Source organism: Synechococcus sp. CB0101 (assembly GCF_000179235.2).
GTDB lineage: Bacteria > Cyanobacteriota > Cyanobacteriia > PCC-6307 > Cyanobiaceae > Vulcanococcus.
This window is the reverse complement of sequence record NZ_CP039373.1, coordinates 2,025,201-2,080,876: the sequence shown is the minus strand read 5'-3', so window position 1 is coordinate 2,080,876 and position 55,676 is coordinate 2,025,201. Positions and strand designations below refer to the sequence as shown.

The 55,676-nt window shown below is 65.8% G+C and carries 57 protein-coding genes and 1 pseudogene (1 of these 58 only partly in view); 30 read left to right on the top strand and 28 right to left on the bottom strand.

The genetic code is table 11. From position 1 onward, the window contains the following. Positions 1–204 precede the first annotated feature (204 nt). The 5 genes from CB0101_RS11140 to CB0101_RS11120 form a co-directional block, all read right to left on the bottom strand. On the bottom strand, positions 205–1,014 hold the full coding sequence (locus tag CB0101_RS11140) for an inositol monophosphatase family protein (RefSeq protein WP_010311461.1): 810 nt from the start codon (positions 1,012–1,014) through the stop codon (positions 205–207). Then, entirely contained in the window at positions 1,011–2,366 is a 1,356-nt protein-coding gene (locus CB0101_RS11135) for a BCD family MFS transporter (RefSeq protein ID WP_010311464.1), read from the bottom strand. Before CB0101_RS11135 ends, CB0101_RS11140 begins: the two co-directional genes overlap by 4 nt. 71 nt (positions 2,367–2,437) lie before the next feature. Then, entirely contained in the window at positions 2,438–4,123 is a 1,686-nt protein-coding gene (locus CB0101_RS11130; protein WP_043718123.1) for a TolC family protein, read from the bottom strand. 47 nt (positions 4,124–4,170) lie between these two features. Further along, positions 4,171–5,550: a TIGR03279 family radical SAM protein gene (locus CB0101_RS11125; protein ID WP_010311475.1), complete on the bottom strand. Its 1,380-nt coding sequence runs from the start codon at positions 5,548–5,550 to the stop codon at positions 4,171–4,173. Between the two features lie 41 nt (positions 5,551–5,591). After that, a complete protein-coding gene (locus CB0101_RS11120; RefSeq protein WP_010311478.1) occupies positions 5,592–6,458 on the bottom strand; it encodes an undecaprenyl-diphosphate phosphatase in 867 nt (288 codons plus the stop codon). Positions 6,459–6,566: 108 nt separating this feature from the next. On the opposite strand from CB0101_RS11120, the gene CB0101_RS11115 reads away from it, so the two are divergent. The 3 genes from CB0101_RS11115 to nadB all read left to right on the top strand — a co-directional run bounded on the left by CB0101_RS11115 (position 6,567) and on the right by nadB (position 9,533). Further along, positions 6,567–7,301, top strand: coding sequence for a DUF3120 domain-containing protein (locus CB0101_RS11115; RefSeq protein WP_246833751.1), 735 nt, complete (start codon positions 6,567–6,569; stop codon positions 7,299–7,301). A 107-nt stretch (positions 7,302–7,408) separates the two neighbouring features. After that, positions 7,409–7,786, top strand: coding sequence for a photosystem II complex extrinsic protein PsbU (psbU, locus tag CB0101_RS11110; protein ID WP_010311483.1), 378 nt, complete (start codon positions 7,409–7,411; stop codon positions 7,784–7,786). A gap of 100 nt (positions 7,787–7,886) precedes the next feature. Continuing rightward, positions 7,887–9,533 (top strand): L-aspartate oxidase, encoded by a 1,647-nt coding sequence (gene nadB, locus CB0101_RS11105; protein ID WP_010311484.1) that lies wholly within the window; start codon positions 7,887–7,889, stop codon positions 9,531–9,533. Here nadB and CB0101_RS11100 read toward each other — a convergent pair. Further along, on the bottom strand, positions 9,526–10,467 hold the full coding sequence (locus tag CB0101_RS11100) for a vitamin K epoxide reductase family protein (protein WP_010311486.1): 942 nt from the start codon (positions 10,465–10,467) through the stop codon (positions 9,526–9,528). The genes nadB and CB0101_RS11100 overlap by 8 nt on opposite strands. A gap of 109 nt (positions 10,468–10,576) precedes the next feature. On the opposite strand from CB0101_RS11100, the gene rimO reads away from it, so the two are divergent. Further along, positions 10,577–11,965: a 30S ribosomal protein S12 methylthiotransferase RimO gene (gene rimO / locus CB0101_RS11095; protein WP_029553131.1), complete on the top strand. Its 1,389-nt coding sequence runs from the start codon at positions 10,577–10,579 to the stop codon at positions 11,963–11,965. Continuing rightward, a complete protein-coding gene (locus tag CB0101_RS11090; protein ID WP_010311491.1) occupies positions 11,962–13,197 on the top strand; it encodes an MFS transporter in 1,236 nt (411 codons plus the stop codon). Before rimO ends, CB0101_RS11090 begins: the two co-directional genes overlap by 4 nt. 20 nt (positions 13,198–13,217) lie before the next feature. Here the strand turns inward: CB0101_RS11090 and CB0101_RS11085 are convergent, their stop codons facing one another. Then, on the bottom strand, positions 13,218–13,310 hold the full coding sequence (locus tag CB0101_RS11085; protein ID WP_010311493.1) for a hypothetical protein: 93 nt from the start codon (positions 13,308–13,310) through the stop codon (positions 13,218–13,220). Positions 13,311–13,455: 145 nt separating this feature from the next. Here CB0101_RS11085 and CB0101_RS11080 point away from each other — a divergent pair, with 145 nt between their 5' ends. Beyond that, positions 13,456–15,069: a B12-binding domain-containing radical SAM protein gene (locus tag CB0101_RS11080; protein WP_010311495.1), complete on the top strand. Its 1,614-nt coding sequence runs from the start codon at positions 13,456–13,458 to the stop codon at positions 15,067–15,069. 6 nt (positions 15,070–15,075) lie between these two features. Here CB0101_RS11080 and CB0101_RS11075 read toward each other — a convergent pair whose 3' ends face one another. Next, positions 15,076–15,462, bottom strand: coding sequence for a DUF4346 domain-containing protein (locus CB0101_RS11075; RefSeq protein ID WP_010311497.1), 387 nt, complete (start codon positions 15,460–15,462; stop codon positions 15,076–15,078). Between the two features lie 9 nt (positions 15,463–15,471). Continuing rightward, the gene (locus CB0101_RS11070) at positions 15,472–16,656 is read right to left on the bottom strand and encodes a GNAT family N-acetyltransferase (protein WP_010311499.1); all 1,185 of its coding nucleotides are present in this window, start codon (positions 16,654–16,656) and stop codon (positions 15,472–15,474) included. On the opposite strand from CB0101_RS11070, the gene CB0101_RS11065 reads away from it, so the two are divergent. Beyond that, positions 16,630–17,127, top strand: a complete 498-nt coding sequence (locus CB0101_RS11065; RefSeq protein ID WP_010311501.1) for a hypothetical protein — start codon at positions 16,630–16,632, stop codon at positions 17,125–17,127. The two genes, CB0101_RS11070 and CB0101_RS11065, sit on opposite strands and share 27 nt — an antisense overlap. Here CB0101_RS11065 and CB0101_RS11060 read toward each other — a convergent pair. Then, positions 17,117–17,758 carry a dihydrofolate reductase family protein gene (locus CB0101_RS11060; RefSeq protein ID WP_010311504.1) on the bottom strand — a complete coding sequence of 214 codons (642 nt, stop codon included), beginning with the start codon at positions 17,756–17,758 and terminating at the stop codon, positions 17,117–17,119. The genes CB0101_RS11065 and CB0101_RS11060 overlap by 11 nt on opposite strands. Then, positions 17,745–18,617, bottom strand: a complete 873-nt coding sequence (locus CB0101_RS11055; protein ID WP_010311506.1) for a 6-carboxytetrahydropterin synthase — start codon at positions 18,615–18,617, stop codon at positions 17,745–17,747. Before CB0101_RS11055 ends, CB0101_RS11060 begins: the two co-directional genes overlap by 14 nt. Positions 18,618–18,778: 161 nt before the next feature. Between CB0101_RS11055 and CB0101_RS11050 the strand changes: the two genes are divergently transcribed. Continuing rightward, positions 18,779–19,402, top strand: coding sequence for a shikimate kinase (locus CB0101_RS11050; RefSeq protein ID WP_010311508.1), 624 nt, complete (start codon positions 18,779–18,781; stop codon positions 19,400–19,402). Here CB0101_RS11050 and CB0101_RS11045 read toward each other — a convergent pair. After that, positions 19,399–19,662, bottom strand: coding sequence for a chlororespiratory reduction protein 7 (locus CB0101_RS11045; RefSeq protein ID WP_029553132.1), 264 nt, complete (start codon positions 19,660–19,662; stop codon positions 19,399–19,401). The two genes, CB0101_RS11050 and CB0101_RS11045, sit on opposite strands and share 4 nt — an antisense overlap. Here CB0101_RS11045 and CB0101_RS11040 point away from each other — a divergent pair. Beyond that, positions 19,661–20,401, top strand: a complete 741-nt coding sequence (locus tag CB0101_RS11040) for a DUF6816 family protein (protein WP_246833750.1) — start codon at positions 19,661–19,663, stop codon at positions 20,399–20,401. The genes CB0101_RS11045 and CB0101_RS11040 overlap by 2 nt on opposite strands. Here CB0101_RS11040 and CB0101_RS11035 read toward each other — a convergent pair. Further along, positions 20,383–21,093 carry a glutathione S-transferase family protein gene (locus CB0101_RS11035; RefSeq protein WP_010311514.1) on the bottom strand — a complete coding sequence of 237 codons (711 nt, stop codon included), beginning with the start codon at positions 21,091–21,093 and terminating at the stop codon, positions 20,383–20,385. The genes CB0101_RS11040 and CB0101_RS11035 overlap by 19 nt on opposite strands. Positions 21,094–21,148: 55 nt before the next feature. On the opposite strand from CB0101_RS11035, the gene CB0101_RS11030 reads away from it, so the two are divergent. The 5 genes and pseudogenes from CB0101_RS11030 (at position 21,149) to CB0101_RS11010 (ending at position 25,434) form a co-directional block, all read left to right on the top strand. Continuing rightward, positions 21,149–21,355 carry a DUF751 family protein gene (locus CB0101_RS11030; protein WP_010311515.1) on the top strand — a complete coding sequence of 69 codons (207 nt, stop codon included), beginning with the start codon at positions 21,149–21,151 and terminating at the stop codon, positions 21,353–21,355. 2 nt (positions 21,356–21,357) lie between these two features. After that, positions 21,358–21,768 carry a 30S ribosome-binding factor RbfA gene (gene rbfA / locus CB0101_RS11025; RefSeq protein ID WP_010311517.1) on the top strand — a complete coding sequence of 137 codons (411 nt, stop codon included), beginning with the start codon at positions 21,358–21,360 and terminating at the stop codon, positions 21,766–21,768. Next, positions 21,755–23,369 (top strand): annotated as a pseudogene (locus tag CB0101_RS11020) (glycoside hydrolase family 3 N-terminal domain-containing protein). The gene rbfA and the pseudogene CB0101_RS11020 overlap by 14 nt, the downstream one beginning before the upstream one ends. 53 nt (positions 23,370–23,422) lie before the next feature. Further along, positions 23,423–24,616, top strand: a complete 1,194-nt coding sequence (locus tag CB0101_RS11015) for a glycosyltransferase (RefSeq protein WP_010311519.1) — start codon at positions 23,423–23,425, stop codon at positions 24,614–24,616. Between the two features lie 5 nt (positions 24,617–24,621). Then, on the top strand, positions 24,622–25,434 hold the full coding sequence (locus tag CB0101_RS11010; RefSeq protein ID WP_010311524.1) for a uroporphyrinogen-III synthase: 813 nt from the start codon (positions 24,622–24,624) through the stop codon (positions 25,432–25,434). On the opposite strand, the gene CB0101_RS11005 is transcribed toward CB0101_RS11010, so the two are convergent. From CB0101_RS11005 to zds, 3 genes are all read right to left on the bottom strand, one after another. Beyond that, positions 25,424–25,870, bottom strand: coding sequence for a hypothetical protein (locus tag CB0101_RS11005; protein ID WP_136644094.1), 447 nt, complete (start codon positions 25,868–25,870; stop codon positions 25,424–25,426). The two genes, CB0101_RS11010 and CB0101_RS11005, sit on opposite strands and share 11 nt — an antisense overlap. Positions 25,871–25,952: 82 nt before the next feature. Further along, the gene (locus tag CB0101_RS11000; protein WP_010311528.1) at positions 25,953–26,408 is read right to left on the bottom strand and encodes an SRPBCC family protein; all 456 of its coding nucleotides are present in this window, start codon (positions 26,406–26,408) and stop codon (positions 25,953–25,955) included. A gap of 33 nt (positions 26,409–26,441) precedes the next feature. Further along, positions 26,442–27,935, bottom strand: a complete 1,494-nt coding sequence (gene zds / locus CB0101_RS10995; RefSeq protein WP_010311530.1) for a 9,9'-di-cis-zeta-carotene desaturase — start codon at positions 27,933–27,935, stop codon at positions 26,442–26,444. Positions 27,936–28,038: 103 nt separating this feature from the next. Between zds and CB0101_RS10990 the strand changes: the two genes are divergently transcribed. From CB0101_RS10990 to CB0101_RS10965, 6 genes are read left to right on the top strand one after another with little or no spacing between them, the layout of a single operon-like run. Continuing rightward, positions 28,039–28,458: an iron-sulfur cluster assembly accessory protein gene (locus tag CB0101_RS10990; RefSeq protein WP_029553134.1), complete on the top strand. Its 420-nt coding sequence runs from the start codon at positions 28,039–28,041 to the stop codon at positions 28,456–28,458. Positions 28,459–28,461: 3 nt separating this feature from the next. Continuing rightward, entirely contained in the window at positions 28,462–28,878 is a 417-nt protein-coding gene (locus CB0101_RS10985) for a nucleotidyltransferase domain-containing protein (RefSeq protein ID WP_010311534.1), read from the top strand. Beyond that, on the top strand, positions 28,875–29,300 hold the full coding sequence (locus tag CB0101_RS10980; protein ID WP_010311536.1) for a DUF86 domain-containing protein: 426 nt from the start codon (positions 28,875–28,877) through the stop codon (positions 29,298–29,300). Before CB0101_RS10985 ends, CB0101_RS10980 begins: the two co-directional genes overlap by 4 nt. Positions 29,301–29,327: 27 nt before the next feature. Next, a complete protein-coding gene (locus tag CB0101_RS10975) occupies positions 29,328–29,756 on the top strand; it encodes a hypothetical protein (protein ID WP_010311538.1) in 429 nt (142 codons plus the stop codon). Then, positions 29,753–30,970: a lipid-A-disaccharide synthase-related protein gene (locus tag CB0101_RS10970; RefSeq protein WP_010311541.1), complete on the top strand. Its 1,218-nt coding sequence runs from the start codon at positions 29,753–29,755 to the stop codon at positions 30,968–30,970. The genes CB0101_RS10975 and CB0101_RS10970 overlap by 4 nt, the downstream gene beginning before the upstream one ends. Continuing rightward, entirely contained in the window at positions 30,963–31,244 is a 282-nt protein-coding gene (locus CB0101_RS10965; protein ID WP_010311543.1) for a hypothetical protein, read from the top strand. The genes CB0101_RS10970 and CB0101_RS10965 overlap by 8 nt, the downstream gene beginning before the upstream one ends. Here CB0101_RS10965 and CB0101_RS10960 read toward each other — a convergent pair. Next, positions 31,213–32,142 (bottom strand): TIGR01777 family oxidoreductase, encoded by a 930-nt coding sequence (locus CB0101_RS10960; RefSeq protein ID WP_010311547.1) that lies wholly within the window; start codon positions 32,140–32,142, stop codon positions 31,213–31,215. The genes CB0101_RS10965 and CB0101_RS10960 overlap by 32 nt on opposite strands. Positions 32,143–32,170: 28 nt before the next feature. Further along, entirely contained in the window at positions 32,171–33,400 is a 1,230-nt protein-coding gene (locus tag CB0101_RS10955; RefSeq protein ID WP_010311549.1) for a cation:proton antiporter, read from the bottom strand. A 54-nt stretch (positions 33,401–33,454) separates the two neighbouring features. Here CB0101_RS10955 and ndhO point away from each other — a divergent pair, with 54 nt between their 5' ends. Beyond that, positions 33,455–33,700 (top strand): NAD(P)H-quinone oxidoreductase subunit O, encoded by a 246-nt coding sequence (gene ndhO / locus CB0101_RS10950; protein WP_010311551.1) that lies wholly within the window; start codon positions 33,455–33,457, stop codon positions 33,698–33,700. Positions 33,701–33,703: 3 nt separating this feature from the next. On the opposite strand, the gene CB0101_RS10945 is transcribed toward ndhO, so the two are convergent. From CB0101_RS10945 to CB0101_RS10935, 3 genes are all read right to left on the bottom strand, one after another. Further along, complete coding sequence (locus CB0101_RS10945) at positions 33,704–34,408, bottom strand: J domain-containing protein (RefSeq protein ID WP_246833749.1); 705 nt, start codon at positions 34,406–34,408, stop codon at positions 33,704–33,706. A 131-nt stretch (positions 34,409–34,539) separates the two neighbouring features. Beyond that, positions 34,540–36,144: an iron uptake porin gene (locus CB0101_RS10940; RefSeq protein ID WP_136644093.1), complete on the bottom strand. Its 1,605-nt coding sequence runs from the start codon at positions 36,142–36,144 to the stop codon at positions 34,540–34,542. Positions 36,145–36,387: 243 nt separating this feature from the next. Next, on the bottom strand, positions 36,388–37,986 hold the full coding sequence (locus tag CB0101_RS10935) for an iron uptake porin (protein WP_136644092.1): 1,599 nt from the start codon (positions 37,984–37,986) through the stop codon (positions 36,388–36,390). Positions 37,987–38,169: 183 nt separating this feature from the next. On the opposite strand from CB0101_RS10935, the gene CB0101_RS10930 reads away from it, so the two are divergent. Both CB0101_RS10930 and CB0101_RS10925 read left to right on the top strand, forming a co-directional pair. Beyond that, complete coding sequence (locus CB0101_RS10930; RefSeq protein ID WP_010311568.1) at positions 38,170–40,224, top strand: glycosyltransferase family 39 protein; 2,055 nt, start codon at positions 38,170–38,172, stop codon at positions 40,222–40,224. Next, on the top strand, positions 40,221–41,828 hold the full coding sequence (locus tag CB0101_RS10925; protein WP_010311570.1) for a DUF2079 domain-containing protein: 1,608 nt from the start codon (positions 40,221–40,223) through the stop codon (positions 41,826–41,828). Before CB0101_RS10930 ends, CB0101_RS10925 begins: the two co-directional genes overlap by 4 nt. Here CB0101_RS10925 and CB0101_RS10920 read toward each other — a convergent pair. Next, entirely contained in the window at positions 41,770–42,480 is a 711-nt protein-coding gene (locus CB0101_RS10920; protein WP_010311572.1) for a hypothetical protein, read from the bottom strand. The genes CB0101_RS10925 and CB0101_RS10920 overlap by 59 nt on opposite strands. Before the next feature lie 119 nt (positions 42,481–42,599). Between CB0101_RS10920 and CB0101_RS10915 the strand changes: the two genes are divergently transcribed. Then, entirely contained in the window at positions 42,600–43,595 is a 996-nt protein-coding gene (locus tag CB0101_RS10915; protein ID WP_050778814.1) for a glycosyltransferase family 2 protein, read from the top strand. Here the strand turns inward: CB0101_RS10915 and CB0101_RS10910 are convergent. After that, entirely contained in the window at positions 43,538–44,803 is a 1,266-nt protein-coding gene (locus tag CB0101_RS10910; protein WP_010311577.1) for a ChbG/HpnK family deacetylase, read from the bottom strand. The genes CB0101_RS10915 and CB0101_RS10910 overlap by 58 nt on opposite strands. Positions 44,804–44,861: 58 nt before the next feature. Between CB0101_RS10910 and CB0101_RS10905 the strand changes: the two genes are divergently transcribed. Beyond that, positions 44,862–46,271, top strand: coding sequence for a DUF2079 domain-containing protein (locus CB0101_RS10905; protein WP_010311579.1), 1,410 nt, complete (start codon positions 44,862–44,864; stop codon positions 46,269–46,271). Between the two features lie 323 nt (positions 46,272–46,594). Then, entirely contained in the window at positions 46,595–48,781 is a 2,187-nt protein-coding gene (locus CB0101_RS10900) for a heavy metal translocating P-type ATPase (protein ID WP_010311581.1), read from the top strand. Between the two features lie 23 nt (positions 48,782–48,804). Here the strand turns inward: CB0101_RS10900 and CB0101_RS10895 are convergent, their stop codons facing one another. Together CB0101_RS10895 and CB0101_RS10890 are read right to left on the bottom strand one after the other, a co-directional pair. Then, a complete protein-coding gene (locus CB0101_RS10895) occupies positions 48,805–49,296 on the bottom strand; it encodes a photosystem I reaction center subunit XI (protein WP_010311583.1) in 492 nt (163 codons plus the stop codon). Between the two features lie 42 nt (positions 49,297–49,338). After that, on the bottom strand, positions 49,339–49,455 hold the full coding sequence (locus CB0101_RS10890) for a photosystem I reaction center subunit VIII (RefSeq protein WP_010311585.1): 117 nt from the start codon (positions 49,453–49,455) through the stop codon (positions 49,339–49,341). Positions 49,456–49,550: 95 nt separating this feature from the next. Here CB0101_RS10890 and CB0101_RS10885 point away from each other — a divergent pair, with 95 nt between their 5' ends. Then, positions 49,551–50,039, top strand: coding sequence for a hypothetical protein (locus CB0101_RS10885; protein ID WP_029553135.1), 489 nt, complete (start codon positions 49,551–49,553; stop codon positions 50,037–50,039). Here the strand turns inward: CB0101_RS10885 and CB0101_RS10880 are convergent. The 3 genes from CB0101_RS10880 to CB0101_RS10870 form a co-directional block, all read right to left on the bottom strand. Next, on the bottom strand, positions 49,991–50,989 hold the full coding sequence (locus CB0101_RS10880) for a glycosyltransferase family 2 protein (RefSeq protein WP_010311588.1): 999 nt from the start codon (positions 50,987–50,989) through the stop codon (positions 49,991–49,993). The two genes, CB0101_RS10885 and CB0101_RS10880, sit on opposite strands and share 49 nt — an antisense overlap. Before the next feature lie 63 nt (positions 50,990–51,052). Further along, on the bottom strand, positions 51,053–52,141 hold the full coding sequence (locus CB0101_RS10875) for a DUF819 family protein (RefSeq protein WP_010311590.1): 1,089 nt from the start codon (positions 52,139–52,141) through the stop codon (positions 51,053–51,055). A gap of 5 nt (positions 52,142–52,146) precedes the next feature. After that, positions 52,147–52,899, bottom strand: a complete 753-nt coding sequence (locus CB0101_RS10870) for a C40 family peptidase (protein ID WP_043718140.1) — start codon at positions 52,897–52,899, stop codon at positions 52,147–52,149. Between the two features lie 17 nt (positions 52,900–52,916). Here CB0101_RS10870 and CB0101_RS10865 point away from each other — a divergent pair, with 17 nt between their 5' ends. The 3 genes in view from CB0101_RS10865 to CB0101_RS10855 are tightly spaced (each overlapping or abutting the next) and all read left to right on the top strand, a layout consistent with a single transcriptional unit that may run on beyond the window. Then, on the top strand, positions 52,917–53,843 hold the full coding sequence (locus CB0101_RS10865) for a serine hydrolase (RefSeq protein WP_010311595.1): 927 nt from the start codon (positions 52,917–52,919) through the stop codon (positions 53,841–53,843). Further along, positions 53,840–55,294, top strand: coding sequence for a cell wall metabolism sensor histidine kinase WalK (locus CB0101_RS10860; RefSeq protein ID WP_010311596.1), 1,455 nt, complete (start codon positions 53,840–53,842; stop codon positions 55,292–55,294). The genes CB0101_RS10865 and CB0101_RS10860 overlap by 4 nt, the downstream gene beginning before the upstream one ends. Further along, positions 55,291–55,676, top strand: partial view of a response regulator transcription factor gene (locus tag CB0101_RS10855; RefSeq protein WP_010311598.1) — the 5' portion only. The gene runs 316 nt beyond the window's last position; the window shows 386 of its 702 coding nt (coding positions 1–386); its start codon is at positions 55,291–55,293; its stop codon lies beyond the right edge, outside the window. Before CB0101_RS10860 ends, CB0101_RS10855 begins: the two co-directional genes overlap by 4 nt.

The following is a 55,676-nucleotide window of genomic DNA, read 5'->3' as shown; positions in this document are numbered from 1 at the left end:
GCGGCTCGGCTTCGCTCTCGGATCAGCGGCCTCTCGACCGCTTGTTGAACCTACATCACCGACTGCTCGGCTCTCGGTTCCAAGCGGCCTCTCAGCCGCTTGATGAACCTACAACACCGATCTCTCGGCGTTTTCGGTTCCTGCGACGTTCGCCTCTCGGCTCCCGCGCAGTCCAAAACCATAACACCGGCTACCGCCGCCCTGTCAAGTCGACGACACCAGCGCGTCAGCCCAAGGCTTGAACCTGGCCAGCGTGGCGTCATCACGGGCCGCCAGTACTGGGAAGTTGGCCTGCGAGAGGTCTTCGCCTGCCTGCAGCGCAGCTGGATCACGCACCAACCAACGCATCGGGCAGTGGAGCTCCTGCAAGACCAGCCAGGCTGCCGCCAGATCCCAGATCTTCGGAGTGGCCTCCAACGCTGAGATGGTCTGGCCCATGCCCACGCTCACCAGATTCAGGCTGGCCACGCCCAGCAAGCGGATTTTTCCGGGGAAACGCTGGTTGGGCAGCTTCTGCAACACGCCGATCGATCGGCTGCAGAGGGACGCACAGCCGGCCACCTGATTCCGGGCAGCCGGGGGATTCAATTTCATGTGCTTGCGCCAGGCACCACCCCCTCGGATCGCCACGATGCGTTGGCGGAGCGATGGAACGTCGAGCACGGCGAGAACAGGCACACCCCGCTCGAACCGCGCCAGCGAGATCGCCCAATAGGGAATGCCGGCGGCGAAGTTGGTGGTGCCATCCAGCGGATCCACCACCCAGTAGGCCTCGCTGCTGGGAACGCATTGGCTGCCCTCCTCACTCAGCACGCCTTCACCGGGATAGAGCTGAGCCAGGCCCTCCACCAGGGCCGCATCACTCCAACGGTCACAGGCGGTGATCAAGCTGCCATCGGGTTTGGCTTCGGAATCGAGCTGGCCAAAATCCTGGCGCTGACGCTCAGCCACTCGATCCAACAACAGGCCCAGAGCGTCGAGACCCTCCGGCATGCGAATGGGCGAATCGGTCATCCGAGCTCCATGGCAAGAACGCGATCAAGGCTGCGGACGGTGTCGTCGCGGAACTGACGCAGATTCACGCGGCTCAACAGCACCAGCGCAAAAACAGCGATCGCCGCCTCAACAACAAACACAGCGGCATAGGCGGGAAACGCCTGATCAGCAGGACTGAACGAGCGGGCGAGATCCAGCAGCCCGCCCCCGAGCACCTTTCCGGCCGCGCGGGAATAGGCCTGCGCCAAACCCCACACCCCCACAAAGGTGCCAGCCACTTCCGGCAGGGTGAGATCAAGCATCAACACCAGCGTGGCATTGGTACCAATGCCTGTGGCTAGACCAAACAGAAAAAGCACCAGCTTGAGTAGCTGGGGCTCTGCGCTGAAACCCACCAGTGTGAGCAGCAGCAACGAAGCCAAAATCAGCTGACACCCCAGGCGAGCACAGGCAAACTTCCCGAGACGGGGCACCAGCCAGAGACCCGCCAGCAGCAAACCCACGAGCGTGCCGATCCCCCACACAGCACTGAGGGACGCCGTAGCTGCAATCGGCAAGCCAAACACCTCAGCTCCGTAGCTCTCCAGGATCGGGTCCTGCAGAAACACCGCCAGGGTGAAGGCCAGCAGGAAGCAGAAAAACACCAGCACCTGGCGGCTGGAGGTGATCAAGCGCCAGGCCAGACCAAGGGTGATGGCATCGTCGCGATCTTCGGCGCGACTGAGCTGCTGACGGCGCCCCGGCACTTCGATACCCCAAGTGGCCACGAGCGTGAGGCCAAACACCACCAGACTCACCCGGGTCATGAAGCTGAACAGGGCCGACTCCAACAGAGATGGATCGGTAACGCCATCGAGGCCTTTCAGGCAGATCGAGCTGGCGATCGCGCCCACCACGATGCCCACGGTGAGCAGACACCAGATCAACCCCACCGCGCGAGGCCGTTCCTCCTCGGTGGTGCTGTCGATCACCAGGGCGAGATAGGGCGTGGTGGCCAGCGACACGGCCAGGCCGTAGCAGGCGGTGAGCCCGCAGAGCGCCGCAACGCCAAGGCCAATGCCCCAGGCTGCTCCGGCTTCAAGGGCCGTGTGCAACCGAAAGATCAGCGGGATCAGCAGCACCGCCAGGGTGCAAAACAGCGCCGCTCCTATCCAGATGTAGGGCGTGCGGTGCCTGCCGATGAGTGGATGGGCATCGGACACCTGGCCAAACAGGATGCGCGACGGTGCCACCAACTGCTCAAACGCCAGGGCCCCGCCTACTAAAAGGCCGGGAAAGCCTAGCTCCGTGAGCATCACCCGGTTGAGCAACCCCACAAAAATCACGGCCAGGCAGCCGACACAGCCTTGAAACAGGCCGAGCCGCAGCAATCGGGGAAGAGGAAGAGACAGCTGTCAGGGTTCAGCTGACTGCTGACGTTAGGACGGTTTGAGCGGCAGCGTTAGGAGCTCGGCAGAGCCGGCACAGGAATCTGGCAAGCGGGCTGCAGAGGCTCGGGAGGCACTGGAATGTTCTCCATGTCGTCAAGCACAGGCTTCTGGGAGCCAAGGCTGGCGGGTTGACACACGGCCACTTGATCGAGACCAGTGCGGCGACGGAGCTCGGCCAGGCTATTATTATAGGAGGCCAAAGACCTTGAGTAATTAATCTCTGCTCGGGTGAGATCTCGCTGGTTATCCACTACTTCACGCTGCGTGCTTACACCAGCTTGAAAGCGCAAGCGCGCCAACCGAAGCGACTCGCGAGCTGAGATCACTTCGCGCGATGTTGTTTGGATGTTGCGATTGGACTGGCGGAGCTGGTAAAAACTCTCCTCAACGTCGAAACGGAGCTGGTCGCGAGTACTTGCGAAGCGGAAGCTGTTTTCTTGGGCTCTTTGCTTAGCCTTGCGGTATTGAGCGCGCGCAGCGCCACCATCGAAAAGTGTTACACTGGCCTGCAAACCAATTGTGTTTTCAAGATCCCAGCCGCTCGTGCCAGGCTGATCAACAAATATACGGTCAACACCATCGTAACGGGAACCCCTGAGGTTATTAAAGATGGTGAGGAAGGGCTGGACATCAGCGATAGAACTATTGGCCTGACTGTTAGCAACTGAGACCTCTAAGAGGGCGTTATCAAGCTCTTCACGGAAGGCGTATGCGGCGATCACGCTTTCCTGGAGCGACGGCGTCCAAACACCAAGTGGACGAAGTGGCTGTGTGGCAGTTGGACTTACGTTCTGAGGAAGGTCAAGTAGTCGGGCAAGATCGCGACGGGCGATTGATTGGCTGGCAAGAGCATCGGTAAGGGTTTGCTGATCGCGCGCCAGCTGAGTTTCCGCTTCAAGCACCTCAAGTTTTGTTGCCACACCTGCCTGAAAACGGGCACGCGCATCTCGGAGGCTTACGAGTGAAGCTCGAACGGCATCTTGACCAATTCTTACGTTCTCGTCAGCGAACTGAAGCTGAAAATAGGACTGAGCAGCTTGGAGACGCAGGTCTCGGAGCGCAATCAGATATTGATTCTTCGCTTGCTCAAACTTGTCTCGGGCGGCAGCAATATCGGGAACGCGCTTAGGATCGATCAGACTCCACGAAGCCTGCAAGTTAGCGTCCATATTCCAGCGACTCGTGTAGCCATATTCAGCAGGGCTGCGAACGAACCCACCCGAAGAAGGATCGACTGAAGGCCGCGTGATCCTGTAATTTCCACCGGTATAAACAGGAAGATTATTAGCGTTCAGCTTTAAGCTTGGATACCAAGCAGAAATCTGCGTACGCAACTCGCTCTGAGCCTGATCCACCTGACTTGCAATAGCCTTCAGATTTGGGTTATTAACCTCAGCAAGATTCTCAACATCCTTCAGCGAGAGCGGGCGCAATTCAGCAATGCGCACCTGCTCTGGCTTGTTGGGCAGAGCCAGCGTGGCGGGAGCCGCGAGGTTCTGCAGGCTCGGATCGAGCTTGGTGGCGGCAGGAGCCAGCACGCTGGCATCGGATTTCGGCCTGGTGCCCTTCACCTGCGGTGCTAGGGGAAGCGGCTCCTGAACACTGGCCGTGGGCTGCTCTTGAGCAAAGCCGGTGCCGGAGAGTGCCAGCAGACCGGAGCCAGCTGCAGCAAGCCAGGTCTTGAAGGGTCGCGTCACCGAAAAACTCTGCCCAGATAAAAGTCGTCCCGGCGAGCTTAGTCAGTTCAGGTGGCGATGCCCAGGCAACGGGCCACGATCTCAGCTGCCCCTCCCACCAGTTGCACCGGCACTGGCAACTGGGCTGCAACGGCCTCGAGGCGTTGGTCGTCGAGAAACACCGGCTCCCCTTGCCGCAGCATCACAGCAGGAAGCAGCAGTTCCTGACCGAGATCGCGGCCCGCAAGCCCCTCCAGGAGATCGGAACCCGTGAGCAGGCCGGTGACCACCTGGTCTTGCCCCCAGTAGGGGCTCGGCAAACCATGGAGCAGCAGCTCCAGCCCCTGGACCGCATTGAGCCGATCCACGGCTGGCTGGAGCGCTTCGGCCACCAGCAGCCCCACCACCCAGCTCACCCGCCTGGGCTGAGGCAACGCGGCTGGCAAGGAGGCCGTGGCCTCATCCATGGCCTCGAGGAAGGCACGAATACTGCCCACCCCGTTGCCCTCCTGGGGCAGGTCTTCGTAGTTGTCGCGCGGCGGCAGGGGATAACCCGCCATCAGATACCACTCATCGGAGAGCCAGGCGAAGCGGCTACCCAGCTCCGCTTGAAAGCGCTGCTGCATGGGCTCCACCTGGGCGATCACCCGCTGCGCGCAGGCGCGATCCACCGGCACCAGCCCATCACCTTCGGGCCGGTAGCGGGTGAGGCCCACGGGCACCACCGCCGCAGACAGCACCGCTGGCCACTCACCAGCGGCGAAGCTCGCTAGATCGGTGAGGGTGCGCTCCAGGGCTGCGCCATCGTTGAGCCCGGGGCACACCACCACCTGGGCGTGGATCTGCAACTCCCGTTCCTGGAACCAAGCCAATTGCTCCATCAGCAGAGCAGCCCTGGGATTCACCAGCAGGCGCGAGCGCAGCTCAGGCTCGGTGGCATGCACCGAGACAAACAACGGCGAGAGACGTTGCTCTTCAATGCGCTGCCAATCGCTGGCGGTGAGGTTGGTGAGGGTGAGATAGGAGCCGTAGAGAAAGCTCAGGCGGTAGTCGTCGTCTTTGAGATAGAGGCTGCGGCGGTGGCCGGGGGGCTGCTGATCGATGAAGCAGAACGGGCAATGGTTGTTGCACTGCCTGAGGCCATCGAAGAGGGCCTCGCTGAAGGCCAACCCCAATCCCTCGTCGGCATCCTTCTCCAGCTCCACCACGTGCACCGTGCCGTCGGGGTCCTGCACCTCCAGGGTGAGGTCCTCAGCACAGACCAGAAACTGCAGATCAATCAAATCGCGCGGGCGTACGCCGTTCACGCTCAGCAACCGATCACCGGGCTGAATGCCCAGCTCATCCCCGATGGATTCCGGCTCTACCGCATCCACCAACGCCGGCTGGGGCAGCCGCATCTGTTCGGCATCCACCAGGGGAACACCGGCCGAGGGTTCCTTCCACACAGGCGCTGCCCGTTTGTGCTTGCTGCACCCAGTGTGGGCGCTCAGCCCGCCAGGCGACCAACCCAGAGCAGCAGGCCAACGCCGAAGAAGAGCCGGTAACCCACAAACCACCAGGTGCTGTGGTGCTGCAGGAAGCGCAGCAACCAGGCAATCGCCAGCCACGACACCACCGCTGAGGTGGCGATGCCCACCATCAGGGGCAGCACGCCGCCAGCAATGGGCTGGCTGAAAGCATCTTTGAGCTCCACCAGGCCAGCCAGGGTGATCGCTGGAATGCCCAACAAAAACGAAAAGCGGGCGGCATCGGGGCGCTTCCAGCCATCCAACAGCGCCGCGGTGAGGGTGCTACCGGAGCGGGACACACCCGGAATCAACGCCAGGGCCTGAGCCAGGCCCACCCACACGCCATCGCGAACGGCCACCTGCTCCAGCAAGCGGCGGCGGCAACCGATGCGCTCTGCCAGGGCCAGCAGCAGGGCCATCACGATCGACACCAGCGCAATCGAGGTAAGGCTGCGCAGGGGCGACTGGTCAAAATTGGGCACCCAGAGCTTGATCGCCAGGCCCGCCACGAGGATCGGGATCGTGCCGAGGGCGATCGCCAAGCCGAGCCTGGCCTGGGGATCGTCCCAGCGGCGCTGGCGCAAGCCTTGACCAACGCCCATCAACACCTGGCGCAGGTCGTCGCGAAAGAAGCCCACCACCGCCAGGATGCTGCCGAGCTGGATCACGGCGGTCACCGCCACGCCTGGATCTCCCCAGCCCAACAGCACGGGCACCACCTTCAAGTGGGCGGTGCTGCTGATCGGCAGGAATTCCGTGAGCCCCTGCACCACGCCCAAGACGAAAAAGCGCCAGCAGGCTTGAAGCACCCCGAGCTGATCGGTCGGGGGGATGGCAGCGAACACCGCAGGAGAAGCAGTAATAAGGCGACCCTATGGCGCCAAGCCAGCTCTGACCAGCAGCGGGAACACCAGAGGCGTCCCCTAAGGTTGCACAACTTTCTTCACACAGTGGTGATCGGGGTACCGCCCAACCTCACGGTGGCCGCGATGCCCCCCAGCACCCGTGTGGCATCCAGCCGCGCCACGGGTGGCGTTGGGCTCGGAATCAGCCTGGCAGGAGCTCTGCTGGTGGCCCTGCCGGTGTTCCTGCAGGCTCCGTGGGTGCGTTTGGCCCCTTTCAGCGCCGCCCTGTTCACCGCTCCCCTTCTGCTGGCTGGCCTGGTGCTGGCGGACCACGCCAATCCCAACCTGAGCCGAGCCGGCACCCTCTTGGTGGGATTCAGCGGCAGCTGGCTGGGGGGCTGCCTCTTCTGGGGCTGGTGCCGCCTGCATCCGCTCTGGCACCTACCGATCGAAGCCTTTGCCTTGCCCTTGGCCCTCGGAGGGCTGAACACGCGCTGGCGCCTGGCCGCCAGCTTCTATCTGGCCTCTCTGCTGGGCACCGCTTGCACCGATGGAGTCATGGCCATCACTGGGGTGATGCGTCACTGGACCGAAGTGCTTCTTGCCCCCACCCATCAGGCTCCGCTCCAACTGCAGGCTGCCGCCCTGGAGGTGATGCAGCCCATGCCGCTGGCCGTCACGCTGCTGGCCGGAACCCTGCTGCTTGGCCTATGCCGACGCTTTTGGCAGCATCCAGATCCCGCCTGGCGACTGGCCGCCTCCGCCATCGCCACCACCCTGGCCGTGGATGGACTGTTTCTGGCCGCCGCCCTCTGGGCACCACAGCTCAGCGGCCTGATCTGAAGAACTGCAAAAGCCTGCTCGCCGCGCTTCAAAGGGCAGGCGTCTCACCTGTAGCTTTGCAACGCTGCTTGGCAGCCCCTGTGATTCCCGTTCAGACGGAGACTTCGATGAAACGGCTGGTTTCGTGGCTCATGAGTGGCGTGCTGCTGGCCAGCCTGCTCTTCGGCCTGGTGATGGCACCCGCAGCCCAGGCCGCCGATCTCAGCAACGTTGCCGACGAGAAGATCGCCGAGCGCGGCGACAAGGTGGACCTGAACAACTGCTCGGTCCGCCGCTTCCAGGCCTTCCCTGGGATGTACCCCACCCTCGCCGGCAAAATCGTGCTGGGAGGCCCGTACACCAGTGTTGATGATCTGTTCAACCTGGATCTGACCGACCGCCAGAAGGAACTGGTGGAGAAGTACAAGGACAACTTCACCGTGACCCCGGCTTCGATCGCCCTGAACGAAGGATTCGATCGCATCAACGACGGCCAGTACCGCTGATCGCCGGCCAGGTTGATCCCTGCGCTGTAAATTCCCTCATCGGTTCCAGCCGTCGGGCCCTCCCGGCGGCTTTTTTGTTGCCCTTCACGCCTCGGGCTCCGTGGTTCAGCTGCCCTCCAACTGGGATGTGATCGTGGTGGGCGGCGGCGCCGCTGGGTTGATGGCGGCCCTGGAGCTTCCGGCGGAGCTGCGGGTGCTGCTGCTCAGCAAAGACCATGCCCCCCGCTCCTCCAGCCGCTGGGCCCAGGGGGGTATTGCGGCGGTCACCAATGCCGACGACAGCTTCGCGAGTCATCGCGATGACACCCTCAAAGCCGGGGGCGGTCTGTGTGATCCACCGGCGGTGGAACTGCTGGTAAGAGAGGCCCCTGCCTGCGTGGAGCGGTTGCTGGAACTGGGGATGGACTTCGATCGCCATCACGGCAACCTGAGCACCACATTGGAGGCGGCCCACAGCCACCGGCGCGTGCTGCATGCCCAGGACCGCACCGGCGGGGCCCTGGTAGACGCCCTGGAACGACGGGTGCTGCAGCGCCCTGGACTGGTGCGCCTGCAGGGGGCCCTGGCCCTGCAGCTCTGGATCGAGGCAAACCGCTGCTGCGGCCTGCAGATGCTGCATGCGGGCAGGCTGCGCTGGTTGCGAGCCGGAGCCGTGGTGCTGGCCACCGGTGGCGGTGGCCACCTCTACGCCAACACCACTAACCCATCCCAGGCCAGCGGAGACGGCATTGCCATGGCCTGGCAGGCCGGAGCGGCGATCCGCGATCTGGAATTTGTGCAGTTCCACCCAACGGCGCTGATGCTGCCGGGGGCACCGCACTTCCTGATCTCCGAAGCGGTGCGGGGAGAGGGGGCACGGCTGGTGGATGGCCATGGAGGCAGTCCGGTGAGCCATCTCCCCCAGGGCGACCTGGCCCCGAGGGATGCGGTGAGCCGCGCCCTGGTGCAGTGCATGCGCGAGCAACAACTCGAGCATGTGTGGCTGGATCTACGCCCGGTGGGTCAGGCCCGACTGGAGCAGCAATTCCCCACGATCCTCGGGCGCTGCCGGGAATTGGGGCTGGAACCCACCAGCAGCCCCATTCCCGTGGCTCCGGCTGCCCACTACTGGATGGGCGGGGTTCGCACCAACGCCACCGCCGCCACCACCGTGGCCGGGCTCTACGCCGTGGGCGAAGCCGCCAGCACAGGCGTGCATGGTGCCAATCGCCTGGCCAGCAATTCCTTGATGGAGTGTCTGGTGTTTGCCCGTCAGCTGCGACAACTGGAGTGTCCGCCGGTGGCAGCACCCCTGCAAGCCACGCTGCACACCCTCAGCGGCTTACCGGTGCCGACCGGCGAACACTTCCGGCAACTGGAGCGCACCCTCGGCGAGGTGCGCCGCCTCTGCTGGCAGGTAGCGGGCGTGGAACGCCAGGGCCATGCCTTGCGAGAGGGCCTGCATCAGATCGCAGGTCTGCGTGAGCCGATCGAAAGCGACCCTTGGCTGCGGGCCGCAGCGGCTTTGCCGCAAGTCCAATACTGCGATCTGGGCACCACAGCCAGCGCCTGGATCAGCCGCGCCCACGACCTGCAGCAACGGCTGGTGGTGACGCAACTGCTCTTGGAGGCGGCCCTGTTTCGGCAAGAGAGCCGGGGTGGTCATTTCCGCGTCGATGCCCCGGCAGCTCAGCCCTTTTGGCGGCGCCACACGCTGCAGCAGCGCCACCAGCCGATTCACACCGAGGCCGTGGCCCCACTCAGTTGAGCGCCGGGCCCTTGTAGCCGATCAGCTCAGCCAACTTCAGCAACGGTTTCACGCCGGAATCGAGGGATCCGTTGATTTCCCAGGTGGGATAACCCTCGATCTTCTTGGCGTCGCAGAGCTCCTTCTGGCTATTGCGGCCATCGGGGGCGCACTCAATCACGGTGAGCTTTTCGGTGGCTTCCCGGCCGAACAGTTCCTTCTGATCGTGGCAGTGGGGGCACCAGTAGGCCGTGTACATCTTGGCCCCCTTGGCCGTGAGCTGCTCCGCCAGAGCGATGGTGGCGGCGGTGCTCTCGGCGCGCACCGGCGGCGGCACACCCTTGCCGGTCTCCACCGCCGGCTGGCCCACCGAGGCCGCCCAGCCCAGTCCGATCACTCCCACCACCAGGGCGGTAATCAGCCCGCGGAAGATCAGCTGGCCGCGGTCCTCCCAATCGCCACCCAACAGGCTCAGCACCAGCAGGGCCGTGCTCAGGAGCGCCGAGAGAATGCAGAAGGGGCAGCAATCTCGGATGGCAAAAGCCATCACACCAATCAGAACGGCACTAAACACGGTCATGCCGGTGCCCAGCAGGGCCATACCCCACCAGCTGGGCTGCGCCAAGTTCTGGCGGGCCTCGCCCTGCAGCACCAGCGGCACCACCGCCATCAGCAGCATGGCGGCATAGGCCAGAAAGCCAAACAGCGAGAGGGGCTGACCCAGCAGGCTGCCCCAGTCGCTGGAGAGCACCTTCTCGCAACCGTTGCAGCCAAAGAATCCCTGGCTGTTGCAGCTCAGCGACGCCAGCACACCCCACTTCTTGAGGGTGATCGAACCCGTATCGATGGCACCGATCGTGGCCAACACGGCCATCGCCACCCGGATCCACTTGCTGCCGGAGTCGCCGCGACGCCGCTGACCGGCTAGGCGCTCACTGAGGCGGGAGGAGGTCACTCAGGAGATCTCTTTGCTGGGCTGATTGTGGCAGGCACGCTCGGTTTGAGGTGTTGCAGCTCGGTAGGGTTGGTGATTGGCCAGCGAGCGGCCGCTGATCTCCCATCCGATGAGCCAAACCAGCACCAAACCCACCGTGGCGTTTGCCCATCTGGGCTGCGAGAAAAACCGGGTGGATACCGAGCACATGCTCGGACTGTTGGCCCAGGCGGGCTATGGCGTGAGCGCCGATGAAAGCGACGCCAACGTGGTGGTGGTGAACACCTGCAGCTTCATCCAGGACGCCCGCGAGGAATCGGTGCGCACCTTGGTGGAACTGGCGGAGCAGGGCAAGGAGCTGATCATTGCGGGCTGCCTGGCCCAACACTTCCAGGACGAACTACTCGAAAGCCTTCCGGAAGCCAAGGCGATCGTGGGCACCGGCGATTACCAGCACATCGTGAGCGTGCTGGAGCGCGTGGAAGCCGGCGAACGGGTGAAGCAGGTGAGCGCCAACCCCACCTTCGTGGCTGATGAGCACCTGCCCCGCTACCGCACCACCAGCGAGGCGGTGGCCTACCTCAAGGTGGCCGAGGGCTGCGACTACCGCTGCGCCTTCTGCATCATTCCCCACCTGCGCGGCGACCAGCGCTCCCGCACGATTGAGAGCATCGTGGCCGAAGCCCAACAGCTGGCAGCCCAGGGGGTGAAGGAGCTGGTGCTGATCAGCCAGATCACCACCAACTACGGCCTCGACCTGGCTGGAAAGCCACAACTGGCCGAACTGCTTCGGGCCCTGGGCGAGGTGGAGATCCCCTGGATCCGCGTGCACTACGCCTATCCCACCGGCTTAACCGAAGCGGTGCTCGAGGCTTACCGCGAGGTGCCCAATGTGCTGCCTTACCTGGATCTGCCGCTGCAGCACAGCCATCCCGAGGTGCTGCGCGCGATGAATCGCCCCTGGCAGGCGGATGTAACCGGAGGGGTGCTGCGCCGCATCCGCGAGCAGCTGCCCGATGCGGTGCTGCGCACCACCTTCATCGTGGGCTATCCGGGCGAAACCGAAGAACACTTCCAGCATCTGCTCGATTTCGTGGCGGAGCAGCGCTTTGACCACGTGGGTGTGTTCACCTTCTCCCCCGAAGAGGGCACTCCCGCCGCCGAACTGCCGGATCAGGTGCCGGCCGAGGTGGCCGCCGAGCGCAAAGACAGGCTGATGGCCCTCCAACAGCCGATCGCCGCTGAGCGCAACGCCGCCTGGGTGGGCCGGATCGTGGATGTGCTGATCGAGCAGGAAAACCCAGGCACCGGCGAGATGATCGGCCGTTGCGCCCGCTTCGCACCTGAAGTGGATGGGGAAGTGCGGGTGATGCCCGGCGAAGGCGGCCTTTGCGCCGCCCCGGGCACGATGGTGCCGGTGCGCATCACCGCCGCCGACACCTACGACCTGATCGGTGAAGTGGTGGGAGCCCGGGCGATGGTGAGCGACGCGCTCGCGGCCCGTCAGGCGGACTCTTGATCGAAGCACTCGGACGGCTACGCCGCCGGCTCACCCGCCATCAGCGCACCACCTTTCTGCTGGCTTCCGGCCTGAGCACAGCGGGCTCCTTCGCAGGGCTTACCGCTAAGGGCTGGCTGCTGATGGAGGGAGCTGGCAATCCCTTCCTGCTGGCTGCGAATTTCGCCCTGCTCACCTTGCCCACGCTGCTAGTAAGCGGGCCGGCTGGGGTGCTGACCGATCGGCTCGGCAGCGAGCGGGTGCTGATCCGCGCCCAGTGGGCGCTGTTAGCTGCCGCGGTGCTCGGCGCCATCGCCATCCCCATCAGCAGCGGCGGCCAACAAGATGCGCTGCTGCTGCTCAGCACGCTGGGGGTCGGGGTGGCCAGCACCTACGAGCTCACCGCCCGCAATAAATACGTGGCCCTGCTGGTGGATGAGCCGGAGCAGCTGGGGCCCTATCTGGCCAGCTTCTCGGTGATCTTCAACGTGGGCAAGTTGGTGGGGCCGCCGATCGGTGGCCTTCTGCTGGCGGCCACCGGGCCCACGCTCGCGTTGAGCCTGGATGCCGCCACCTATCTCCTGCCGATCACCACCCTGCTCTGGCTGATGGCTCCTTACCGCGAACGGGAACGGCGCAGTCACCGCGGCAGTGGCGCGAGTCTGGTCACCGCCTGGCGCGACTGCGGCCCCGCCCTGCGCCATGTGCTGCTGTTCTGCGGCCTGGCCTGTGTGGTGGGCTTCTTCCATCCCGGCCTGGCGCCGTTGATGGCCCTCAAGCTGCTGGGCCCCAGCCCGCTGGCCTTGGGGCTGTTTACCAGCTTGATCGCTTGCGGCAGCATCAGCGCCGGGGTGGTGCTGCAGCGCAATGCCCAAGCGCTGAGCCGGCGCCCTGGCCTCCTGCTTGGCGGCAGCACCGTGATCACAGCCCTCGGTCAGCTGGGCCTGGCGTTACCGGCTCCGCAGCAATGGGGTCTAGCGATGGCCTTCCTGATCGGAGCCGGTACCGCTTCGCTGCTGGCGGGAACCAACTTGATCATTCAAGTGCACGCTCCCCAGGTGATCCGCGGCCGCATGGCCGGCCTGGGCCAGATTGCGTTTTTGGGAGGCGGCGGCATCAGCGGGCTGATCGCTGCTGGCCTCACCGTTTGGCTTCCTGGAGGGCTGTGGAGCTGCTTTGCGCTCCTGGGAAGCATGGGTGCAGCACTGGGTGCTGCGGAACTGCTGCGTCAGGGGCGCATGCGCCTGGCCTGACACAGCAAAACCAGCGCCGCTCAGATCAGCTTGACGCCGCGCAGCACGAAGGAAATCGCCGCTGCAGCCACGAGACCGCCGCCCACGAGGGCGAGATAAATCACAGGACCCATCGCTGGATGTGTTGGGAAAGTCACAGCCATTACAGCAGAACCCCGCTGCCTCCCGGCACCCCACCTAGGGTTGTGAGTAACCACCATCGGTGAAGCCCGTTCGGGCAAGCCGTTGCTCTGATCCAACGGATCGCTCGACCGCGGCATGCGCACACTGCTGATCTACCCGGAGTTCCCCAAGACCTTCTGGAGCTACGAGAAGATCCTTGAGCTGGTGAACCGCAAAGTGCTCCTCCCGCCCCTGGGGATGGTGACTGTGGCGGCGTTGCTCCCGCAGCACTGGGAGATGAAGCTGGTGGATCGCAATGTGCGCGAAGTCACCGAGGCCGAGTGGGACTGGGCTGAGCTCGTGGTGATCTCCGGAATGATCGTGCAGAAGACCGACATGGCCGTGCAAATCGCTCGGGCCAAGCAGCGGGGCTTGCCGGTGGCCGTGGGCGGCCCCTTCGCCAGCTCCACCCCGGATGCTCCTGAGCTGGAGCTCGCCGATTTCAAGGTGCTCGATGAGGGTGAAATCACCCTGCCGATGTTCATCGAAGCGATTGAACGGGGCGAATCTGGCGGGCGCTTTTCCGCCAATGGCGACAAACCGGATGTAACCGGCACGCCGATCCCGCGCTTCGATCTGCTCGAGCTCGACGCCTACGACTCGATGAGCGTGCAGTTCTCGCGGGGCTGCCCGTTCCAGTGCGAGTTCTGCGACATCATCGTGCTCTACGGCCGCAAGCCGCGCACCAAAACTCCTGAACAGTTGGTGGCCGAGCTGCAGTGCCTCTACGACCTGGGCTGGCGCAGGGCCATCTTCCTGGTGGACGACAACTTCATCGGCAACAAACGCAACGCCAAGTTGCTGCTGCCGGCGATCAAGGAATGGCAAATCGAACGGGGCTATCCCTTCAGCTTCACCACCGAAGCCTCCGTGGATCTCGCCTCCGACGATGAGATGATGCGGATGATGGCCGAGGCCCGCTTTGAAGCGGTGTTTCTCGGCATCGAAACCCCCGATGAAGCCAGCCTCTCCGTGGCGGGCAAACACCAGAACACCCGCAGCTCGCTGGAAGAATCCGTGGATCGGATTACCAGCTATGGCATCCGGGTGATGGCGGGCTTCATCATCGGCTTCGATGGCGAGAAGACTGGTGCCGGCGACCGGATCGTGCGCTTCGTGAGCCGCACGGGTATTCCCGCCGCGATGATGGGCATGCTGCAGGCTCTACCCAACACAGGCCTCTGGCACCGCCTGGAGAAAGAAGGCCGGCTGATCCAGGAAAAGGCTGACGCCAAGGGGGTGAATCAGACCAACCTGCTCAACTTCGTGCCGACCCGGCCGATCCGCGATATCGCCAACGAATACGTGGATGCCTTCTGCCGGCTCTACGAACCGAACGCCTACATCGACCGCGTCACGCACTACTACGCCAACAAGGTGGGTGCCCCCCGCTGGAAGGCCTTCTTCAAACCCGAAAAGTCCGACAAACCAGCGCTTCCACCGATGACCGATGTGAAGGCTTTGGCCACGGTGCTCTGGCGGCAAGGCTTCAAGCGCAACACGCGCTTCCGCTTCTGGCGCTCGCTGGCGCGGGTGGCCCGCCGCAACCCGGCCAGCTTCGAGCAATACGTGGTCACCCTCGCCCACAACGAGCACTTCCAGGAGTACCGGGCCGTGGTGACCCGGGAAATCCAGGAGCAGCTGGCCTGCCTCCCGCCCGAACCACCCTCCACTCCGGCCGCGCCCACCCGCGAACTGCAACCGGTCTGAGGGGGTCTAGTCCTGGATGTAGGGGCTGCCCTCCTCCAGGCAACGCTCGGCTTTCTGAAGTTCCCGGCCCAAATAGAGGGCGTGATCCAGGCAGCTGATCGGGAAGGGGCCTTCGCCTTCGGTGAGGGCCATGCCCAGCTCCTTGGCGGAGCGTCCGCGATACACCCTCAGGGGTTCGCGTGGGCCTGCGCCGCGGCAGCTGATCACCTCACCGGTGTCCGGGTCGGTGGCGAGGCCTCGCTCATCGATGCCGTTGCCGTAGTGCTCAGCAATCAGCTCACCAGCATCCAGGTCGAGCTTGATCAGGAAATAGCCGGCCGGATCGAGGGCGATGAAGCGCTGCGAGAGCCGCTCATCGAGGCTGCGGCGCTGCTCCACTGAAAAGCTCGTCATGGGCGGATGCTACGCAGCCGTGCCGAGCAGATCCGTGGCCCTGGCCTTGAAGGGGAGCTCAGCATTGATCGCCTCAATCTCCTCGAGTTGCTCGGCGTTGGCCTCCGGCAGCCAGCGGCGCACGATCGCCTCAAAGCGCGGGTGATACCAGCGATGCAGGGAAGCGTGGGGGCGCGCCAGAAAGCCGCGGCGACGCTTGTGGCTGCCGCCGGCGCCGGGGTCGAACTGTTGGATGCCGCGGCTGATCGCCCACTCGATCGGGGCGTAGTAGCAAACCTCGAAATGGAGGTTGTCGATCTCCTCATCGCTGCCCCAGTAGCGGCCCCAGAGCTGCTGCTGGCTGTGCACACACAGCGACATCGCCACCGGTTGTTCCGGATCGCCGCGGTGGGCACTGAAGAGCACTAGGTGTTGGCGCAGCTCGGCGGCGGCGTGATCGAAGAAAGCTTCCGTGAGGTACTTGCTGCCCCAGGGGCCCCAGCGGGCGCAGTGCTGCTCATAGAAGCCATGCATGCGGCTGAGCAGTGCAGGGGTGATCGCCTCCCCCACCACCGGGGTCACCTCCAGACCTGCAGCCTGCACCGCCTTGCGTTCCCGCTTGATGTTGCGCCGCTGGTTGGCGTTGAAGCTGCTCAGGTAGGCGTTGAAATCGGTGTAGCCGTGGTTGCTCCAGAGGCTCTGCTGATTGAGCCAAGTGGCGCAACCAGCAGATTCGGCCAGGGGCTGCCAGGCCGGATCCACATAGAGGAAATTGCAGCTGAAGATCTGGTGCTCGCGGCAGAACGCATCGATGAGATCCAGCATCAGCGGGGTGAGGGCCGCTGCGTCTTCGCCGGGGGCGGTGAAGAAGCGGTAACCCACGACCGGGCTCACCGGGCTCATGCCCAGCAGCTTGGGGTAGTAGCGCTGGCCCAACTGCGCGGCCAGCTGGGCAAACGACTGATCAAAGACAAATTCGCCGTAGCTGTGGCCCTTGAGATAGAGCGGGGCCACCGCCAACAGACGCTCACCCTCCCAAACCCCCAGGTGGCACGGCTGCCAGCCCTGACGCGGCACCACACTTCCACTGCGCTCCAGCCCCACCAGCCACGACCAGGAGTAAAAGGGGAGGGCTTCCGCCGAAACCAAGGCATGCCATTGCGCCTCGGGGATCTCCGCCAGGGAGCGATGCCAGCGGGCGGTGAGCTCTGCCATCAACGCTGGGCGGCACGGCGCAGTTGGCTGGCCAAGCTAGGCACGGCACGGCTGGCGGCGGCGTTCACAGGCCTCGGCCTGATCACCATGCCGGCACCGGCCGCGCAGGCCGGACTGCTGGGGCCACTGCTCAACCTGATGCGGCCCCAGCTGGAAGCGCGGATCACCTCGGCCTGCCAGCAGTGGGCCAGCGGAGGCAATCGCAGCCTTGAGGAACGCATGGCGCCCCCCTGCCGCGCTCTGGCCGGCCCCACCAGCCGCTGCCTGATTGAGGAAACCGAACGCAGTGGCCGCAGCTTCGGGGTGATGACCGAGCTGCTGGCGGGGCGCTTCGGTGACGACAGCGAGGTGGTGGTGAAGCGCTGCGCGGGGCGCCTGCTGGGCCTCCCGGCCGACAGCTTCATGGAGGTGCCGATCCGCGACCTCGCCCGCCGCTTCAAAGACGCCGCAGCCCCAGCGCTCAATCCCTAAGGCGTCGATAGCGCAGCAGCAGTTCCTCACCCTCCAGCAGGCGCTGCTCCTGCAGCTGCCAGCGCTCCGGCGCGAGAGACACCCCCGCCGGCAACCAGCTGTGGGGACCGCCCAGCAGCAGCGGGCACAGGGTGAGCTGCAGCTCATCCACCAATTGCTCCTGGAGCAGGGTGCCCGCCAGATCAGCGCCGCCCAGGAGCACAAGGCGCTCCAGCCCCTGATCCGCCAGGGCCGCGAGGGCTTCAGGCCAGCTCGACAGCTGCACGGCAGCGTGAAAGCCAGCGGGGGCGGCCATGGATGCCGGCGTCAGCAGCCAGCGCTCCAGCGGCTGGGCAAAGAAACGCAGCTGCGGATCAAAGCAGCCGTCGCGACTGACCACGACCGCCGCAGGCTGCTCTGAACGCCGCTGCTGGCGGCGCTGCTCCAGCAGCGGCGGGGAGTGAATCAAACAGGTGCAGCCATGCAGGCGCAGGGTGCGGCCACCGATCAGACAGGCATCAGCCCAGGCCAGAGCTTCCTCCAATACAGCTCGATCGCCGCGGCCGCCGATCTGGGCGGCACCGCCGGCGGGAGGTGCGAGGCGGCCATCCAGGCTGACCGCCAGGACCAGACGCAGTTCAGGCCGAGGCAAGGGCCTCAAGGGCCTGGGGTTGCATGCCGAGGGCCGGCACCTCGGCGAACACCTCAGCGGCGTTGTTGGGGCTTTCCTGCAGGCGCACCTTGTGGAGGCTGGCGCCGAGCCCGGCGATCGGAGCGCTGAGCAGATCGGCGATGTGCAGGGCGATGTTCTCCGCCGTCGGCACGGTGCTGGCGAAGTGGGCCACGTCCTTGTTGAGGAAGGTGTGGTCGAAGGGCTCCACCACCAGCTCATCGACCAGGCGCTGCAGGGCGGCGAGGTCGCAGACCATGCCGGTGCGTGGATCGATGGAGCCGCGAACGGTCACCTCCAGCATGTAGTTGTGACCATGACCATGGGGCCGGGCGCACTTGCCGTAAATGGCGTCGTTCTCTTCGGGGCTCAGCTCGGGCCGCGCCAGGCGATGGGCCGCCGCGAAATGGGTCTTGATGGTGAGGAACGCTTCCATGGAATCGCCGAGCACATCGGCCCAGAGCTTGTCGGTTTCGTAAAGGCGCAGCCCCATCAGGGGCAGGTGGGGCTGAAGGCGACGCCAGATCGCCAGAGTGAGGGCTTCGGTGGTTGGCAGCATCCCGCTGGGCTGCTGCAGGTCGAATTCCGGCCAGGCCTCGTTGAGGAAGCGGAAGTCGAGCTGGGCCGTCACCTGCTCGCGGATGGCGTGCTTCACATCCGAGAGGTTGAGCACCATGCCGTCCGCATCGAGCGGGCCACCCATCGCCACGATCAACTCGTAGTTGTGGCCATGGCCGGGAGCCAGGCTGCAGGCACCAAAGCGAGCCTCGTTGTCAGCGGCGCTGAGCTCGGGCAGCCAATAGCGGTGGCTGGCACTGAAACAGGCGCGGCGCGTGATCACACACGGGCGACCGGCGCCATGGGGGTGGAGATCAGGCCTAGCTGTTGCAGGAACGGCGGGCACCGGGCTCGCCGGAGGCGCCGCCACGGGGGGCGGAGTCATATCTGCAAGGAGCTGAGTCGCATCCTAGGAATGTGAACCGCAGCGCTGCCTGAGCACCCATGGCCAACCCGCACGCTGAGCTGCGCCAGCGCCTCGAGGGCCTCAACCTCTATCTGGTGGGAATGATGGGCAGCGGCAAGAGCACCGCCGGCAGGCACCTGGCGGAGCTCCTGGGCTATCGCTTTCTCGATGCCGACAGCAGCATCGAGCAGGTGGCCGGGCGCAGCATCCCGGAGGTGTTTGCCAGCGAGGGGGAGGCGGGCTTTCGCCAGCTCGAAGCAGCGGTGCTCAATCAGATCGCTAGTTGGCACTCACTGGTCGTAGCCACCGGCGGCGGCGTGGTGACGCGCCCGGACAACTGGGGCCAGCTGCATCAGGGTGTGGTGATCTGGCTGGATGCACCGGAGGAGCTGCTGCTGGAGCGGCTCAGCAGCGATCCGACCCCGCGCCCCTTGCTCCAAGCCGACGATCCGGCCGCACGCCTGGCGGCCCTGCTGGCGGAGCGCCGGCCCCTCTACGCCCAGGCCGATCTCCACATCGTTCAAGACGGACGCGCGGCGGATCAGGTGGCTGTGCAGATCCTTGAAGCCCTGCCCAGCGTGCTGAAGGAGCGCACGGCCGCACCGCAGCACCGCCTGCAGGTGATCAATGAAGCCGGCGAGGTGGGCAGCTCGATCAACTAACCGCCGGGCGGCTCCAGCCGGATCGCAAACCACTGCACCACCACGCCCGGCTCAAGCTCCAGTTCACAGGCGGTTTCCAGCAGCCGCTGGGCCCTGGCTTCGGCATCGGGCAGATCGCGCAGGTCCGCGGGCATCGGCTCCAGGCTCGCGAGCTGCTGGGCCAGCCAAACCAGCGTGTCGGCGGCGCTGAGCAACTGCTGGGGCTGGCCAGGCTCCAGTACCACGTAGTGATCCAGTTCCCGGATCAGCGGATCAGACATGGAGCTGATGCTTGGCGCCAGGATCAGCGCAGCCTGCCACGCCTGCACCACCATGGGGATCGCCCTGCTGCGCAGCCTGCTCGTCGCCGTGCTCGTGCTGGTGATGCCGGCGTCACCAGCACTGGCGGCCGCCGATGCGGAGCCGCTGGAGCAGCGCTTGGCCGCCTGGCCGAGCTGGAGCCTGCCGGCGCCATTGCCGCGGCCGGGCCAAGGGGATCTGATCTATCCAGCCTGGTTTGCCGGCCGCTGGCAGGCCACCAACCACGACCCCAGCGGCACCGAACCCGATCTGCACTACGAGGTGCGCTTCAGCGCCAATCCCCAAGGCCAAGTGGTGGGGGATCGGGCCTTCAACGCCGCGGCCATCGGCCAGGCGCTGCTGGGGGAGCAGTTGCTGCAGGTGCGCAACGATCCGCACAACCCCAACCGCCAACTGGCCCTGCTCGCCGGCGATCAACAGCTGGAATCCACCGTGGTGGGGCGGCGCACGGGCCTCAGCAGCACACAGTGCTTTCTGGCGGATGAACTAGCCCTGCAGGTGATGCATGGCCCTGGCGATCCACGGGTAAGCCGCGTGGAAACCCTCAGCCGCTACGCGCTGGTCAGCCCGAATCGCATCGAAGCCGAGCAGTGGCAGGCCAGCTATGGCTCACCAGCGCAGGGGCTGGCGGCCGAGGCCAGGCGCAGCTGGCGGGGCGAGCTGGTGTTGGAACGCCTGGATCAGGAGCGGCCCACCTGAGTGCCGATGGCATCGCGCCACTGCCACAGGGGTGCGAGCAGGGGATCGTCGGCCAGGCCCGGCACGCCCCGGCCGGCCAGGGGAGCACCGGCACTGACCGGGAAGCTCAACAGCGACAGCTGGGCCACCACCGCCAGATCCGCCAAGCTGAGCTCATCACCCACCAGGTAGGGCTGCTGTTGCACCACGGCGCAAAGCTGCTCGAGGTTGGCGCGCAACTGCTCCAGGCCGCCGTGATCGATCACCTGGCCGATGCCACTCAACACACCGGCGGGCAGGGCTCCCACCAGGCTGCGCAGCGGCGCCGGGGTGGCATCCGGCAGTAGCCCGCCGCGCAGCACCGGATCCGCAGCGGCCGCTTGCACCAACGCCAACCGTGCGCCGGCGGCCAGGGCTGTATCGGCCCAATCCTCAAGAATCAGCACCTGGGCCCGCAGGGCGGGATCGGCCGGCAACAGAGCCGGTGCCGGGGTGTGGCGCTCCAGATACTGAGCGATGGCGGTGGAATCGGCGATCACCTCAGGGCCATCCACCAGCACCGGCACCTGCCGCTGCCCTGAAAGGCGGTAGAGCTCCACCTGCCCCACCCCAGGGGTGACCTCCACCACGTTGTAGGGGAGGCCCTTCGCCGCCAACACCAGGCGCACCTTCTCGCAGAAGGCGGAGTGGCGGAACTGATGGAGCTCCAGCATCGGAACCTTTTCACGGCAGAGTAGCCAGCACTCAACGGCCAGCGTCCGAGCCCCGATGCGGGATTTCTTTCTCAACGTCACGCGTTATCCGCGCTATCTGATCGCATTCGGGCTGGGGGTGGCCAACTCGGTGCTCGAGCCCCTGGCCAAGCGCCGCAGCAATCCGGTCACAGCCGTGGCGCTGGTGGGCGCCCTGGTGAGCGGCCTGGTGAGCCTGGGGCTGATCCTGCGTGCCATGGTGAGCACAGATGTAATCGCCTAGGCATGGCGCAGGGCAGGCGCGTTGAACGGGTAGCGGCCCTCATCCGCCGTGAGGTGAGCGAGCTGCTGGTGAACGGGATCAAGGACGATCGCGTCAGCCTGGGGATGGTGAGCGTCACCAACGTGGAAGTGGCCGGCGATCTGCAGCACTGCAAGATCTATGTGAGCGTGTACGGCAACCCCGAGGTGCAGCAGCAGGCCCTCGCCGGGCTGCGCTCCGCGGCGAGCTACGTGAAAGGCGAGCTGGGGCGCCGCCTCAACATGCGCCGCACACCGGAGGTGATCTTCCACCTTGATCGCGGCATCGAGAAGGGCACCTCCGTGCTCGGGCTGCTCAACCAGCTTGAACAGAACCGCCAGGAGCGCGGCGAGATCCCGGAGGGCACCGGCCAGCTCGACGATGACGAGCTCTGATCTGCGCCGTGAGCTAGCGCGCCTGCTGGTGGTGCGCGGCAGCGGCTTCAGCCGCGACAGCCAGCGCCGCTACCCCCGCTGGGAGCTCACCAACGCTGAGCTCCAACGGCTGTTGGAAGCCGGTGTTGGCGGTGTGATCCTTCTGGGGGGCAGCGCTGAAGACCTGCGCCTGCGTTGCGCCCAACTGCAGCTCTGGGCCGATCAGCCCCTGCTGCTCTGCGCCGATGTGGAAGAGGGCGTGGGCCAGCGCTTTGAAGGCGCCAGTTGGCTGGTGCCACCCCTGGCCCTGGGGCGACTACACGGTCGGGATCCTGAACGGGCTGTGGCCCTGGCGGAGCGCTACGGGCGCTGCTGCGGCCGGCAGGCGCGGCTGGTGGGGCTCAACTGGGTGCTGGGGCCCGTGTGTGATGTGAACAACAACCCCGCCAACCCGGTGATCAACGTGCGGGCCTGGGCGGAAACCCCCGAGAGCGCCGGCGCCCTGGCGGCGGCCTTTGTGCGCGGCTGCCAGGGCCAAGGGGTGCTGGCCTGCGCCAAGCACTTCCCCGGCCATGGCGACACCAGCACCGACTCCCACCTGGAGCTGCCCCTGATTCCCCACAGCCGCCAGCGGCTGGAGGCGGTGGAACTGCCCCCCTTCCGCGCCGCCATCGCGGCCGATGTGGCCTCGGTGATGACCGCCCATCTGCAGCTGCCCGCCTTCGACTCCACCCATCCCGCCACCCTCTCGGCCGCCGTGCTCACCACGCTGCTGCGGCGCGATCTCGGCTTCAAGGGGCTGGTGGTGACCGACGCCCTGGCGATGGAGGCGATCACCCAGCAATACGGAGCCGCGGAAGCGGCGGTGCTGGCGTTTGAAGCCGGCGCTGATCTGATCCTGATGCCCGCCGATGCCAACGCCGCCCTGGATGGCCTGGAGGCGGCGGTGGCCAGCGGACGCATCAGCCCGGCCCGCGTTCAAGACAGCCTGGAGCGCCGCCAGGCGGCCCTGGCCCGCTGCGGGCCTAGCGCCGCGGCTCGCCTGGAGACGGTGGTTCAGGAGCTCAGCGAGCTGGTGAACCCGGAGGAGCGCCAGCTCAGCCAGGAGCTGCTGGCGCTGAGCCTGGAGCACCAGGGCGGTTCGCTGGCGCCTGCTGCGCCCGGGATGAACCTGATCCGGCTTGATACCCAACTCAATGCGCCCCAGCTGCCAGCGATGGCCCCGGCGCTGCTGCGGCCCGCCGCCCAGGGCTATCGGGCCGTGGTGCTTGATGGCCGCAGCCCCAGCCCCTGGAGCGGCAACCCCGAAGCCCCCCTGGCCCTCGAGCGGCTGGGGGGATGGCCCGGTGCTGCTGCAGCTGCTGGTGCGCGGCAACCCCTTCCGCGGCAGCGCCGGCGGCGATGAACCCTGGCCCCAGGTGGTGCGGCAGCTGCTGGCGGCCGGCCGCTTGGCCGGCCTGGCAGTGTACGGCAGCCCCTATCTCTGGGAGCAGCTGCGGGCGCTGCTGCCGCCGGAGCTGCCGGCGGCCTACAGCCCGGGCCAGATGCCCCAGGCCCAGGCGGCCGTCTTGGAGCGCCTGGGCCTCAGCGCCGCGGCCCTGGAAGGCGGCTTCACCGACTGAGCCGTTACGCCGCCGCGACCTGCCACTAGCCTCAGGCCGCTTGCACCGCCGCCATGCTCAGCCTCTCGATGATCGTGCGCGATGAAGCGGCACAGATCGAAGACTGCCTGCGTTCGGTGCAGGGCTTCGTCGACGAGATGGTGGTGGTGGACACCGGCTCCACCGACAACACACCGGCCCTGGCACAGGCGATGGGCGCGCGCGTAGAGCAGATCGAATGGCCGGGCGACTTTGCCCCGGCCCGCAACCAGGCCCTGCAGTGGGTGAACGGCGACTGGGTGCTGGTGCTCGATGCCGATGAGCGCCTGCGGCCGGAGGCGATGGCGCCGCTGCGGGCCCTGATGGCCCAGCCAGATGTGCTGGTGATCAATCTGCTGCGCCACGAGCGCGGGGCGGTGCAGTCGCCTTACTCGAATGTGAGCCGCCTCTTCCGCCGCCATCCCGCGATCCGCTGGAGCCGCGCCTATCACTCGATGGTGGACGACAGCGTGGCCGAGCTGCTGCAGCAGGAAAGCCACTGGCGCATCGCCGACTGCCCCGAACCGGCCCTGCTCCATGACGGCTACCGGCCGGAGCTGCTGGCCCAGGGCAACAAGCCTGAGCGGCTGCGGCAGGCGATGGAGGCCGAGCTGCTGGAGCGGCCTGGGGATCCCTACGCCTGCGCCAAGCTCGGCAGCCTGGAGGTGGCCGACGGCAACCTCGAGCGCGGCGTGGCGCTGCTGCGTCAGGGTTTGGCGCAGTGCCCGGCTGAGGCGCACCCCGAGCGCTACGAACTCCTGCTGCATCTGGCCTTGGCGGAAGCGGGCCGGGATCCCAACGCCGCGGCCTCCCTCTATCGGGAGGCGCTGGAGCTGCCTCTCGCGCCGCGGTTAACCCTGGCGGCACGGCTCAACCTGGCGGCCCTGCTGCTGCAGCACGGGCAGCCGCAAGACGCCGAAGCGCTCTGTCAGCGCGCCACCGCTGCCGCCCCCGAGATTGGCCTGGGCTGGTACAACCTCGGCCTGATCCGCCGCCGCCAGGGCGACATTGCCGGGGCACTGGAGGCCTACCGGGAAGCGCGGCGCCTGCAGCCCGAGCACCCGGAAACCCATCAGAACCTGGCAGTGGCCCTGCTGCTCGGCGGCGATATCGATGGTGCCCGCAGCAGCTTCCGCCAGGCGATCGAACTGCTGGGCCAGCAGGGCCGCAGCAGCGAGGCCGCCCAGCTGCGCCAGCAGGCCGGCGCCATGGTGAAGCTGGAGGGCTGATCCCGGTGCCAAACCCCACCCCTCTGCAGGGCCGCACCATCGCCGTCACCCGGGCAGAGCAGCAGCTGGGTGAAGCGCGGCGGCTGTTCGAGCAGGCTGGCGCCACGGTGCTGGATCTCCCAGCCCTGGTGATCGGCCCCCCGGATGAATGGGGCCCGCTCGACGATGCCCTGGCGGAATTGGATGAATTCCACTGGCTGGTGGTGTCGAGCAGCAACGGCGTGGATGCGGTGGAGGCGCGGTTGGAGCGGCTGGGCGGCAGCCTGGCGCGCCGCCCCCGGAGCCTCAAGATCGCGGCGGTGGGGCGCAAGACAGCTGCCCGGCTGGAGGCGCTGGGGGCACCGGCGGATTTCGTGCCGCCCCAATTCGTGGCCGACAGCCTGATCGATCACTTCCCGGTGTCGGGCTGGGGGCTACGGCTGCTGCTGCCGCGGGTGCAGAGCGGCGGGCGCACCGTGCTGGCGGAAGCCTTCGGGGAAGCAGGAGCCCGTGTGGTGGAAGTGGCCGCCTATGAATCGCGCTGCCCCGACTCGCTGCCGGAAGCCACCGCCGCTGCACTGGCCGCTGGCGCCGTGGATGCGATCACCTTCAGCAGCGGCAAAACCGTGCAGCACACAGCGCAACTGCTGGAGCAGCAGTTCGGCGCGAGCTGGGCGCAGCAGCTCGACAGCGTGGCACTGGTGTCGATCGGACCACAAACCAGCCACACCTGCCGCGAACGGATGGGCCGGGTGGATGCCGAAGCCGACCCCCACGATCTCGATGGCCTCGTGGCGGCCTGCGCTCAAGCGCTGCAGGGGCGAGCGGTTAGAGGTTGAACACCCGGCGCTGACCCGCCTGGTTGAGCACCAGCCGGCCACTCGCCACATCGATGCTGGTGACCGACCAGTCCGCCGGTAGCAGGGCCGGCAGGCCGGACCCTGGGCAAACGCCGCGGCGCCCCACACACACAGCACCGCTCTGACCGCCCAACTGCACCAGCGCCTGAGCCTGGCCGGCGCTGCGGATCACTCCGGTGAACAGCACATCTCCCGCTGGTGCCCCACCAGCTCCCGCGTTCGCCTGGGGAAGCGGCGCAAAGGGATCGACGCGGCCGGTGGGGAGTGCTTCCACCACCTGCTGCGGTGTAGGCAGCGGGGTGAACCCAGCGGCCGGTTGCGGTGCAGCAGCAGTAGGGGTTGCGGCAGCGGGCTTCGGGGGCGGCGGCGGCAGGCTGATGGAGTCGGGCGTGGAATTTGAGCCACAAGCACCCAAGGCGGGCAGCAGCGCTAACGCAACGAGCCAACCCCGCCTGGGCCCACAACCGCACGCGTTAGGGCGGCGGCGATCCGATGGGTTATCCCTGCTGCTGGCCATACCCGCTTTGCACGAGATCGCGGAAGCGATCCAGATTGGCCTGGAGCTCCTTGGTCACGATCCCCCCCAGGATGGAGGGTTCCATCAAGGGTGCCAACACCCCCGGCAGCTCGTAGCTCACGGTGAGCTTCACAGCCGTGAGCTCAGGCCCTTGGGGATAGAAGCGAACAGCGCCTTTGGTGGGCAACCCACCGACAGATTCCCAATGCAGCTGCTGTGCCTCCACCCGCTGGGTGATGCGGGCCTTCCAGTGGAAGCGAAAGCCCTGGGCGGCGAGGGTCCAATCGGTGAGGTCGGGGTCGCCGGGTTCGGTCACCACCGATTCGATCCAGTTCATCCAGCGGGGCATCGCCTCGAGATCACTCCACACCTCCCACACCCGCTGGGCTGAGGCCTGAACCTCCGTGGTGACGCTGTGTTCAAGCCAACGGCCCATGGGAATCAAGCGAGGGTGTGATCAGGCCAGCGCTCAGGCGACGGCCGCATTGGTGGCCAGCTCGGCCTTCCTGCCCAGGATGGCGGCGGCCGCAAGTCGTCCGCTCATGGTGGCGCCTTCCATCGAATCGATGTAGTCCTGTTTGGTGTAGCTACCGGCCAGGAAGAAGTTGCCCACCGGGGTGGCCTGATCGGGGCGATAGGGCTCCATACCCGGCGCCTCGCGATACAGCGACTGGGCCAGCTTCACCACGTTGCTCCACACCAACTTGAGGTTGCGGACTGAGGGGAAGAGGCGGCGCACCTGCTCATCAGTGGCGGCCACGATCTCCTCGGTTTTCTTAGGGATCCAGGGATCGCCGGGGGTGAGCACGCACTGCAGCAGGGAGCCCACGCCCTCTTTGCGGTAATCCACCGGGCTGGCCAGAGCCAGATCGGCGAAGCAGCTGAAATCGGCGTCAGCGGTGTACAGCAGGTTGTCGAGGCCGGCGGGGCGCTCCACATCGCGGCGGGCGGCTTCTTCGATGGCGCCGTCGCCGAGTTCGGTGACCCAGCCGTCGTAGCGGAGCTGCACCGTGGCCACGGGCACCGCTTCGAGTTTGTAGAGGTTGTCGAACAGGGGCCAGCGGCGCCAGGTTTCCGGGATCATCCGCTGGATGCCGGGCACATCGCAGGCGGCGAGGTAGGCATCGGCCTTCACCTCGATGTCGCCATCGGGGGTGCCGAGCTTGAGGCCGCTCACCTGGGTGCTGGGCTGGCCATCGGTGCCGGCGGCACCCTCTTCAAACATCACCTCGGTGACGCGGTGGCGCAGGTGCAGCTGGCCGCCGCGCTGCTGGATGTAGTCGAAGATCGGGCCGGTGAGCCAGCGGTGCGGCGAACCCTTGAGCAGGTTGAGCTTGGAAGCCTCGGTTTTGGCTGCAAACATCATGAAGATGGTGAGCATGCAGCGGGCCGAGATCGCCTCGCAATCGATAAAGCCCAGGGCGTAAGCGATCGGATTCCACATCCGCTTGATGCTCTGCTCGCTGCCGCCATGGCCGAGGAACCACTGCTGGAAGCTGACGCGATCGAGATCGCGGATCACCTTCATCGCCCCCTCGTAATCCACCAGACCACGCACGATCGGGCTGGTGCCCAGGGCCAGGGCATTGCGCAGCTTGTCGAGCCAGTCGAGCTGGGGGGTGGTGAAGAACGCTTTGAGGCCGTTGAAGGGGGCACCGAGGGCGAAGCGGAAATCCAGCTCGCGCAGATCGCCGCCGGTGTTCACAAACAGGTGGGTGTGATCTTTGGGCAGCAGGTTGTCGATCGCGCCCACCTTGCGCAGCAGGGCGAAGAGGTTGGCGTAGTTGAAGAAGAACACGTGCAACCCCATCTCGATGTGGTTGCCGCCTTCATCCACCCAACTGCCCACCTTGCCGCCCATGAACGGCCTGGCCTCATAGAGATCCACCTGATGGCCGGCATCCACCAGATCCACCGCCGCCGCCAACCCGGCCAGACCCGAACCCACGATGGCGACGCGCACCCTGCTGCTCCAACGAATGGGCACGACTCTATGGAGACGGCCTTCACAGCGGCAGGTGTGGGTTGTGCTCCATACGATGGGTGGATCAGGCCAGAGCCTTCCGATGACCAGCGATACCGCCACAGCCGCCACAACCGACGCCCCTGTCGCCCAGGCCACCCACACCGGCCGCGACGGCAAGGGCATCCAGATCACTGAAAGCGCCATGAAGCAGCTGGCCACGCTGCTGCCCGCCCAGGGCGAGGGCAAGGTGCTGCGGGTGGGCGTGCGCTCCGGCGGCTGCAGCGGCATGAGCTACACGATGGATTTCATCGATGCCGCTGAGATCCAGGCCGACGACGAGCGCTACGTGTATGAACCCGCCGGCGCCCCCAGCTTCACCGTGGTGAGCGACCCCAAGAGCCTCCTCTACATCTATGGGATGCAGCTGGATTTCTCCAGCGCCCTGATCGGCGGCGGCTTCAACTTCACCAACCCCAACGCCACCCAGACCTGCGGCTGCGGCAGCTCGTTTGCAGTGTGAGTGATGGCGCCCCAGAGCCAGGTTGCAGCCGAGCCAGCGCAGATCAAGGCCGATGCCGTCCCGGAAGACGTGGATCTGATCGTGCTGTTCGGCTCGCGGGCCAAAGGAACGCATGCACCCTCTAGCGACTGGGACATCGGCATTTGCTTCCAGCACGATCCGGATCAACCGCTGAGATTGTTTGAGCTCGATACCTTGATCGCGCCGCTACTGGGCTGCTCCAGCGACAGCATCGATCTTGTGGATCTGGAGCACAGCAGCTACCTGCTGCAGCGGGTGGTGGCGGAGGACGGGCGACTGCTGTTTGAACGCCACCCTGGGCATTACCTCAACTACTGCTCCCGGGCAATTCGCCAATGGGCGGACTGGTGCCGGCGGGAGCAGAAGCTCACACACGAGCGGGAGCTTCTGAAGGCATGAGTCCCCTCGAGCAGGCGGTGGTGCAGCGCAAGCTCAGTCATCTCCAGGAACTCCTCACGCTCCTGCATGAAGAACGCAGCACCCCGCTGGCGGCTTATTTGCAGGATCGCCGTCAGCAGTTGCTGGTGGAGCGACTGCTGCACCTCAGCGTGGAAGCAGCGAGCGATCTGCTCGAACACATCCTGGTGCAGGAGTCCAACAGCAAACCGCAGACCTACGCCGACACGTTCCAACTCGCTGGCCAGCACGGATTGATCGCAATGGATCTGGCTCAACGGCTTATCCCCGCCGCCGGGCTACGCAACCGGCTGGTGCACGACTACGAAGCGATCGATCCGAGCCGGGTGCATGCGGCCCTCCCAATCGCCTTGCGGGATCTGAGCGAATTGGCCGAGGCTCTGGCCGCCCGGGTGCGAATCTGAGGGCACGACCAGGCCTGCTGCCAATCCATGACCGACGCCGTTGCCGAAGCCCCCTCACTGTTTGAGCAGGCCCTGCAGAGCTACCAGGAGGGTGCTCCGCTGCCGGAGGTGATCGACAGCTTCCTCACCATTACCCAGCAGGAGCCGCGGCTCTCGGCAGGCTGGACTTGCCTGGCCTGGCTGCAGCTGCTCGACAATCAGCCACAGGCGGCCCTGCGCTCGGCCCGCAACGCCGTGAAGCTCAACCCCCAGGACCCCCAGGCCCGCATCAACCTCAGCCTGGCGATGCTGGAAACCAACGCCAAGGGCGTGCGCGAGCACATCGAATGGGTGCAGCGGGTGCGCGTGATGGCCCCTGAACTGGCCGAAGAGCTGGATGGCTCGATCGCCGATGGCTTGGCCCGCCGCCCCGATTGGGATGCACTCCAGAAGGTGCAGGCTTGGCTGAAGGGTTGAGCCCCAGCCGCGATCGCCGGCCGATCCTGCTGCTGAGCAATGGCCACGGCGAAGACCTCAGCGGCGCCCTGATCGGCCAGGCTCTGCAGCAGCGGGGTCTAGCCGTGGAAGCCCTGCCGCTGGTGGGTCATGGCCGCGCCTACAGCCAGGCCGCCATCCCTGTGCGCGGGCGCACCCGCGAATACAGCACCGGGGGGCTGGGCTACACGAGCCTGCTGGGCCGCATCACGGAAGTGGTGCAGGGGCAGATCCTCTATCTGCTGAGCCGGCTGCTGCTGTTGCTGCGCATTTCCCGCCGCTACCAGCTGATCGTGGTGGTGGGGGATGTGATCCCGCTCGTGGCGGCCTGGCTGAGCGGCCGACCGAGCGCCACCTACCTGGTGGCCTACTCCAGCCACTACGAAGGCAAGCTGCGGCTGCCCTGGCCCTGCGCCCGCCTGCTGCGCCAACGCCGCACCCAGGCCATCTACAGCCGCGATGCGCTCACCGCCGCTGATCTCACCGGCCAGCTGCATCGGCCCGTGCACTTTCTGGGCAATCCCTTTTTCGATGGGGCCCTTACCCCCAGCGAACCGCTGCAGGGTGCACCCCAGCAGCGACTCGGGCTGCTGCCCGGCAGCCGCCTACCGGAAGCCCTGCACAACCTTGAGCTCATGCTGCGGGTGCTGGAGCGGTTGCCGGAAGCCCTCCGGCCGGCCGAGCGCCTGGGGCTGCATGCCGCCCTGGTGGGCAAGCTCACGCCGCAGGAGGTGGCGCCGCTGGCAAGCCGGCTGGGCTGGAAGCTGCAACTGGAAGGCGATGAGCGCTGCTGCCTGCAGCGGGGCCCGCTGCTGTTGCAGCTGGAGTGGGGACGCTTTGCGGCAGTGGTTCAGCAATGCGACCTGCTGCTCTCGATGACCGGCACGGCCGCCGAGCAATGCGTGGGGTTGGGCAAACCGGTGCTGCAGCTGGTGGGCGAAGGCCCCCAATTCACGGCGAATTTCGCCGAGGCCCAGCGCCGGCTACTGGGGCCAGGCCTGTTCTGCGCCGGCGGCGAACCGGGCAGCGATGCCCAGCTGGATGGCACGGCCGATCTGCTGGAGCAGCTGCTGGAGCGACTGCTCCACGATTCCGCCTGGCGCAGCGGGCTGCAACAACTCGGCCGTGAACGCATCGGCAGCGGTGGTGGGGCCGCCAGGATGGCCGCTGATCTAAACACCCGCCTGGATGGCTGAACCCACCGCCAGCAGCATCCCCCTCGGCCAGCGCCTCAAGGGCTGGATCGACACCCTGCTGGTGGTGGATGTGTTTGTGGTGATCGCCGGCGCGATTTGGTTTGGCGTGGCCGTGCTCTGCCACAGCCGCGGCATCGAAACACCCCTGGATTGGTTTCAGCGGCTATGGGAGCCGCTGTTCACCCCGGCGATCGGCCTGCTGATGGGCGCAGCCATCTTGAGCGGTGTGCTGGGCTGGGCCCTCAACTGGTGGCAGCGGCGAGTGCAGCGCTGAGGTCGCTGTAGGCGAAGGGGAAGCCCTGCTCCTGCAGTCGCCTGGGGAGCACCTTCTGACCTTCCAGCACCACCTTGGCGCCATCGCCCAGCAGCAGCTGCAGCAGGGGGCCAGGCACCGGCAACAGGCTGGGGCGCCCCAAGCAGCGCCCCAAGGCCGCCGCGAAGCTCGCCATGCTGCAAGGCTGTGGTGCGACGGCGTTGTACACACCGCTGTAGGTGCCATCCACCAGGGCAGTGCTGATCAGCTGGCAAAGATCCGGGCGGGAGATCCAGCTCATCCACTGCTGACCATCGCCGATCGGTCCGCCGAAACCCATACGGAACACCGGCAGCATCTTGCCCAGCGCGCCGCCATCGCCGCCCAGCACGATGCCGATGCGCAGGATCACCACACGGCACAGGGGCTCCGCGGCACGAGCTTCCTGCTCCCAGGCCACACAGAGCCGGCCCAGCACATCGGAGCCGGCGGGGCTGGTTTCAGAAAACTCCTGGCTGGTGCTGGTGCCGTAGTAACCGATGGCCGAGCCATTCACCAGCACGCCTGGGCGCTGCTGCTCCGGAAGCGCCGCGATGGCAGCCACCAGGGCGCGGGTGGTGTCGATCCGGCTGTTGTGGAGCAGCTGCAGGTGCTGGGGGGTCCAGCGTTTCTCAGCGATCGGCTCACCGGCCAGGTTCACCACCGCTTCGGCGTTCGCCAGAGCCTGCTGCAGCTCGGGGCGCTGCCAGCTGGCGGGGTTGGAGGGATCGGCCTGCAAGCGCTGCAGCTGAGGGTGCTGCACAGCTGGCAAGGGCGCTGCGGCGCGACTCACCAGGGTGAGGCTGTGGCCCGCCTCCAACAACTGGGGCACCAGGGCACGGCCCACAAAGCCGCTGCAACCCACCAACAGAATCCGCACGCGCTCAGCATCAGCTCACCGGCCAACGCTAGGGATGGGCGCTGCCCACCAGGCCGAGGCGCCGCGCCACTGGTGAAAGCAGCGCCCCTTGCAGCACCAGACCCAACAACACCACGGCCAGGGCGAAGGCCGGCATCGCATCACCCCAGCGCGCATCCGAAGCGGCCGCCTGCAGCGCAATGGCCACCGGCACCGCCCCTCGCAAGCCCGCGAGAGCTGTGAAGCTGCAATCGGCACGACTGAAACCGGAGCGCAACAGCAGCAACGTGACCACCAGCCAGCGCACCACCAGCAACACAACAAGCAGCAATAGCGCCGTGGGCAACAGATCCACCACATCCGTGGGGTGCACCACCAGGCCCAGACAGAGGAACAACATCAACTCCGCCAGCTTGGCGAAACCAGCCTGGCTGGACTCGAGTTGCTCCTGATCCACCTCCTCGCTGTTGCCGAGCACCAGCCCCATCACGTAGGCCGCCAGCAGCGGGCTCGCCCCCAGCAGGCTGCTGCCGCCGGCCACGAGCATCAGGGCCGCCAGGGCCATCACGGTGACCTGGCTGAGGTTGAGGGGAAACTTGCGGCGGCCCAGCAGCAGCTCGGTCGCCTTGCCACCCAGAAAACCCAGAAAGGCACCCAGCAGGAATTGCCGCACCACCTCCACCAGCAGCGGCGCGATGGCGGTATCGCGGCTGTGGGGCAGAGCGATGGCCAGGCCCGCCAGCACCACGGCGATCGGGTCGTTGAAGCCGGATTCGCACTCGAGCAGATCCAGCAGACGCTGCGGAAGGCGCTTCCGCAGGGGCTTGAGCAGGCTCAGCACCGCAGAGGCGTCGGTGCTGCAGAACATCGCGCCGATGAACAAAGCACCCGGCACCCCTAGATCGTGGTGCCGGATCGGCAGCGACTGCACGCCGCACACCAGCAGGGCCAGGGCGCCGGCGGTGAGCAGCGAGCCGAGGGTGGCGAGCCGCAGCGAGGGCACCAGCACCTGGCGCATCTGCTGCCAATTGGCCGCCAAACCACCAAAAAAGAGCACCAACACCAGCGCCACCTGCGCCAGTTGGTCGGCTTGGGCGAGGTTGAGCAGTGCCGACGGCTGGCCGGGCCCGGCATCGATGTTGTTGTCGATCAACAGACCGAGCACCAACACCAACAGGATTCCCGGCAGGCGGATCTGGGAGGCGATGTCGTCGAGGAATAACGCCAGCAGCAGCAGGCCACCGAAGAGCACCAGCAGCAGAGCCAGGCTGGGGGGCACGAAACCAGGTGCGGGGAGCGGGCTCTAGCCTGCCTGCACGAGAGCCCCAGCGCCATGGCTGAAACGCCCGCCGCCCAACCCGCCGCCAAGAGCGCGATCAAGAAAGGCAGCCTGGTGAAGGTGAATCGCAGCACCTACGCCAACAGCCTCGAAGCCCAGGCCAGCGACACCGTGGCCCCCGACTACATCTTTGAGGGGCCCGCCGAAGTGCTCGCACTCAAAGGCGACTACGCCCAGCTGCGCTTCCGCCGCCCCGTGCCCGATGTATGGCTGCGGGCTGATCAGCTGGTGGAGTTTTAAACGTCAGATCTCAAGCCGGCGCCGCTCCTCCTGCAGGCGGCTGCGGCGCTGTTTCGCTTCCCGCAGCATCTCGCGCCCGTCGCGGAGGTAGCTGTCCACATAGCCCATGGTGTAGCGCTCGAGCTCGGTGAGCGCGTCCTGCACCTGAGAGAGGCAGTGGTACACGCTGAGGCTGAAGCCCTGCGCTGAGGCGGGTGCAGCCATCGAGCGGTAGAGGGTTTCCACTTTTTGCATGCGGGCCTGGCTCTGCTCCAGGAAGGTGCAGAAGGCCTCCATCAGCTGATCGTCGTAGGGATCAGCGGAAAGGGCGCGCAGCTGCGCCGCGAAAGGGTTGATCACCTGAGCCAGCAGGCGATCGATCGGGGCATACACCTGCTGAAGCCAGGCCAGAAGCTCGGCGTCGCCGCGGGCGGCCTGGGCGGTGGCGCGGCGAGCGGCACGGCCAGCAGCCGCGGAGCGGGCTGAACCCGCCGCAACGGGGGCGTGGGTGCGGTCGTGATCGGCGCGGCGCTCGGCATCACCGAGCACCTCCCAGGCGGCATTGAGCTCGAGGATCCGGTGCTCATCGCCGCCAGCATCGGGGTGATGCTGCTTCACCAGGGCGCGATAAGCGGCCTTGATCTCCGCCGCCGTGGCGGTGGCGGCCACGCCAAGCACCTGGTAGGGTCGCGAGTGGAGGAAGGCCTGGGCAAGGGCACGCAAAGGCAACCGCCATCCTCGCGCTCTAGGCCGTCAGGCCATCGACAGCCACAAAAAAAGCCCCCGCTGATGCGGGAGGCCGAGGCTTTTGGTGTGTGAGTGAGCGCGAGGAGCGCGTGAGGAGTGTGCTGATCAGACGATCAGAACTTGAAGCCCACTTGAATCAGGCCGCCAAAGGCGTTGAAGGTTTCGCCTTGAGGGGTGTTCTGACCAGCGGGACGGCTCAGGTAGATCAGAGCAGGCGTCACGCTGATGTTGTCGGACACCTGGAACTTGTACCACCACTCCCAGGCGTAGTTGCCGTCGTAGGGGGTGCTGCCGTCAAAGGTGGAGGTGGTGAAGGGCGACTGGCCCACACCCATACCAGCGGAGTTGCCGTCGATGAAGACGTCATCCCACTGCAGACCCACCATCCAGGACTGAGCGTTCTTGGTATTGATGACCACGTCGTAACCACCAGTGAAGGTGGTGATACCCCAGCCGGCGCTGATGGAAGGCACCCAGCCGCTCTCAGAGGGCTGCCAATAGCCGTTGATCGCGAAGCTATTGGTGGCAGCGCTGCCGCCACCAGCTTCCTGGATCGCGGAACACTTGGCCTTGGAGTTGTCGTAGGTGTACTGCGTACCGGAGCGGATGTTGGTGCCGCACTGGCCGTAGCGGTAAGCACCGGTGAGAGCCCAGCCCTTACCAGCACCACCGATCTGAGCCAGGAAGGAACCAGCCGAGTTGTCGGTCATCACGCCGCCGGCCTCAGGAGCACCGTTGTAGGCGTTCTTGGCCACATAGTTCACAGCCGCGGCGAGATAGGGATTGCCCTTCTTCACCTTCTGCTTCCAGACCAGACCCACACCAGAGCCGGTTTCCTTGTTGTAGGTACCGGAGGTGCCGTAGGTGCCGTAGAGGAAGTCTGTGATGTACGACTTGTAGGCCGAAGGCGTGATCGCCAGCATCTCGGTGTTACGAACCAAGGCGCCAAGGGTGGCCTTCAGCTCGTTACCAACCGGGAAGGTGTAGTAAAGACGATCAACATCAACAACTTGGGGGCCAGCACCAGACTCAAAGCTCTTATCGAGCTTGGTGGAGCGGTACTGAGCGCCATCAAAGGCGGACTCGCCGTAGTTACCGGAGCGCAGGCGGGTGCGCAGCAGGTCCTTACCGGTGAAGCTGGTGTCGAAGCTCAGACGAACGTCATAGTTGAACACCATGGCGCTCAGCAGGTTTTCACCATCGAGACCGGGGCCGGTGTTGCCGTTCTTGGCAGAACCGCCATAGGTATAGGCACCCAGATCAAAGGTGGCTTCACCCTTCAGCTTGGTGGTGGTGGAGAACTGGGTGGCTTCCAGCTCAGCAACCTTGGCCTCCAGGCCATCCACGCGGCCCTTGAGCACGGCGAGTTCCTTCTCGAACTCTTTCATCAGGCGCTTCAGCTCGTCGGTCACTTCGGTGATCCGGTCGAGGCAAGCGTTCAACAGGGCGGCCGCTTCAAAGCGGGTCATCGCACGGCTGCCGCGGTAGGTGCCGTTGGGGTAGCCAGCCACACAGCCGTAGCGCTCGATCAGGTTGCTCAGAGCCTGATAAGCCCAGTCGGTGGGCTGCACGTCGGAGAACTGGGTGATCGAAGTCACCTGCTCCTCAGAGCCGTACTGGCTGACGCCAGCAATGTTGAGATCAGCGGCGGATGCAGCCACAGGAGCCATCAGGCCCAGGGCAGCAGGCGCCAGAAGAAGCTTCTGGAACAGTTTCATGGTCCTCACACCAATTGAGGGAATTCCCGAACCAAAGCACAGGAATGCGCAGACCTTACCGGCGCGATGGCACGCAAAAACCGGAGCAGAACACCATCAGATGTGCGCTGCGATACAGCCCTCAGTGGTCGATCAACAACAAAAAAGCCCTGGCCGAAGCCAGGGCTGATCGCGAGGAATGAGGACTGTGTGAGGAACGAGCTCGAAACGTATGAGGAACGAGTTCGTGTTCAGATCAACTGATCAGAACTTGAAGGTGGTCTTGATGATGCCACCGAAGTTGGTGAGCGGGGCGCTGCTGTTCTTCATGCCGTTCTCGTACCAGCCGAGCTGACCCAGGGGGTTGGACAGGTAGTAGAGGGCGGGGGTCACGCTGATGTTGTCGGTGACCTGGAACTTGTACCACCATTCCCAAGCCCAGTTGCCGTCTTGAGCGTTGACACCGTCACGACCAGTGTTGGTGATGAAGGTGGGCTGACCCACGGCCATACCGAGGGCATTGCCCTTGATGAAGGCGTCATCCCACTGGAGGCCGACGTACCAGCTGTTGGAGGTGGCGCCGTCGAAAGCGAAGGCATCGTCATCACCGGAGTAACCGGTGATGCCCCAGCCAGCGCTGATGGAAGGCACGAAGCCGCTCTCAGAGGGCTGCCAGTAGGCGCTCACCCCAACAGAGTTGTTGCTGCTGAAACCCCCGAAGAGACCTTGGCCCACGGCAGCGGGAGTACCGATGGCAGGCCCCACGCCGTTGCCATAGTTGTAAGCAACAGCAGCACCCCAGTTGTTACCGGCGTAGCCAATCTGGGCGGTGAAGGTTTGAGCAGCACCGTCGGTGCCGATACCGCCTTCGTTGGGGTTGCCGTCCTGAGCGTTAGCGGACACGTAGTTGATGCTGAAGCTCCAACCGTTGTCCTGATACCACACACCAGCACCAGCACCCAGGTTCAGGCTGTAGGTGCCAGGAGCGCCGGCGTAGGTGAAGACGTCAAGGACGGTGTCAGCGGGGTACACGCTGGGCCACATGGCCAGCATGTCGTCCTGACGAACACGACCACCGAAGGTCACGGTGACTTTGTCACCAACGGGGAACTGGTAGAAGAGGCGGTTGATGCCAACGGTGTTACCGCCAGGCACTTCACCTTCCTGGAAAGCAACTTCCAGAGCGTTCAGACGGGTATCAGCACCGTTCGCACCGACAGGACCACCGCTCCAAGGGGAGGCACCGAAGTTGCCGGCACGAAGGGTGGTGCGCAGCAGATCCTTACCAGTGAAGCTGGTGTCGAAGTTCAGGCGAACGTCGTACGCGAAGGCAGTAGCGCCGGTAAGAGCTTTTGCTTCATCAACAATGGCGCTGTTGCTGCCGCCGTAAGCGTTAGCACCCAGAACGAAGGTGGCAATACCCTTCAGCTTGGTGGTGGTGGAGAACTGGGTGGCTTCCAGCTCAGCAACCTTGGCCTCCAGGCCATCCACGCGGCCCTTGAGCACGGCGAGTTCCTTCTCGAACTCTTTCATCAGGCGCTTCAGCTCGTCGGTCACTTCGGTGATCCGGTCGAGGCAAGCGTTCAACAGGGCGGCCGCTTCAAAGCGGGTCATCGCACGGCTGCCGCGGTAGGTGCCGTTGGGGTAGCCAGCCACACAGCCGTAGCGCTCGATCAGGTTGCTCAGAGCCTGATAAGCCCAGTCGGTGGGCTGCACGTCGGAGAACTGGGTGATCGAAGTCACCTGCTCCTCAGAGCCGTACTGGCTGACGCCAGCAATGTTGAGATCAGCGGCGGATGCAGCCACAGGAGCCATCAGGCCCAGGGCAGCAGGCGCCAGAAGAAGCTTCTGGAACAGTTTCATGGTCCTCACACCAAAAGAGGAATTTGGGCGCAACGCGCCGTGTGGCCATACTGCAAGCCATGCCACAGGCATCCCAGGCAAGCTGTGCCACAAAACCCAATGGCATGTAGCAACGGATACCAAGCAAGCCCCTGACGCGAACTCGCGCAGACTTCTCCTTAATGCTCCCCGCCACGCCTGCCTGTGTTGAAGCGATCGACCTGGCTGTGGTGGCTGGCCTTGCTGGCGATCTGGCTGCTGGCTACCGCCGCGGATCGCAGCTGGCTGTTTGCGGATCAACGGCTACCCGCCTGGGATCAGGCCGACTACCTCAACAGCGCGATCGACCACGGCCGAGCCCTGGGGCTTTTGCCGGGTGGCGGCTGGCCGGGCTGGCATGGGCTGCTGGATCTTTCGCCCAAGATTCCGCCGCTGGCCTCCCTGGTGAGCGGCAGCGTGATGGCGGTCGCCGGCGAATCGGTGGATGGCGCCAGCTGGGCCCTGAGCCTCTGGCATGGCCTGCTCCTGCTGGTGATCGGCCTGTGGGGGCGCCAACTGCTCAGCCCGGGCTTCGGGCTTCTGGCTGCCGCCCTGGTGGCCCTCGCCCCAGCCCTGGCCGGCCTGCGGGTGGATTTCACCCTCGACATGCCCCTCACCGCTAGCTGCAGCCTCGCCCTCTGGCTGCTGTGGCGCTGGCAGCGGGCTGAGGCTGGCGGTCGCTGGGGTCAGGCCATCGCCGCCGCCGGCGCGGTGGCCGCCGCCCTGCTGATCAAACAGAGCGCACTGTTGGTACTGGCCCTCCCCGCCCTCTGGGGCTTCGGCCAGGCCCAGCGCGCCCCCCGGCGCCGCTGGCAGGCCTGGGCCAGCCTGGCGCTGGTGCTGCTGTTGCTTGCCCCGTGGCTGCAGCACAACTGGATCACCACCCTCGGCGGCACCGAGCGGGCGGTGATCAGCTCCGGCGCCGCCGAAGGGGATCCCGGCAGCCTCGATCCCCGCAGCCTGATCTGGTACCCCAGGCTTTGGGGAGCCCAACTTGGGGCCATCACCCTGGCCACAGGCTCCGCCGGGATGGCCATTCTGGGCTGGCAGCAGCGAGGATGCTGGCGGCAGCCATGGCCGGCGGGATGGACTTGGCTGCTGGGGGTGGCCATCAGCGGCTGGCTCTGCACCAGCCTCAGCCCGAATAAGGATGAGCGCTACATCGCCCCGGTGCTGCCCCTGCTCGCCCTGCTGCTGGCCAGGGGCTGGTGGGCCCTGGGCACCTGGATCGCCCAACGGGGCCACGGCCGCTGGGCTGAAGGTGCGCTGGCACTTGGGCTGCTGGGCGCCGCTGGCGTGAACGCCGAAGCCAGCCTGCGGCAGCTGGAGCGCCAGCCGCCCTCCAGCGTGGTGCAGGCCCTGGAGCACCTGCGCCAACAGGTGGGCACAGCCCCCACCACCCTGCTGATCACCGCCAGCAGCCCGGATCTCAACGAGCACACGCTCACCCTGTTGGGGCGGCAACAGGGGGGCAACATCCTGGTGCGCCGCCTGGGGCGCAACCCCGGTGAACAAGACATCGCCCTCGAGCAGGGCCAGTGGTGGCTGATCGCCAGCGGTGATCAGGGCACCACCCGCGCCTCCGCCAAGGCTCTCAGCCGTGCAGTGCGCCGCGATGGCCGATACGAGCCGGTGCAGCGATGGGACTGGAACAAGGGCCGCCAGCTGGAGCTCTGGCGCCGCAAACCAGGAGCCCCCACACCCGAGAGCTTCCAGCAGCGCTTCATCCAGCTAGCCCGGGGTCTGGAACAGGGCCCCGCAGGCCTGAAAACCGTGTTTGCCGCCATTGGCCCCTGGCACCTGCTGGATCCGCGCTTCAGCTATCAGCAGGAGGTGCAGCAGTGGGCCCATGCCCAACTGCGGTGCAACCCATCCGATCGCGATGCCCTCTGGAGCCTGGCCCTGGTAGCTGTGCTGCAGAACCGCCCCCAGCAGGCGGATCAATGGTTCAGCCGGCTCGAGCAACTCGAGGGCCCCGGCCACTGGCCCAGTGCTTACCGCAGCGTGGTGCTGCTGGCCGGTTGGAACAGTTGCGGGGCCGCGCGCGTCGCCGACACAGCGACCACTGCAAAGGCCAGCAATCCTCAGGCCACCACCGTGTTGGCTGCGCTGCGCGATCTCAGCCGCGGCCTCTGCTTCGATCCACGCGGCCCGCTGGCTTTGCGCAGCAGCCTGCCCCGCGCCATCAACACCGTGACCTCTGGGTTGAAGCAGCCGTGAGCCAACGCCTTCGCCCTGAGCAGCGGGTGTGGCTCGCCGCCGGCCTCTTCACCCTGGTGGGCTGGATGCTGCAGGCCTGGCGGCTGCACAGCCTCGCCGCCACGATGGATCAGGGCATCTTGTTTCAGGTGCTCTGGAACGGCCTGAGCGGCCATCCCTTCGAAAGCACCCTCTCCTCTCAACTCTCCACCAACGTGGTGCATGGCGGCGAGCTGCCGGCCATCGGCTACCACCGCCTCGGCCAGCACTTCACCCCCACGCTGGCGCTGTGGATTCCGCTGGTGGCGCTGCTGGGCAAATGGGCCCTGCCGATGCTTCAGGTGGCGCTGATTGCCGCGGCAGGGTTAGTGCTGCACCGCCTCGCCCTGCGGCGCCTCACGCCCGATCTGGCCGCCATCCTCACCCTGGCCTTCTACGGAGCCAATGCGGTCATCGGTCCGGCCCTGGGCAATTTCACCGATCTGAGCCAGCTGCCACTGTGCGTGTTTGTGCTGCTGCTGGGGCTTTTGGAGCGGCGGCTCTGGCTCACCCTCCCCGCCGCACTGCTGCTCCCGCTGATCCGCGAAGACACCGGCGTGGTGCTGGTGGGCATCGGCATTTGGCTCCTGGTGCGGCAGCGCTCCCGCTGGCCTCTGGCCCTGGCCTTGGTTGCTTGGGGTGGCGGCTGGGTTGTGCTGGTCACCAACGTGCTGATGCCGCTGTTCAGCCAGGACAACGCCCGCCGCTTCATGGTGGAGAACTTCGGCCAATACCTCCAGGGCCAGGACCAGGCCAGCAGCCTGCAAACAGCAGCCCTGGTTCTGCGCCAGCCGCTCACGCTGCTACAGGAGTTGGTGAGCCCACCGCGAGACACACTGCTCTATCTGGCGGGCCAGGGGCTACCCCTGCTCTTCATCCCCTGGATCGCCCTCGATAGCTGGCTGCTGATGGGGCTGCCGCTCCTGGGGCTGCTGCTGGCCCAGGGCTCCAACAACCCCCTTTCGATCAACATCCGCTACACCTATTTAGTGGTGCCTGGTTTGTTCGCCGGAGCCACCCTCTGGTGGGAGCGCCATCAACCGCTCTTTGCCTCGCGGCGGCTGCGGCGCCTGTGGGCGGGCTGCATCCTGCTCTCGCTGCTATTCACCCTCGGCAGCAATCCAAACCGCAGCCTCTCGTGGCTGATTCCAGACAGCGTTCAACCCTGGGTGTATCGCAGCCCCTGGCAGCAATGGCAACACGCCCAGAGCGCCCATGCGGCGCTGGCCAGAATTCCCGCTGCCGCCAGCGTGTCCGCCAACACTCCACTGATCCCCCATCTGGCCGCCCGCCAGGTGCTGATGCGCTACCCCGATCACACCAGCTATCAAGACCGGCAGGGCCAGGCCCACGCCGTGGACTGGATCGCCGTGGATCTCGATTACCAACAGCGTTATGCCGCCGCTTTCCCGCAGGAGCAGAAAGCACTCAAACGCAGCCTCAGGCAGCTGCGCTCGAGCCAGGCCCAGGGCTATGCCGTGCAGCAGCTCAGCGATGGCGTGGTGATTCTGGAGCGCAACGGCCCGATCAATCCGGCGAACCAGCAGGCTCTCGATCAGCTGCTGCGGCAAGCGAAGGAGGGTTGAACGCCCATTGGCGCGCGTGCAGGAAAAGCCCCACAGCCATCAACAACTCAAGCCCTTCCTGGTCGTTGCGGATGCGTTCCGCATGGGTGATCCAGCTCAGATCGAAATAGGTGTAAAACAGCGCCACGATCAGGAAATAGAGGCTGTAGCGGCGCGCCGGCCAGGCATCGATGCGCGGCATCCAGCGCCAGCCCGCAAAACCAAAGAACAAGCCGGCTGCGATGAACGACACATGCAGATAGTTCTGCACGGCAGGCAGATTGTGGATGTTGGTTTCTTTCTGCGCATTGATCTGCCGCAGCGCTTCCACCCCCCAGCCGTGCACCCGCTCGCCCCAGCTGATCTCCTCAGCCGCCACATAGAACAAAAAGAGCGCGAGCAGCAGCCATGCCAGCCACTGCAGTGATCGCCAACGCCGGCGACGCTGCCACAACACCCGCAGGCTGCAGACACAGGCACCTGCGTAGGCCGCGAACTGCAACCACTCAGATGGGCCATCTTCGTTGGTGGTCCAGTACTCGAACACACCGAAGGGCAGGAAATACACCAGCCCATAGAGCACCACCACGTACACCAATGGGGCCAGATCCACCACCGGGGCGAGGCTTCCCCAAGGGGTCTGAATCGTGCGCGGCTGAAGCTCAGGGGCCATGCGACAACCTTCAAGACTCTCCGCAGACCTTAAGGCTGCGTTAAGTGCTTAATCCTCCGCCAACAAGGCGGATGCTTTGCTACTACGGCCTCTCACGCCCGGCCGATCGGGCCTGCCGGATGACGCCGTCTGCGAGCGCTGCCACACCGCTGAGCCTATGGGTGGTGGCCGCTTGCTTCAACGAAGCGGCCGGTATTGAAGCCTTTATTGGAGCCATCGAGGCCCTGGGCCTGGTGGAGCAGCTGCTGCTGATCGACGACGGCTCCAGGGATGGCACCGCCGCCGTGGTGCGCCGCGACATCGAAGCCCGGCGCCAACAGCCCCAGGCGATGCCGGTGAGCCTGATTGAACTCACCCGCAATTTCGGCAAGGAAGCGGCGATGCTGGCCGGGCTCGACCAGGCCCGCGGCCGCTGCGATGCGGTGGTGTTGATCGATGCCGATCTGCAGCATCCACCGGAGCTGATCCCGGAGATGGTGCGCCACTGGCAGAACGGGGCGGAGATGGTCACCGCCATCCGCAGCCCCGAAGACCAGGAATCACGCCTGAAGATCATCAGCGCCTCCGGCTTTTATTCCCTGTTCAACCGCCTCACCGATTCGGTGCAGCTGGTGGATGGGGCCGGGGATTTCCGCCTGCTCAGCCAACCGGTGGTGCGCGCCCTCACCGACATGCGCGAGGGCACCCGCTTCTCCAAGGCACTGTTCCCCTGGACGGGCTTTGAGAGCGTGGATATCAGCTACGACCGGCCGCCCCGCAGCAGCGGCGCGAGCACCTGGAACGTGCGCCGCCTATTCAGCTACGCCCTCGACGGCATCTTCAGCTTCTCCGTGCTGCCGCTGCGCATCTGGATCGCTGTGGGCACCGTGATCTCGCTGATCAGCCTGGTGTACGCACTGGTCTTGGTGATCAGCACCCTGCTGCACGGCATTGATGTGCCGGGCTATGCCTCCCTGATCGTGGCAGTGCTGTTCCTGGGAGGTGTGCAGCTGATCGGCATCGGCATCCTGGGGGAATACATCGGCCGCATCTTTGAAGAGAGCAAGCGCCGGCCTCCTTACCTGGTGCGGCGCATCAGCGCCTCGGCTTCCAGCGATCGCCAGGGCGAGGCATAAAAGCGGCGCGAGAGGGGATAGGCCTGCAGCGCGTCTGGCCCGGCGGCCCAGCCCTCAGCCGGATGGGCGAGCACCAGGCCGCCCGTTGGCTGCAACAGCCGTTGGGCGGCCCGGATCACCGATCCATCGATCTGGCCCGTGAACAACACCCCGCAGAAGCCGCGGTTGGTGGCAACACCTCGGCGCGCCAGCTCCGCGGCCCGACCAACGTTGAGGATGCGCAAAAGCGCCCACTTGATCGGGCCCAACTCCCGCAACGCCTGCCGCCAGCGCAGCAGCGGAATGCCGCGCCATGGCCAGGGCTCGCGCAGGCTGCGCACCCACACCGGCTGGAGCGCCTCCGGGAGCCGCCAGAGCTGCTGCCACACCACCGGCAGCAGGTGCACATGCTGATGCCCATCCAGCTGCAGCGGCCGGCCCGGGAACAACACTTGGAACCGCTGCAACTGCGCCCGTATCTCCAGGGCCAGCTGACGCTCCAGCCGCCGCCGCTGCGGCGACCGCGGCGGCCAGCATCCGGCCAGGAGCAAGCGCCCGAAGCCCATCGCCAAGCGTCCTTGCTGATCGAGGAGATCGGGGATCTGTGCCGGATCAGCGGCCGGGAGTCCTTCGCTCAGGCACAGATGCAGCACTAGCTCCAGCCCCGGCCGTGAGGCACAGGCCTGAGCGGCCGCTTCAGCCGCCGGGGCCGTCACCAGCACGCTGGCGGAATCCAGGGCTCCAGCACCATGCAGCCGGAGGATGGTGGTGTTCACAGCCGGGTGCAGGCCGAGATCGTCGGCATGGAAGCGCACAGGCTCCGGAGCGAGGGCCCGTTGCCGGCGGCTGCGGCTATGGCGCGCCGCGAGCGACCAGAGCACGTAATTAATCGCCGTGGGGGTGAACACCATCACCAGCGTGCCCGCCATGCGGCGGGCCCAGATCCCGAGCCAGCCCGGCAGCAGCAAGCTCACCAGCACATTGAGGCTGGTTTGGATCAGCAGCCAACGCCGCGGGAAGGGCGCCCCGCCGGTGTGCTCGCGAAAGGTGAACAGCGCGTGGGCCAGATATCCCCACAGCGAAGCCAGCAGAAACCCCAACAGGTTCACCAGCGGCAGCGGGCCTTGCAGCCACTCGCCCAGCAGCAACACCGCCGCATGGATCGCGGCCGCGAGCACGCCCACACCGCCATAGCGCATCAGCTCCGCCAGCTTTGCCCTCACGCCCACCGCTGCCCATGGCCAGGGCCGGCAGCCTATGGGAAGCTCGGCGCCTGAGCACCTGCCCATGCCGGAGAGCCGAAGCCTGCCCCCTCGCAACCTCAGCTTGGGCTGCGTGGCGATCTTTCTTGTGCTCTGGGGCTGCGCCGCCGCACGCCACGCCCTGCTGCAGAGCAACGCCTACGACCTCGGCCTGTTCGACCAGTGGATTTGGCTGGTGAGCCGCGGCCTGCCGCCGATCTCCTCGATGGAGGAGGTTCACATCCTGGCGGACCATGGCGCCTGGGCCCTCTACTGGGCCGCAGTGCCCTACCGGCTTCTGGGCAGCGTGCAGTGGCTGCTGGCCAGCCAGGCCGCGGCCTTGAGCTTCACGGCCCTGCCGCTCTGGTGGGTGGGCCGCCAGGCGGGGCTCAGCCCCAAGCTCTGCTGGCTGGGCTGCGGCCTGTGGTGGCTGCAGCCGGTTGTGTTCAACGCCAACCTGTTTGATTTCCACCCCGAGGTGTGGGTGATGCCGGCCCTGGCCGGGTGTTACTGGGCCAGCCGCGCCCAACGCCCCTGGCTCTGGTTTGGCCTGTTGCTGCTGCTGCTCGGCTGCCGCGATGGCCTGGTGCTGGTGGTGGCGGGTCTGGGCCTTGAACAGGCGTTGCGGCGGCGTTGGGTCTGGGCCGGGGCCGCCATCGGCTTAGCCCTGGGCTGGCTCGCGCTGCTCAACCGCTGGCTGTATCCGTTGCTCAAGGGAAGCGATGCCGGGCCCAAGGCGGCCGGGGCGCTGTTCTCTTATCTGGGCGACAGCCTCGATCAGGTGTTGCTCAACATGCTCACCCGGCCCGATCTGCTGCTTCAGCACGTGGATTGGAGCGGCGGCCTGGTGTATCTGCTGCTGATCAGCGTGGCGGTGGCACCCTTCTGGCGGCGCGTATCGCTGCCGGTGTTGGCCGGGGCTTTCCCACTGGTGCTGGTGAACGTGCTCTCAGAAGAAGCACCGCAGCGCACCCTGGTGCATCACTACAGCCTGCCGATCGCCGTGATGGTGGTGGTAGCGGCGATGGATGGCCTGGCTCTACAGCCGCGGCAACCCGTGCCCTGGAGGCGCTTCGGCTGGAGTGTGGTGTGTTGGGCAGCCCTGGCAAAACCCTGGTTCTTCACCGGCCCCTATCTCGAACGGGTGAATCAGCTGCCGGCCATCCGCGAAGCCATCGCAGCAGTGCCTGCCGAAGCGCGGCTGAGCACCACCAGCTACCTGGTGCCCCAGCTAAGCCAACGCCAACAGGTGAGTTTTCCCCGCACCCGCCGCGACACCACGCGTCTCGAGCAGCTCGATGCGCTGCTGCTCAATCCTAAAGATCCCGGCTGGGGCTCCTCACGGGCGCGCCAACAGGAGCTCTTGCGCGAGGCCCGCGCTGCCGGCTGGAGCTGCCGCCGCTGGAGCAACGGCCTGGAGCTCTGCCAAAACGATGCCCCCGAAGGGCGCAGCTGAGGCTGGCTCTTCGGGGGCTCTCGCCGGGTCCGCTCTGGCGCGGAACCGAATGATCTAGGAATCAGGCGCCGTAATCAGCCGGCGTTCTCCGCGATCAGCAGACCCTGCATGGAACAACTGGAACTCACGGGCACCTCCTCCTTGGGGGATTGATGTCAACCGGCGATGCATTCGGCTTCCAAGCAACGCAAGCGCCGCTGAACAACCACACCACTGCTGACGGAACTCCGAAACTTTAACGAGATCGACGCGGTGCGCGAGCCAGCGGCTGCGGGTGCGCCACAACACGCCAAGCCTCCCGGACTCCTGATCAGGCTGACCCCATGCGTGAGTTGCAGGCCGGCGACCTCCTCCATCTCGTGCCGGAGGGCGAACCCTGGAGGATCCGGCAAGTGCTGCCTCGCCGGCTGCGGATCTCCGGCCACGCGCTGCTGAACAACCCTGCGCTGCAGCAGCGGTTGCTGAACGCCAGCCTGCATTTGGCCTGGGTCCAGGCGATCCGAATCAACACCCTGGCCGGATGCCTGGTGATTGAGCACAACGGCCGCCGGCCGCTGCGCCGCAAACAACTACAGGCCCTGCTGCATCTGGCCTTGCAGCACGAACACCAAACATCACTGCAGCTCACACCACGGGCCTCGAGCTCCGCCCTATGGCGGCTCGGTGGCACCTCCGGTGTGTTGGCCAGTGTGGCGCTGCTGGAGTTACCGGCCTGGCCGGGCCTGCTGCTGTTTGTCAGCCTCTGCTACCTGCCTCTAGCGGCCCGCTGCCTCCAACAGCTCGCCCAGCGGCAGTTGGCGACTGGATGGTTGGATCTGTTTTGGTTTTCAAGCCTGTTGGCCCAAGGCAACCCCGCTGCGGTGCTACTGGAGTGGACGCTGGAAACCGCCAACCAGGTGTTCAAAGCGTGGACACCATCACCCGGCTATGCCGATGCCTTTGATCAGCAGCTGCAGCAACGGCTCACCGACCTGAGCTTTCAGGTGCTGCAAGGCGACGGGAGCTGGCAGCCCCAACCCTTCGCCCTGCTTGACGCTGGCGATCGCCTGCGGCTGACAGCAGGCGATCCTCTACCGGCCCACGCCCTGGTGGTGGCTGGGCAGGCCCTGGTGAGCACCCGATGGCGCGATGGGGATCCGCGCCTGCTCAGCGCCCGGGCCTTTCAACAACTTCCCTTTGGCGCCAGCGTGATCGAGGGCACGCTGGAGGTGCGCTTGGTGCGCAGTCCGCAGCTCGATCCGGAACTGCGGACCCTGCAACGACTCCTCAACGCAGCCCAACAGCAGGGCGCATCCCATGGGGGCCCCTCTCTGCTCCAGCGGGCGGAGCAATGGCACCAGCGCTCGGTTCCCTACCTGCTTCTGGCCGGCGCAGGCCTTCTGGCGATCGGGCCCCATGGCAGCGCTGGGGCCCTGATGCAGTTCGATCCCGCCAGCGACTGGCAGCTGACAGCCTCCCTGACCTACGGCAACGCCCAGCGGGATCTGCTCTGGCAGGGCGTGCTGCTGCGAAGACCAGAAGCCATCGATGCTCTCGCCCGTTGCCGCCAGCTCATAGTGAGTGAGGCCACAGTGCGCAGCACCAGTAGCTGGCGCCTCGGCGGTCTGTATCCCTTGCCTTTTCTGATCAGCGGTGAGGAGCTGATTCAGATCGTGGCTGGATTTCGCTGCCAACAGAAACCCCATGGCCTCCATGCCCTGCGCAGTGCCCTGGAAGCCGAAGATCTGTTGCCAGCGGTCGTGGAGGGTATCCAACCGCTGGGCAGCGAAGGCCAACAGGGCCGCATCAACGGCGTGATGCATCAGCTGGGAGGAGTGGCCATGCTGCAGCAACTCGGATTGACAACCCCGGCGGAACTGATCACACCCCCTGGGGAAACCCTGGTTTACCTCTTGCGCCAAGGCCAGGTGGTGGGAGCCGTGGGCTTCGAGTTGCAACTCTCGCGAGCGCTCGTGCGGGGGCTACGCGAGCTGCAACGTGCTGGCTGGCGGTTGGATTTGCTGGTCGACAGCCAAAGCGAACTGGTGGAACGGCTGGCTGGGCGGCTGCACAGGCCCGCTGCCGCCATCCAGATCGCCACCAATCATGTGGAACGAAGCCGCCTGTTGGATGCCTGGCGCTCATCTGGCGAGCCCATCGCCATGCTCGGCTGCAGCGCCATCGATGGCCTCACCCTGGCGCAGGCCGATCTCTCGATCGAACTGCTCAGCCGAGACCATGGCCTGAGCAGCGAAAACGCTGACTTGGTGGTGCGGCCCGAAGCGCTCGGCAACCTGGTGGCCTGTCAAACGCTGGCCTTAGACGCCGCCCAGCGCCACCGCCGCAACCTCGCCCTGGTACTCGTGCCGCACATCTCAGTGGTGCTGTTGAATCTGCTGCTCCCGATCAACCCGGTGCTGGCCGTGCTCACGGTGGATCTACCCGTTCTCTTGGCCGAGCTGGGCCGCATCGGCAGTGGCCAAGACGGCATTCAAAAACCCACAAAAAAGCCCCGCCGCAGCGGGGCTTGAGTGCAGTGAGGGAGGCGGACAGATCAGCCCACGCTCCAGACACCACCGGCAATGTTGACCAGGGGGGCAACGATGCTGGTGCCGGCCAGGAACCAGGCGAAGGCAGCGCCACCGCAACCGCCGAGCCAGAAGCCGCTGGCGAATTCAGCCCAGCCGGCCTTGGTGAACAGGTCAGCGGGAGGGTTGTCGATGGTGGCGTCAGCGGGCTGCACGTTGGGGCCGCGGCCAGCGGTGCCGTAGATCGACAGGCAGACCGTGAGGATTGACACCAGACCCACAGCGGCCAGCAGACCAGCGGTGCTGGCGTACTCAGTAGCGCGCAGCGGGCCGGTGATGGCGAAGGGGCCGTAGAGGAAGAAGCCATGGGCCATGCCCACTTCCAAACCACGACGGTTGGGAGAGAGGGAAGGGCGGTAGGCCGGCAGCGCGTTCAGGAAGGCACGGCTGAAGTAGCTGCTGTTGACGGGAGTGGCCAGATTGCCGACGCAGGGGTCGGCGACGGGGGTCACGGTCATCGGTGGAAGGAAGGTGGTTGGCGGCGATGAAGCGGCGACAGCTCAGTCGCGGGCTTCGATCACGTTGAACAGCAGGGCCATGGCCACCGCAGGACCCAGGATCCCGACAATGGGCACGAACACCGAGGGCATCCAGGCGGCGACGAAGTCTCCGGTCATCAGCGTGGGCCAATACAGCTACCGTTCGGCACTGTAAGGAGCTCTTCCAAACCTGCTCTCTGGCGGCGGAAGGGGCGACATAAAAGTTCAGACCGATGACCCAAGCCCTCTCCGGAGCCGCGATCGCCGCCGTGATCGCCGTGTGCTGGCTGCTGGGACGTCCGCGGCCCAAGATCCTTCGCTCCACGGACGCCTCCGCGGTGGCCGCCCTCAACCGCAGCCAGATGGAGCTGGTGCTGCCGCACCAAGGCGAAGAGCGCCTGAGTAGTGAGCCCGGATCGCTGGGCGAAGTTGCGATGGCCCTGCCGGGCGCGGCCGATCGCCGCGGCCGCCTGCAGCTACTGGCCCAGCTGGAGCGCCAGTTTCAGCTGGGCGGCGAACCACGCCGCCAGGCCCTGGCTGTGTGCAGTGCCTGGCAGCACCGCGATGCCCTGCCCCTGATTCGCCGCGGCATGCGCGACAGCGATCAACAGGTAGCCGCTCTGGCCGCTGAAGCGATGGCTCATTTCCGCGGCCGCAGTTCTGTTGGCGCGGCTCAGCCGGCGCCGGTTAAGCCGCCGCGCAATGTTTCCCGCACCCGGTAAATCGGGCGGCCCTGGCTTTCGTGATACGTGCGCATCTGCAGCTCCGCCAATAGGCCGAAGCAGAACAGCTGCACCCCCGCGATCAAGGCCAGCACCGCCACCAGCAGCAGGGGCCGGTTTCCAATCTCCGCCCCCATCAGCTTCTCCACCAGGAGGTAGGCGCCGAGCAGCGAACCGATGGCAATGCCCACCAGGCCACCGAAGCCGAACACGTACATCGGCCGGGTGAGGAAGCGCTTCATGAACCACACGGTGAGCAGATCCATCAACACCCGGAAGGTGCGATCGATGCCGTATTTGCTCTGCCCGAACTGGCGTGCGTTGTGGTTCACCTTGACCTCACTGATCCGCGCCCCCTCGATGTAGGCGAGGGCCGGCAGGAAGCGATGCAGCTCGCCGTAGAGGTTCATGTCCTCCACCAGCTCACGCCGATAGGCCTTGAGCGAGCAGCCGTAATCGTGCAGCTGTACGCCGGTGACCCGGGCGATCAGGCGGTTGGCGATCTTGCTTGGCAGGAGGCGGCTCACGGCGTTGTCCTGGCGTTGATGGCGCCAGCCGCTCACCAGATCAAACCCCTGCTCGAGCTGCTCCAGCAGCATCGGGATATCGGCCGGATCGTTCTGCAGATCGCCATCCAGCGTGATGATCACCCGGCCGCGGCTCACATCAAACCCTGCCGACATGGCCGGTGTCTGGCCGTAGTTGCGGCGCAGCAGCACCGCCACCAACTCCGGCGTCGTGGCGGCCAGTTGGCGCAGCACGCTGGCCGTGCGATCGCTGGAGCCGTCGTCGACGAGCACCAGCTCAAAGGAACGTGCCAGCGGCCTGAGCGCTTCGAGCAAACGCTGCACCAGCAGCGGCAGGCTCTCCTCCTCATTGAAGAGCGGCACCACGATCGAGAGTTCCGGCTGCGGCGAGAGCGCTGAACCGGGTTCGGGGTGCACGTTCATCCGGCGGCCATGGGCTGGCTGGAACCTACGCGAGAGGGCTGATCTCGCGGTTAAGACCCATCCTCAGCCCCCCAACAACGCGGCCGCCATCAGGCCCAAGTAGGTGCCGAGCAGGTAGCCGAACAGGCCGATGGCCACCGCCGGCAAGGCCAGCTCCGCGCGCCCGATGGCTGTGGCCAAGGCCAGGGCGGTGCTCGGGCCACCGATCGAGGCCTGCGACGCCACCAGCGTTTCGGCCATGCCCCAACCGCGCCAACGGCGCAGGGCCAGCAAGGCCGCAGCTTGTAACGCCACGATCAGGGCCGCATAGAGCAACACCGGCAGGCCCTCACTCAGCAGGGCGCCCACCGGGGAGCTCAGACCCATCACCGTGAAGAACGGCTGGATCAGCAGCAGGCCTAGGCCGTAGCACCCCCTCCGGCTCTCGGCGCCGGGCAGCTGCGCTGCCAGCAGCGTGAGGGTGGTGAGCACCAAGATGGCGGGCAACCCTGGCCAGAGCCGTTGCAGCAAGGCGGTGAGAGCGCTGGCCAGCAGCAACACAGCCAGGCCCCACAGGAGCCCCTGCCACCAGCCGACCGCCTGCTCCAGCGAGCGGTCAGCGGCGGGTGCCGCCGGCGCAGCAACCGAGCTGGTGCGCCGGCCACGGGCCAGCGCCAAGCTCAGGCCAAACCACACGGCAAACACCACGTAATCGGCGGTGGTGGCCACCGCCAACAGGGCCTCGGGCGGCTGCAGCGTGCGCGCCACCGACACGAAATTGAGGCTGCCCCCCGTAAAGGTGGCCGTGAACATCCCCGCCAACAGGCTTCGCTCTGGCCCCAGCAGCGGCTGGAGCAGCCAGCCGCCCAGCAGCGCCGCCAGCAGCGTGCACACCACCGCCAACAGGAATGGCGCGAGCAGCCGGCGGGCATCGGGCCAGAGGCGCCGCAGATCCACCGCCAACAGCAGCAGCGCAATCGCCAGCGAGGTGAGCGGGCCATTCACCCAGGCCGCTGCATCGGCTTGGGGCTTCACGCCGCTGAGGTTGCTCACCAGCAAGCCCAGCAGCAACACCAGCATCGTGGTGCCCAGCTGCCGGCCCACGGCGGTGCGCTGCGCCAACCACCAGCCCAGGGCCGTGATCAGCAGGATCACCAACAACGAGAGCAGCATCGCGATCAGGGCAAAGGAGTGCCGTCGTGGCAGCGGATCACGCGGCCGGCGCCGCGCAGTTCACCGCGGTAGTGCACGCTCACCGGATCCAGCAGCTGGGGATCGAGGCCGTCGATGCCGATGCCGTTGCGGCCATGCTCTCGGCCGGAACTATGCAGATAGCGGCCAGCGCCGAGATAGAGCCCCACATGGGTGCAGCGCTGCGGCCGCCCGAAAAAGATCAGATCACCGGGGCGCAGCAGGCTGTAGCAGCCCGGCACCACAGCCACCGGCTGGCAAAAGCGCTCCTGTTGATAGGCATCGCGCGGTAGCCAGATCCCGGCACTGGCGAAGGCTGCCTGGATCAGGCCAGAGCAATCGAAGTTGGGGCCAAGGGTGCCGCCCCACAAATACTGATTGGCTTGCTGAAGCGCCTGCTCCGCAAAGGCCAGCACCTGCGGCAGCGCTGCATAGATCTGTGCAGCATCCAGCAACCGCGGCTGCGGTGGCCGGCAAGCGTGGGCGTGACCGAGGAGATGCTGGGGATCCAGCCAGCCGGGGTAGCCGTCTTCCAGCAGGCGAACCCGCAAGCGCTGCCGCCCCGGCTGCAGCGGCTCCAGCACCATCAGCGCCCGGCCGGCGGCCGCCTGGGTGGCCAGGCCAGGCCCCTGCTGGTGGCTGGTGAGATCCAACGGCGCCGTCAGCCGCCAGCAGCTGCCGGCATGCAACAGCTCCAGCGCCACCGGGGTGCCGTCGGCCAACCTCCCTAATCTCGCCATTGCCCCCTTTGGCTGCGATGGCGTTCTACTGCCCAGATGGGGCGATGGCCCAACAGCTGCAGGCCAGCCTCGAAGACCTGGAGGCAGTTGGCCGGCCGGGGCTGCGCGAGCAGGTGTCGATCACCTGGGTGCGCTACGGCAGCTCCCTGATCGACAGCGCCTCACCCCGCAGCGATCTGGCCGACTTCTGGGCCGACCGGCCGGCCGGTGCCGCCTGGCGCGGCGATCAGGCTCGCTACCCCGCCAGCGTGGTGAAGCTGCTTTATCTGGTGGCCGCCGAAACCTGGCTGCAGCGCCAGTTGATTGACGACACGCCCGAGCTGCGCCGTGCCCTGGCGGACATGATCCGCGGCTCGAGCAATGACGCCACCGGCCTGGTGCTCGACCTACTCACCGGCACCACCAGCGGTCCGGAGCTGCCAGCCGAGGCCTTCGAGCGCTGGAGCCTGCAGCGCCAATTGGTGAATCAGTGGTGCGAGCAGCTGGGCTGGAGCGAATGGGCTGGCTGCAATGCCTGCCAGAAAACCTGGGGGGATGGCCCCTACGGCCGTGAGCGGCAGTTTTATGGCGCAAACCTCGAGAACCGCAACCGCCTGAGCAGCGACTTCTGCGCACGGCTGCTCCATGGCGTGATGGCTGGCGCGCTGGTGTCGCCCCTGGCCGGCGGGCGCATGCGCAAGCTGCTGGCCCGCAGCCTGGATCCAGGCACGCGCGCTGCCGATCCTGAAAACCAGGTGGATGGCTTCCTCGGAGAAGGCCTACCGGCAGGCGCCCGGCTGTGGAGCAAGGCCGGCTGGATGAGCCAGGCCCGCCACGATGCGGCATACATGGAGGCCGAAGGCCTAGCGCCGATGCTGCTGGTGGTGTTCAGCGAGGGAGCTGATCGGTCACGCGACCACCAACTGCTGCCAGAACTCTGCCGCCGTCTGATCAACCCATCATGAGCCGCTCCAAGCCAACCAAAGGCAAGGCCAATCCATCGCTCTATTGGTCGCTCACGCAGTGGATATCGGCCGCGATCGTGGTGAGCGCAGGCCTCGAATTCGAGATTTCGCGGCGGATCGTGGAGCAGATCAACCACGTGATGCTGAAGGAGGAGGGAACAGAAGCCTTAGAGGATTACTCCAAAACACTGCAAAAAGCCTGGAGGGAAAAACCCGACCAAACACTCACGAGCCTGCTCGACAGCACATTCAGCACCTCCCACGTGACCCCGGTGCTGATCAACGGAGCCAACGTGAGCTCACCAACGAAAACACGCACAGAGCTCAGCGATGCAGAGATCACCGAGATCCGCAAGACGCTCCTCAATGACGAGGATCAGTTCATCGTCGGACGAGACACCGGCCTGGGTCTGGCCGCTGCGGCACAGCAGCTCACCCTCGAAGCCAATGGCCAGAACAAACAGGTTCAGCTGGTGGTGGTGTTGAGATGGCCGCTCCTTAAAAGTCTTAGAGAGCTGCAGTGGTTTGAGTTCCAATCGAGGGCAATCACCCTGATCATCACACTGCTAGCCAGCGGCCTGCTGCTCTATGCACTGCTGGAGCCGCTCAGGCGTCTGAATCAGAAAACCCGTGAACTCACAAGCGAGCAATTACCCGACGCACGCGTGGATGCCGACGGAGCCCCGCGAGAAATCCACGAACTGATCACCTCATACAACGACAGCCTCGACAGACTCAACACCGAGTACGAACGGCAACAGCTCTTTGCCTCAACGGTGTCGCACGAGTTCAAAACACCACTCACCGTGATCCGAGGCTACATCGAATCGATCTTGATCAGATCCACAAACCTCACAGAGCGAGAGGCCAGCAAACTGGAAACAGCGAAGCAGGAGGTGGATCGGCTGAACCAGCTTGTGAGCGACTTGCTCGACCTCAGCCGATACGACCACAACACTCTCAAACTCAGAAACGAGCCATTCAGCCCCCACGCAGAATTGAGCACAACCGCGAACCATCTCCGCGACATGCACCCCGACAGGGTGAGCGCACACATCAGCGAAGATATTCAGGCCCTCATGGCCAGCGGGGACGCAGGCCGCTACGCCCAAATCATCCGCAATCTCACCGAAAATGCCCTGAAATACTCACCGGCAGACACCAAGGTAGAGATCAGAGGATTTCGGCGTGAGAACACCATTGTGGCGGAAGTGGCCGACCAGGGACCAGGCATCGCACCCGAACACCAAACGAGAATCTTCGAGCGGTTTTACCGAATCGACGAACACCGAACACTCACGCAAAAATCAAGCTCAGGGCTTGGACTCGCGATCGTGAAGAGCCTTGCAGACAGTATGGGCGCCACGGTCGGCGTGCACTCCACCGTTGGGCATGGAAGCACGTTTTGGCTTGCCATTGGTATCATAAGTCCAGCCAATAACGCCCCATGACCACAACGCCGGCGAACATTACGATCCTCGTAGCCGACGACGATGTGAACATCGCTCAGCTGATCAGCATGGAGTGCGAAGAAGAAGGGTTCAACGTTGAGTCGGTACACGATGGACAACAAGCGCTGCTTCAACTCCGTCAAAAAGAATTTCAGCTCGCCATCCTCGATTGGGACATGCCGCTGATGAGTGGGTATGACGTGTGTCAACGGCTGCGAGACACAGGCAATACCATCCCCATCTTGATGGTCACAGCCAAAGACGAAGTGGAGGACAGGGTAAAAGCGCTTGACGCAGGCGCCGATGACTATCTCTGCAAACCATTCAACATCCGCGAGTTGCTGGCGCGCGTGCGCGCACTGGTACGCCGCAACTCAAACAC

Excerpts from the sequence above, each read along its gene's own strand:
- CB0101_RS11140 (WP_010311461.1), bottom strand. The coding sequence starts at position 1,014 with ATGACCGATTCGCCCATTCGCATGCCGGAGGGTCTCGACGCTCTGGGC.
- psbU (WP_010311483.1), top strand. The coding sequence starts at position 7,409 with ATGAAACGGCTGGTTTCGTGGCTCATGAGTGGCGTGCTGCTGGCCAGC.
- rimO (WP_029553131.1), top strand. The coding sequence starts at position 10,577 with ATGAGCCAAACCAGCACCAAACCCACCGTGGCGTTTGCCCATCTGGGC.
- CB0101_RS11085 (WP_010311493.1), bottom strand. The coding sequence starts at position 13,310 with ATGGGTCCTGTGATTTATCTCGCCCTCGTGGGCGGCGGTCTCGTGGCT.
- CB0101_RS11080 (WP_010311495.1), top strand. The coding sequence starts at position 13,456 with ATGCGCACACTGCTGATCTACCCGGAGTTCCCCAAGACCTTCTGGAGC.
- CB0101_RS11075 (WP_010311497.1), bottom strand. The coding sequence starts at position 15,462 with ATGACGAGCTTTTCAGTGGAGCAGCGCCGCAGCCTCGATGAGCGGCTC.
- CB0101_RS11065 (WP_010311501.1), top strand. The coding sequence starts at position 16,630 with ATGCCAGCGGGCGGTGAGCTCTGCCATCAACGCTGGGCGGCACGGCGC.
- CB0101_RS11070 (WP_010311499.1), bottom strand. The coding sequence starts at position 16,656 with ATGGCAGAGCTCACCGCCCGCTGGCATCGCTCCCTGGCGGAGATCCCC.
- CB0101_RS11050 (WP_010311508.1), top strand. The coding sequence starts at position 18,779 with ATGGCCAACCCGCACGCTGAGCTGCGCCAGCGCCTCGAGGGCCTCAAC.
- CB0101_RS11040 (WP_246833750.1), top strand. The coding sequence starts at position 19,661 with ATGGAGCTGATGCTTGGCGCCAGGATCAGCGCAGCCTGCCACGCCTGC.
- CB0101_RS11045 (WP_029553132.1), bottom strand. The coding sequence starts at position 19,662 with ATGTCTGATCCGCTGATCCGGGAACTGGATCACTACGTGGTACTGGAG.
- CB0101_RS11035 (WP_010311514.1), bottom strand. The coding sequence starts at position 21,093 with ATGCTGGAGCTCCATCAGTTCCGCCACTCCGCCTTCTGCGAGAAGGTG.
- CB0101_RS11030 (WP_010311515.1), top strand. The coding sequence starts at position 21,149 with ATGCGGGATTTCTTTCTCAACGTCACGCGTTATCCGCGCTATCTGATC.
- rbfA (WP_010311517.1), top strand. The coding sequence starts at position 21,358 with ATGGCGCAGGGCAGGCGCGTTGAACGGGTAGCGGCCCTCATCCGCCGT.
- CB0101_RS11015 (WP_010311519.1), top strand. The coding sequence starts at position 23,423 with ATGCTCAGCCTCTCGATGATCGTGCGCGATGAAGCGGCACAGATCGAA.
- CB0101_RS11000 (WP_010311528.1), bottom strand. The coding sequence starts at position 26,408 with ATGGGCCGTTGGCTTGAACACAGCGTCACCACGGAGGTTCAGGCCTCA.
- CB0101_RS10990 (WP_029553134.1), top strand. The coding sequence starts at position 28,039 with ATGACCAGCGATACCGCCACAGCCGCCACAACCGACGCCCCTGTCGCC.
- CB0101_RS10985 (WP_010311534.1), top strand. The coding sequence starts at position 28,462 with ATGGCGCCCCAGAGCCAGGTTGCAGCCGAGCCAGCGCAGATCAAGGCC.
- CB0101_RS10980 (WP_010311536.1), top strand. The coding sequence starts at position 28,875 with ATGAGTCCCCTCGAGCAGGCGGTGGTGCAGCGCAAGCTCAGTCATCTC.
- CB0101_RS10975 (WP_010311538.1), top strand. The coding sequence starts at position 29,328 with ATGACCGACGCCGTTGCCGAAGCCCCCTCACTGTTTGAGCAGGCCCTG.
- CB0101_RS10965 (WP_010311543.1), top strand. The coding sequence starts at position 30,963 with ATGGCTGAACCCACCGCCAGCAGCATCCCCCTCGGCCAGCGCCTCAAG.
- ndhO (WP_010311551.1), top strand. The coding sequence starts at position 33,455 with ATGGCTGAAACGCCCGCCGCCCAACCCGCCGCCAAGAGCGCGATCAAG.
- CB0101_RS10940 (WP_136644093.1), bottom strand. The coding sequence starts at position 36,144 with ATGAAACTGTTCCAGAAGCTTCTTCTGGCGCCTGCTGCCCTGGGCCTG.
- CB0101_RS10935 (WP_136644092.1), bottom strand. The coding sequence starts at position 37,986 with ATGAAACTGTTCCAGAAGCTTCTTCTGGCGCCTGCTGCCCTGGGCCTG.
- CB0101_RS10920 (WP_010311572.1), bottom strand. The coding sequence starts at position 42,480 with ATGGCCCCTGAGCTTCAGCCGCGCACGATTCAGACCCCTTGGGGAAGC.
- CB0101_RS10915 (WP_050778814.1), top strand. The coding sequence starts at position 42,600 with ATGACGCCGTCTGCGAGCGCTGCCACACCGCTGAGCCTATGGGTGGTG.
- CB0101_RS10905 (WP_010311579.1), top strand. The coding sequence starts at position 44,862 with ATGCCGGAGAGCCGAAGCCTGCCCCCTCGCAACCTCAGCTTGGGCTGC.
- CB0101_RS10900 (WP_010311581.1), top strand. The coding sequence starts at position 46,595 with ATGCGTGAGTTGCAGGCCGGCGACCTCCTCCATCTCGTGCCGGAGGGC.
- CB0101_RS10895 (WP_010311583.1), bottom strand. The coding sequence starts at position 49,296 with ATGACCGTGACCCCCGTCGCCGACCCCTGCGTCGGCAATCTGGCCACT.
- CB0101_RS10890 (WP_010311585.1), bottom strand. The coding sequence starts at position 49,455 with ATGACCGGAGACTTCGTCGCCGCCTGGATGCCCTCGGTGTTCGTGCCC.
- CB0101_RS10885 (WP_029553135.1), top strand. The coding sequence starts at position 49,551 with ATGACCCAAGCCCTCTCCGGAGCCGCGATCGCCGCCGTGATCGCCGTG.
- CB0101_RS10880 (WP_010311588.1), bottom strand. The coding sequence starts at position 50,989 with ATGAACGTGCACCCCGAACCCGGTTCAGCGCTCTCGCCGCAGCCGGAA.
- CB0101_RS10875 (WP_010311590.1), bottom strand. The coding sequence starts at position 52,141 with ATGCTGCTCTCGTTGTTGGTGATCCTGCTGATCACGGCCCTGGGCTGG.
- CB0101_RS10870 (WP_043718140.1), bottom strand. The coding sequence starts at position 52,899 with ATGGCGAGATTAGGGAGGTTGGCCGACGGCACCCCGGTGGCGCTGGAG.
- CB0101_RS10865 (WP_010311595.1), top strand. The coding sequence starts at position 52,917 with ATGGCGTTCTACTGCCCAGATGGGGCGATGGCCCAACAGCTGCAGGCC.
- CB0101_RS10860 (WP_010311596.1), top strand. The coding sequence starts at position 53,840 with ATGAGCCGCTCCAAGCCAACCAAAGGCAAGGCCAATCCATCGCTCTAT.